A 57,671-nucleotide genomic window follows, 5' to 3' on the forward strand; every position below is an offset into this window, starting at 1 on the left:
AGCTCGGCCTCTATGCCCTGACGAAGATGCGCTGTTGTTTCCTGTAGACGGCGCGATCAGCCAATTTGGCAAAATAGAACAAGGGCAAATCTTTCAAGCCAAAGGTCATAGCTATTCTGCAGAAACCCTGTTGGGTGGAGACAAGCAACTGGCAGAGCATTTTAACGACGGTCAGTTCATGACTATCTACTTGTCACCGAAAGACTATCACCGAATTCATATGCCCGTTGCAGGCAAGCTTACCGACATGGTATTCGTTCCCGGCGAACTGTTCTCGGTCAACCCTCTCACAACAGCGAATGTGCCGGGATTATTTGCCCGCAATGAGCGCGTTGTCGCTATTTTCGATACCGAATATGGCAAGATGGCAATGGTATTGGTCGGCGCAACGATCGTAGCCAGCATCGAAACCGTTTGGGCAGGCACGATCGCACCAAATGTGAGCAATCAAGTCGTACACACCCGCTATACTGAAAAAGACGGTATTGAATTACAAAAGGGTGATGAAATGGGTCGTTTCAAATTAGGTTCGACGGTTGTCATGTTGTATCAACCAGACATGATCAAATTCGCCGATGTGAACCCAGGGGATTCAACCCGTATGGGCGAACGCAACGGCACGCTTTTAAGCAAAAGCGAAGACTGAAAACACTCGTAGCACCAAATAGTGGATAACATCAAAAAGAGCTTGGTCTCACTACACGTCGCGGTATTCCTGCTGGGTATTACGGCGCTTTTTTCCAAGCTCATTCCCATGTCGGCGACGGACATAGTCTTTGCAAGATCCGTCGTTGCCTGCGTCGCTCTGTTTGCCATGCTCAAATTTGCCGGGCAATCGATCCGGCTTCGCAGTGCCAAAGACTACTGGATGGGCTTGCTGCTTGGGCTGATGATGTCCGCTCACTGGGTCACCTATTTTGCAGCCATGCAATATTCGACCGTTGCCATTGGCATGATAGCCCTGTTTACCTTCCCTATGATCACTGTGTTGTTGGAACCCTTTTTTGAACCTATCAAACTGGTTTGGCAAGATATTGCCAGTGCCTTGATTGTTTTCGTAGGAATAGGGTTAATTGTACCTGAAGTCTCACTGGACAATGACATTACGGTCGGCATTTTACTGGGTATTATTTCTGCGGTTTTCTATGCTCTGCGCAATCTGGTACACCGCAAACATTTCACCCATTATTCAGGCTCCCATGCCATGATGATTCAAGCTCTCGTTGTGGTTTTCAGCTTAACGTTCTTTATTTCGGAAGACATTGCCAACGCCGACAGCTACACCTGGTTTTTAGTTATTTTGCTTGGCACTATGTGTACAGCTGCCCCCCATGCGTTAATCGCTTCAAGTTTACAGCACTTACGCGCAAAAACATTTTCACTGATTGCCTGTATTCAACCTCTCTATGGCGTTATTTTCGCAATGTTGATATTGTCAGAAAATCCATCCTGGCAAACTCTGGTTGGTGGCTTACTGGTGTTAAGTGCTGCGATTTATGAAACCGTAAACACACACCGATTACATCAACAATCAAAAGCTGATTAAGGTTCTTTTATGCTCGTATTTGCTCACCGAGGCGCTAGCGGCGACTACCCTGAAAACACCCTGTTAGCAATGGAAAAGGCCATCGAACAGCAGTCTCACGGTATAGAGTTCGATGTGCAACAAGCAAAAGACGGTCTGGTTGTGACTCATGATCGCTTGATCAAAAACGAATTAAATGAAAAAGTTTGGGTCGCACAACATACCGTAGCTGAGCTGAAACAGATTGTATTACCTTACAATCAACAAGTACCGACCTTAGACGAAGTCATGGAATGTATCGGTGGACGTTGTCAGGCCAATATCGAACTTAAAACGCTGGAGCATCTGCACGAGTTGAAAGAAGTTTTACATCGGTCAACCTCCGAATATGGTTTCTTCCCTGAGCAACTCCTTATTTCCTCATTCAATCACCATATACTACAAACCGTATCTACCTGGGGCATGAATATCAGAATTGGCGCACTCACTGCATCTTTGCCAGCAGATTACGCCAGCTTCGCAACACAACTCAGAGTAAATTCTGTTCACGCAGACGTTAATGCTTTAAGCAAGGAATTCGTTAAAGACACTCAAGCCAGAGGCATGCACATGCTGGTTTATACTGTTGATCAGGAACAAGACATTGTGCGCATGATGGAGTGGGGAGTCGATGGAATTTTCAGTAACTACCCGCAACAAGCCAGAGACATCATCGCGGCTTATTCCGGGCAATTGAGATAGTACAAGGAAGTAAGGACAGCCCTAGGGTCTGTTGACCTTTGTTGATTTTTTATGTTGAACGATAAAATTGTTTGAACCAAGGCGTTAATGACGCTGTTTGGCAATCCAAATAAGTCATTAACAACGCCGGGGCAGGCAATTTTAGCTTCAAACCGTTCTTTGAGTAGATAGGGGACAGCGCCCCTTTTTGAGCCATACTGCTCACAAATTTCACTCATTTAGGCCCACTAGACTCGTTCATTTGCGATTGTCTGACTCAAAAATTGTCAGCTGCATAAATTATGAACAAAGGTCAACAGACCCTAAGAGATTGATTCACGTCAAGGCATCAATTAGATTGCTATAGAGACTAAAACAATTCTATATCATGATTAATATCGGGGTCGTCGTCTTTGTCATGGTGATCGCTTTCATCCACATCTTCAAGAAACTTCATACATTCGGCAATACTGGACTGAATATCATCCAGATACTCAGTTGTCTCACAACGCCGAATTTCATTCTCTATTAACTCAACAAAATACTGCTCTTGCTCTTCGTCCATATGAAGTTGGTGAAAACTCATGGCCACCTTACTTTCAATGGCCTGCATCATTTCACGCTTTTCTTTTTCCATCTTTGCCACGTTTTCAGCAACAAGTGCGATCGCTTTACCCAATGCCGCTTTGGTTTCAAGCAATGCATGATGCTCACATAACGAAATAAACCTGGCATTAACCGCAGGCACTAATTTGGCAGCCAAATCCAGTAAGGCGTCATAGGAGCGAGTTCCTGCTAAAGGCATATTTTTTACCAAAATAGAAACATGCTCGTCATTGAAAATTGAACGTTTCCCAAAATGGTAGATTCGTCCGTGTGTTTTAAGTAAATCAAAAATTTGAAGCTCAATATCACTGCAATCACTCACATCCACATCAAAGCTATATACCTTTGAATGGGAGCGTAATTGAACAGCCGTATGAAACCCCTTGTGATAGAGATGGGACATTATTTCTTTGGCCAGAGATTTCGGTGTACGACAATTGTTTAATCGAGAAATGAGTTCTAAACCACTACCATAGGAAGCGGCCTGTAACATGGCAGTTTCAGCCATACCTTTAATGTCTCCATCCTTGTTTTCCAGCTCCTTAATTTTGTCGATATCTCTGGAAAAACGCAGCATCCGTTCTTTAAAAGCGGTGACATTGAAGGGCTTGCAAATATAATCACCAACCCCTAATTCGTAGGCTTCCCGTACTAATTTCTCATTACTATCAGCACTTAAAATAACGATTTGAGGTTGGCAAGCGATCTCAAGCTTGGAAATTTCGCGGCAAATCTGTATACCTGATTTACCAGGCAGGTGAATATCTAGAATAACAAAATGGAAATGATGTTTTTGAATAGCATCAATGGTTTCTTGACCCGTTTCAGCAAAGTGGATATTGAAACTATCCTGAAACATCAAATCAAGAACTTCTCGCAAATGCTCGTCATCATCAGCGATTAAAATGTCATGCTTCACCAAGCTCTCCTATCCTTAAAAATCAACCATGGAAATATTCATCGTAAATAAAGGTTAGCTTAATTCCATCTTTAACCCTTTCAATATCCTGTATTTAACATAGCCTATTGAGTCCAATAGGCGCAAAAAAATAATAGAATTCATAAAAAAAAAATCTTTGTGCTACAGTATTTAGTGTGTGAAATTATCAGTTTATAGCGAATATATTTTACCGAGGGATAATAAATGAAGAAAATTCTCACAGTTGACGACTCTGCATCGATGCGTGCCATGGTAGTTTTCACGCTTCGAGGTGAAGGGTTTGATGTGACGGAAGCGGTCAACGGTAAAGAAGGACTGGACAAGGCTAAGACTGGTGAGTTTGATCTCATAATCTCCGACGTCAATATGCCTATCATGGATGGAATAGAATTTGTTTCCAATGTAAGAAAAGAAGAAAAGTACAGATTTACTCCTATACTGATGTTAACGACTGAATCAGGTACAGATAAAAAACAAGAAGGTAAAGCAGCAGGTGCCACTGGTTGGATTGTTAAACCCTTTGATCCACAAAAACTTATCGCTGTTGTAAGAAAGGTTTTACGCTAGTTTCATCCGCTATGCCATAGGAGATGAGTGGCCGTATGACAGACCCCTTAGAGCGTTTCCGAGCGGTTTTCTTTGAAGAAAGTGCAGAAGCAATTGACGCCATTGAGCGCAACTTGCTCAGCATGAATGAGTCAAATACAGCCATAGATCCGGAAATGATTAACGACATATTTCGTTCCGCCCACTCGCTGAAAGGGGGGAGCGCTACATTTGGCATGGGCTCGCTGACCGAGTTTACCCATGTCATGGAAACACTTCTTGATAAAGTGAGATCATCCGAAATCCATATGACTCAGGAGCTCATTGACTGCCTGTTTTCATCTCTGGATATTTTGCGCAATCTGGTTGCACATTACCAATATCAAGACCCGATTAACGAGCAGGGCATGCTCCAGATCCGCAATGAACTAGAACGCCTTTTAGGCATGCCCAAAGCAACACCTCAATCAGCAGCAGCTCACAAGACTCAAGATGAGCATGAATCCGCAGATGATGAACCTCATACTGATTGGCAGATCAACTTCATACCTCATCCAGAAATCTTATCTACGGGAAACGATCCCCTTCGGTATCTGGAAGAACTGGCTGAACTTGGTAAATTAAAAACCAAATGCGACGTCAGTAAAGTGCCTAATTTACGGGAGCTGGATCCCACCCAAACTTATATTCAATGGCAAATCTTGCTGTCTCCCACCGAGCATGTTGATAGAGATGTGTTAGATGATGTCTTCCTTTGGATAGAAGACGAAGCAGATCTGACTTTCAAGCCAATTGGGGCAACTCTGGAGCAAAGTACAGCGAACTCGAATCAACAAAACGAGGTTAGAGAAGAGCCTGAAACTCCACCAATAAAAACGGTAACTACCGCTCCCATTAAGGCCGCGCCTTCTGAGGCAGCAGTACCTCAACCAGCTAACGACCCAGCCACAAGTTCAGACAAAAAACGAACGTCGCAATCGATTCGCGTTGATTTGGAAAAAATTGACAGCTTAATCAATTTGTTAGGTGAATTGGTTATCACTCAATCCATGTTGAGCATTTATGGCGACTCCGAGAAATACCCTCAATTTGAAAGACTGACCGAAGGTTTGACTCAGTTAGAGCGGCACACTCGAGACCTGCAAGAAGGTGTGATGCGGATCCGAATGCTGCCCATTGATTTCTGTTTCAGCCGCTTCCCGCGCATGGTGCGAGACATAGCGAAAAAGCTAAATAAATCCATCGCGGTTGAGATTATTGGTGAAACGACAGAAGTCGACAAAACCGTTATTGAAGAACTCACTGACCCTCTGGTGCATTTGGTGCGCAACAGCGTCGATCACGGCATTGAAATGCCAGAAGTAAGAAAAGCCAAAGGCAAACCAGAAACAGGAACGGTAACACTGAAAGCGTTCCATCAGGTTGGCAATATCATTATCGAAATATCTGATGATGGAGCAGGACTGAACACCAATCGCATACGAGAGAAAGCCATAGAAAAAGGTGTTATCGCCCCTGATAATCAATTGAACGAACAAGCAATTAATGAACTAATCTTTGCTCCCGGCTTTTCCACCGCTCAGGAAGTCACTGATTTATCAGGTCGCGGCGTGGGCATGGACGTTGTAAAACGTAATATCAAAGCCTTGGGCGGTACTATCGACGTAAGATCGGTTCCCGAAGAAGGTACTACCTTCATCATACGCTTACCTCTCACTTTGGCTATCCTGGATGGACAACTGGTTAAAGTCAGCGGAGAGACCTACATTATTCCAATGTTGTCTATCATTGAATCCATTCAGATGAAGCCCAAAGACATTAACCGGGTCGGAAATAAAAGTGTGTCGTTCAAATGGCGAGGCAACTTTATTCCGATTATTAATCTGGTAGATACCTTTGGTTGTCCACGAAGAGAAAGTGACAAGCAAGATCTGGTGGTGGTGGTTGAAAGTGATGGTAAACAAGCCGGCATTTTAGTGGATGAGCTCACTAACCACCAGCAAGTGGTTGTGAAGTCGCTGGAAGCCAACTACGCCAAAGTCAGCGAGCTGTCAGGAGCTACGATATTAGGCGATGGTTCTGTTGCTCTTATCATTGATGTAGGTGCACTAATTTCCAGGGTGAGGATGCATTGAGATGAATACCGAAGCTTCACTCCATAGCAAACAAAATGATGATGATATTCAGGAAAGAATATTCGGCTCCCATTTAGAGACCAAGTCCGAATGGCTGAGCTTTCAATTATCGGATTTGGAATACGCCGTCGATATCCTGAAGGTACGTGAAATCAGAATTTGGGAACCCTGCACACGGGTTCCTTATGCGCCGCACTATGTCACAGGATTAATTAACCTGCGCGGCGCTATTGTCCCTATCGTCGATCTTCGTAAACGACTTGGGCTTGAAGTAAAAGAATATGACGCCGAGACCGTTATCCTCATCATGGATGTGGAACTGGCAGAAGGGCATAAAACCATTGGAATTGTGGTAGATGCAATTTCAGAAGTCATAGAAACAGACAGTACAAATTGCCAACTATCACCAGAATTTGATCTGGCAATAGAAAAGCGCTTTGTGGCGGGTATTGCAGATGAAGACAACAGCATGATCATCTTGCTGAACACCGATACTTTACTGGAATTAGAGTTTTAACAATAACGATAACGTTTTGTGGGAAACGTAAGGGCATAAATGATGGGTAACAAAACAATGACGGCTACAGCTTTAATCGCCTTAGCCTTTTTAATCAATATCGCATTTGCTTGGCAAAACGCTCCCGACAGCCAATTTACCGTAATGATTTTAGCGGTTTCCATTGTCGGTATTATCATCGCTGTATGGAGTGGGCAAAATGCAGGAAAGGGAAATGCCGACGAGGTTCAAAACCTCGCCAACAAACTTCGTCACACCACAGCTAAACTTGAGAAAGGAGATGTTGATAATCTCCCGGAAGATACTATTGGTGGTAGCCCTGAGTTTGCTCCTGCAAATCAATCCCTGACGGAATTACTGGGTGCGATTAGAGAAACCCACACCCACCAGACGAGGGAATATGCGTCTCTGAAGAAAAAACATCTAACATCAGAGAAAGCGGTTCAAACAGCAACTACCCATCTAATGTTTGCCGATGAAAACTACAATATTGTTTATCTGAATGACAGTTTGAAAAGCATGTTAGCTACCCACGAAGCAAAATTGGCAGCTCATTTTTCAGGGTTTAAATTGTCAACATTGATCGGTTCCAATATTGATATTTTCCACAAAGCCCCATCACATCAACGTAACATTCTTGATAACTTGAAAGGCAAGTTCAGTTCAGAAATCTCGGTTGGCGACCTTCTTTTCGGTTTAACCATTAACCCAGTGGTTTCAGAAGAAGGAGTGCGTACAGGTACTGTTGTTGAATGGCAAGATTTGTCGGACAGAGCTGCGGCTGAGGAATTACGTAAAGAAAACCAACGCATCAGCACAGCATTGGGTTCCGTTAGTACCAACGTAATGTTGGCTGATCCAGACTACAACATCATTTACCTCAACGACAGCTTGCGCACTATGATGAACAAGTATGTTGAGAAGTTCCGTACTATCCGTAGCGATTTTGACCCCGACCATTTGTTAGGTAAATGCATTGATATCTTTCATAAGAACCCGGCTCATCAAAGAAAAGTGCTAGATTCATTAACCAGCACCTATGAAGCCGAAATCACTCTCGTTGATATACACCTAAAACTAACCGCAAACCCGGTTATTGACGAACAAGGCAACCGACTAGGCACGACTCTGGAGTGGGCAGATATCACCTTCCTGAAACAACAGGAAGTCGTTGCCAAAGAGAACGCCAGGATCAAGGTAGCTTTGGACAACGTAACCAATAACATCATGGTTGCCGACGACAATCTGGTCATTGTTTATTTGAACCAGGCCGTGGTTAGAATGCTGCGTAACGCTGCCAGTGATATTCGTAAGGATTTACCACATTTTGACCCAGACAACCTGCTTGGCAAAAACATCGATGTGTTCCACAAAAACCCTGAACATCAACGTATGATGCTGGCCAAACTGGAAAGTCCATATAAAACCAAGATCATTGTCGGAGGCAGACACTTCAACCTGATTGCAACACCGGTTAAATCTGAAGCGGGTGTGAGAATCGGTACAGTGGTTGAGTGGAACGACATTACGGCGCAAGTCATCGTAGAGCAAGAAGTTGAAAAACTGGTTTCGGATGTTAGCGAAGGCAGACTCGGCGCACTGATTAGCACAGAAGGTAAGGATGGCTTCTTCCTGAACGTGTCTAATGGCTTGAATGACCTGTCGCAAACCATCAATGCTTTCGTCAAAGATGTCAGCGCAGCCATGCTGAAACTGTCTACTGGTGACTTGAATATCAGCATTGATAACCAGTACCAAGGTAATTTCGGCGAAGTGGCAACAGCTCTTAATGACACCGTAGCCAAACTTAATGAGGTTCTTGGCAACATTAAACTAGCAACAGATTCTATTCGCTCTTCAAACCATGAGATCTCTATTGGTAATGATCAACTTTCAGATCGCACAGAGAAGCAGGCTTCTAATCTGGAAGAAACCGCAGCCAGCCTGGAGCAGCTAACCAGTAATGTGCGCAACACTGCCGATAATGCGACAACAGCAAATCAGGCGGCTAATAGTGCTAGAGAGCAAGCGCGTAACGGTGAATCCATTGTTACCGAAGCTGTACAATCAATGTCAGCGATTAAAGAAAGCTCTAACAAGATTGTAGAAATCATTAGTGTGATTGATGACATTGCTTTCCAAACTAACCTGTTAGCATTAAACGCATCGGTTGAGGCCGCCAGAGCGGGTGAACAAGGCCGAGGCTTCGCAGTAGTAGCAAACGAAGTACGGAATTTGGCGCAACGTTCAGCGGTATCAGCAAAAGAGATCAAGGAACTGATAGACGTTAGCTCTGCTCGCGTTAACACTGGTAGCGATCAGGTTAATAAATGCGGTGAGGCTCTGAAAGATATTCTGACTCATGTAGACGAGCTTTCAACACTCATTGCTGATATTGCTAATTCAACCAATGAGCAAGCCGCGGGTATTGGTCAGGTGAATCAGGCGGTTGCCGAGTTGGATGATATAACGCAACAAAACGCAGCATTAGCAGAAGAAGCTTCTTCTGCCAGCCAATCATCGGTACAACAAGTCGACGACATGGTGGAAATTGTCAGCTTCTTCCAACTTGATGGTGAAGCAAGTGCTGCGCCTCGGGTTCCAAGAGCGGCACCACCGGTAGCGAGATCAAAGCCAATCTCAAAACCAAAACCGAAAGTAAGCAAACCAAGCACATCGGCCAGCGCTCCAATATCTTCGTCTTATGACGATTCTGACGATGACTGGCAGGAATTCTAAGGACGTAGCATCAGAATATGAACAGCAATGAATTACAGCTCTTAAGTGTCACTCTCACAGAAGACATTTACGGCATTGATATCACCAAGGTTCAAGAAATAAGAGCCTTGGGCAAGTATCGCAAATTGCCGAACATGCCCAAATATTGTGTTGGTGTCATTGATTTTCGTAATTCCATGGTGCCAGTCATGGATTTGCGAGAAATGTTCGGATATCAACATGACAAGGTGTCTGCGCAAACCGTCATTGTTGTCATGTTGGTCGAGCACCATACCGAGCAGATGCTGTTAGGCATTGTGGTTGATTCAGTCTCTGATGTTATTGCGGTTCAACAAAAGGATTTAAGGAAATCACCTAACATCGGAGCCAAAGTAAATACCAGTTTTATTCGAGGTATGTTTAAACACGATGACAATATTGTCGTCGTATTAGCCCTCGACGCGATACTGGAAGCAGATGCCCTGACGGATATTCGGGCATTGGTAAAAAACGAACAAATTTCAGTGTAACCCATGCGCATTATCGCATGTGTTAACCAAAAAGGTGGGGTGGGGAAAACCACCGTATGTGCAAACCTTGCTTACGCACTTTCCGAACAAGGTAGTCGTGTATTGGTTTTGGATATGGATCCGCAAGGACATCTGGGTCAAAGCTATGGTTTTTTTCAGAATAAAAGACCCGGCATCGACTCATTGCTTAGCGGCAGCCATAACTTCAACGAGATTATTGTCGATCTTTCAGACACCTTAAGTTTCGTTCCATCAGGGCCAGGATTGCAAAGGATGGAATCTATTCCGATGGGGAAAGGGAAAGGGCTACTGCTAAAAAAAGCGGTGCAAAAACAAATTCGAGACTATGATTTTATACTACTGGATTGCCCTCCATCATCGGGCTTTTTGGTAGTTAATGCTCTCGCCGTAGCGAATGAATTATTAATTCCGGTTACGCCAGATTACTTCGGCATGTCGGGGTTATCCATGCTACTGACGACAGTAAAGAATTTTGAAAAGGTATTGGGTAAATATCAACATCGCTGGATAGTGGTAAGCAGGATGCAGACTCGTCGTTTGACGAAGGATGTGATGAAAAAATTGGAGCATTATTTTAAGCAATCTCTCGTACCTGTGCAGATTACGGAACGAGCCGCTTTAGCCGAATGCCCCAGTTATGGAAAACCCATTATGGCGTATGCGCCAAACAGTAGTTCCAGCAAAGAGTTTGAACAACTGGCAAGGCATATATCTCAATATGAGGAATCGCTAGATGAGTCAGAAGAATCACGACGAAGAGAGCCGCTTGGGGCATGATCCCCTGGAATGGCTTGAAGACGATGAGTTAGAAAAACAAGACAACTCAAGTACGGTTGTGAATGAACAACCCACACCTGCGCATGAAAATTCTGAAGAAGATGAAATGCAGCAGAATATTTCTGCGCCTGAAGATTCATTACCATCAGATCAACAAGATACTGTTGCCATTAACAAATTTAAGCAAAACGGTCGCACGGGCAAGCTTTTCCTTCCCGAAAGATTAATGGTGCAATCTATCGAATCCTTACATAAAGAGTGGCTACTTCTCGCTGAAATCGACAATCTCAATCAATTGAATATCAATGCAGGTCAGGTGGAGGATATCGACGCTGCCGGCCTGCAATTACTCTTTGTATTAATAAGACAACTCACTTCAAATGGCTGCCAGGTCGTTTTGGATGATGTACCCGACAAACTGGACAACGCCTTTGTACAAGCCGGACTGGCAGACTACTTTAAGGCGTTCGTCCATGCAGCCTAACTATCAAGATGATAAAAAGAAAGAATTTGGCTTTACCCGTAAACACTTCGATCTATTACGCCAAAAAGCCAAAGCCTACTCAGGTATTCATGTCACTGATGACAAGTACGAGATGTACTATGCGCGTTTAGCCAAGCGTTTACGCTTATTAAAGCTAAACAGCTTTAATGAATACCTGAGTCTCATTGATAAAGATCCCGAAGAGTTTATTGATTTCATTAATGCGATCACTACCAATGTCACCTCCTTTGATCGGGAAGCGCATCATTTTGAATATCTAAAAGAGCGGATTAAAGCTAACGAAATACATTCATTGTCGATTTGGTCTGCAGGCTGCTCATCCGGAGAAGAACCCTATTCCATTATCGTCAACTTATACGAGCTGGCACGACAACACAAAATCCCTTTTAAATTGGTCGGCACCGATTTGGATACCAATGTGTTGGCCAGAGCAGCAAATGGCGTTTATGACGTTAAGGCAATAGAGAAATACAGCAAGGAAACCAAGAAACATTATTTTTTAAGGGGCGTTGGCAGTAATTCAGGTAAGTGCCGGGTAAAGAAGCCTTATAGAGAACTGGTGCAGTTTAAGCAGCTTAACCTGATCAATAACTGGCGTTTTGATAAGCCCTTTGATGTCATATTTTGCCGAAACGTTATGATTTATTTTGAAAATGACATGAAGCATCAAATCCTTAAAAAATACGCCGAACACCTTGTGCCAGGAGGTTTGCTGTTTCTTGGACATTCCGAATCGATCAGTAAAACCAACTCAGACTTCGATAATGTCGGCAAGACCATTTATCGTAAGCGTAGAAAATAGGGTTTAGCCATGCACCATCACAAACCCTCTCCCCCAACCTGCTTACCAGGCTTTGAACATGTCAATCGCTATTGGGATAGGCATCACAATACTTTCGCAGCCAAGATCCTTCCCGGAGAATATTACGTCACAACAGGACAGGAAGTGATCACAACCGTACTTGGTTCATGCATTTCTGTATGCGTTTATGACCCAGTACAAGGCATCGGCGGTATGAACCATTTTATGTTACCCAGTAGCCGCAAGGATGATATGGGATTATTAAGTGAATCATTCCGTTATGGTGATGTTGCCATGGAACGATTGGTTAATGATTTGCTCCGTAATGGTGCCGACAAAAGTCGTCTGATTTTTAAAGCTTTTGGCGGCGGGCAAATTATCAAGCATATGACCGCCATAGGGCAGCGTAATATTTCTTTTTTACATAAGTTCATGACGATGGAAGGCTACAAATTAAAAGCATCTGACCTGGGAGGGCCTCATCCCAGAAAAGTGGTCTTTTTTCCGTTAGAGGGTTCAGTTAAAGTTAAACGGCTACAACACATGCATAATGACACCATCGTTGCTCGTGAGAACAAATACTCTACTCAATTGAGCAAACAAGAGGAGATCACAGGTGATATAGACCTGTTTGATTAGGTAAAGAATGAAAAAAATAAAAGTACTTATCGTTGATGACTCACAGTTAATTCGCGAATTACTTACTTCCATTCTGGATTCAGATCCCAGGCTTGAAGTTGTTGGGTGTGCGGTTGATCCTCATCAAGCTCGTCAAATGATCAAAGATCTCTCCCCCGATGTGATTACATTAGATGTGGAAATGCCACGGATGAATGGCATTACCTTCCTGAAAAACCTGATGCGCTTACGGCCAATGCCCGTAGTCATGATTTCTACACTGACATCTGAAGGCTCACAGATCACCATGCAAGCCTTGGAGTTAGGCGCTATCGATTTTATCGAGAAACCCAATAATATCAGTGAAATGATGGCCGATTACCGCGACATTATTATCAACAAAGTCATTACCGCTGCCAGCGTGTCCAAAACCAAGCTTTTGGCCTATCAAAACCGTTTAAAAGCTGAAGAGCATGTAAAACACCAGCCCATTGATATTCAAAGAGCTCGGATTCTGCAAATTCCCTCCCAACCGACCAATAAAATTATCGCCATTGGCGGTTCAACTGGAGGACTGGAGGCACTTAGAGCTTTGCTGGAGGCCGTTAAATTTTCAGGCAGTGAATCCATTGTTGTTGTCCTACATTTGCCCGCAGGGTTTACTCAATCCTATGCCCGAAGGCTAAACCAGTGTTTGCCGGTTACAGTGAAGGAAGCCGAAGACAAAGAACGTATTTTACCCGGGCATATCTACATTGCTCCCGGTGGACTACACCTCAGTATTAAACGTCGAGCAGTAGGATACCAATGCATTATTGAAGATGGGGAAAAAGTAAACAGACATAAGCCCAGTGTTGATGTGTTATTCGATTCCGTCGCCAAAGAAGCGAAAAACGATGCAATGGGGATCATACTTACAGGTATGGGTAACGATGGTGCCCGTGGCTTAAAACACATATTTGATGCCGGCGGTGAAACCTACGCACAAAATGAAGAATCCAGTGTTGTATGGGGTATGCCCGGCACTGCGGTTGCTGCTGGCGCGGTTCCAAGTGCCAATATCAGAGACCTTTCTAAAATCGCCTCAGTCATCCCTCCGTTTGCAAAAAGATAGCAAGCATTTACTAAGCTGTAGCTATCATGGTAAATTTTAGTTACAGTTTGGTTTACGGATTAAATGTAAACTAAATGTCAATAAATTGTGTAATTTCCTACAATTTTTGAGCGTGTTTAAGTCTAATTCAGGGTTTTCCCTGATTTTTTTATAAATTCATTGCACCATTTTACAAACAATGTAAGGTGCGTTTTTTCGAAGCGGCGTAAGGTTATTTACCATGCACAGACCATTTTTAAGTAATCATGGGCAGGTAGAATGGTGGGATCGTCCAAATTTAATTCAGTACTACTGTGAATTTAATTTAGACGCATACCAGGATAACCTCTTTGATTCACATGGAGTGCATTTCCCCGACACAGTCAAGAAGTCGGTTGTTAAACGTCGAGCAGAGTTTCTTGCAGGCCGCTATTGCTCATTAAAAGCCTTGGCAATGGTTGGCGAATTTCCTGAATTTATCCCCGTCGGTAAACAGCGTGAACCTCTCTGGCCGGAAACCACCTTGGGAGCCATTAGCCATACCACAGCCTGTGCCACAACCATAGTGACGAAAGATCCTGATGTTAAAGGGCTGGGTATTGATATTGAAAACCTCGTCAACACCGACACGATGGAAAAGATCTGCAGCCACATTATGCCAAAAGAAGCTGGCACTATTCTGGAACAGGAAGGTCTTACCCAGGAAGAAGTATTTACCCTGGTCTTTTCCGTTAAAGAAAGCTTCTTTAAAGCCGCCTATCCTCAAGTAAAACGCTATTTTGATTTTGACGCCGTAGAAATTCTTTCATTTGATCAGGATAAGAAAGAAATTACATTCCGTGTCGAAGAAGATTTATGTCCTGCAATACAGCCCGGATTAATAGTGAAAGGTTACTATCATCAGTTTTCAGAAGAGAAATGGGCGACATTAGTCACTATCTAAACCTAACACTGCGATTTTCCTAAACAAGCTTTTGCCCAAATAGCTCTCGTTAACGAGTATTGTTCTTTTTAGGCGACAGTAAATCTTCCTTTTCCATTCTCTTATCAATAAAGCTGTCGATATCACCTCCTCCCGCACACCGAATATGACCGCCAGTTAAGGTACTCAATATACTCAAACCTTGTTTCACTGTACTGGAACAATCCACAGCGATAGGTTTAGGCGCTTTATATTGAACCGTCGCACCAGAAGAAGAATATCCAGAACCATCCAACCCCAAAGCTCCTCCAACCTGAGGGTGCGCCTGATTGTATTGATACTGTTGAGCTTCCTGCCTGGCGATATCACTAAGCTTATTATCTGCCATAGAATTAAAATACGATTGGGTAGAGCTAAAGGCTCGACTGGATGAGCGAGGCTCAGCCTCTTCAGAGTTTGCCTGTATCTCCTCTTCCTCAGTGGAAAGGGATGAAGAGGGTAAAGAAGAAGACTGAATTGCAGGTAATTCTGCTTCTTCCACCTCTTGTAAATTATCTTCGATCTTCTCGCTTTTTTCTTCCGGAATCGTTTCAACAACTTCAGGGACAGGTTCAGATTTAGGGGGAGCAAGCATGGCAGAAGTAACGAAGTAAGTTTCAATCGGTTTGGGTTCTTGAGGCTTATCCTGCGTAAGAACAGCGCCTATTTTCACCTGATTTTGAATAACCGCAACAAAACCCAAATGTAGAAATATAGAAATAACAACAAAGTACAACCACCCATGACTTTGGGATGCTTTAGGAGAAAAGTCCAGAGGAGTGGCGACCAACTGCATTAACAGGCTACTACATTGATTTTACTAGCCTTATAGACAGATTGTAGAAATAGAAGTTCAGAGAGTGATACAGATTAATCTGAGATCGATAAAACTAGGAAGCACGCTTCTTGCTTTGTTGAGTAAGTCTTAAGTTGGTTACGTGAGCCGCAACGATCAGCATAGCGCCTATGGCAATAGTGATAGGCTCGAAAGACTCACCGAAAATATCTTTATTCCAGTAAATCATCCCACCCAACGCAATACTAATCAGAGGAGAAATCTGACGGTGATGGCGGTAAAACCCCACCAGCATTGCCCAAAAACCCACAACCAGGGAAACAATAAGGATACTACGCTCAAACCAGTCTTGAGCAAAAAAGCTGGCGCCAAGTAAAGGAGCAATTGGCAACAATACTGGCAATGACAAGCAATGCACAGCACACAGGCTAGATGCCCAAATGCCTACTTTGTCTAATATGCGAGTATTACCTTGTGCCAAAATGATACCTTACGTTTAAACCATCTCAATTTGAGTGGATGATATAATATAACATTATTATTGTAGTGCAAGTTTTTACATCAAACCAAATCTTAATTGGGCTAAATTCGGGCGAATTCATTAAAAGAATATTTCGAGAAATAGTACAAGATAAGAGGGTATAAAAGAGAGATTAAAGCTTATTCGTCTTCTGCAACAACCGGACTTTCTTTTTCTTCCGCTTTATTCATTGCGAGCTGTTGCTGTTTATCAAACATCAATTCACTGAGAGGAACCAACCTGATACCCGCCTTTTCCAATTCGGGTAAATGTTTGGAGAGATAAGCCAATGTTTGTGGATATGGATGAGCAATACCAATAGCTAAACCATCGCGGTTGGCAATTCCTCTCAAACGCTTAAACTGAGTCTCGATGTGTCGAGGTTCTGGAATATGATCTAAAAAAACATGTCGGTGTAAACTCGGCACACCGTATTTTTGAGCGATGTTTTCAGCACGGCTAAAACGCGTCGTTCGACTATCAACGAAATACAAACCTTTAGTTTGCAGGTACTCCATCGTCGCCGTCATAGGTAAGGTTAACTGCGTTAATTTGCTACCCATATGATTATTAATAGCAATGGCATTCGGCACACTGGCATGAGCTTGTTCCAGTTGCTCTTTAATCATCTCCGGCGGCATTATTGAGGTTAACGCTCCTGGTCCTAACTCTTTGCCCGACAAAGATTCCATCGGTACATGCAACATTACTTCTCTTTGCTGTTGCTCAGCCAGTTGCGAAAAAGGCATTGAGTACGGTGTATGAGGCAATATCGCGAAGGTGATTTCGCTAGGAAGTGAAAAGGCTCGAATATCTTCAGGCTTGTTACCAATGTCATCAATGATCAAGGCAATAGTGGAGGCATTCACCAGACTAGCAAAGCCTAAACCCAAAGCAATCAAAACACTTTTAACAGCTCTGAAAGAAAAAGTGTTTAACAAAAAAAACGCCAACAAAAATGAACCAGTTCCGATTAAGGAGACCAGCTTTCCTGTTAGCGTTTTTTTACGTTCAATATGATCAAACGTTTTCGGTTCTGCTTTGTGCAGCGCACACTCAAAAGGTATGGCTGCACTGCAGATATTGTTGTTGCGCACGGCTTTTATAAGCTCTTTTCTTTCAGGAGCGTTCGTTCACGAACAACCAACACTCCGAAGCTTTTGGAAAATTGTTGATGGGATATTTACCACACCAAACAAGAACACATTATAGATAATACGATCGCATAATCCACTAATCTTTACGATTCTTTGCAATTATTTCTGCAACCAGTTGGCTGGATTAACAGGCTGGCCTTTGTGCCGGATCTCGAAGTAAAGTGAAGGTCTTGACTGACCTCCACTTTGGCCTAACAGGGCAATAGTTTCGCCGGCTTCAACACGGTCTCCGACCTGCTTTAACAAAGCTTGATTTTGACCATACAGGCTCATGTAACCATTACCGTGGTCAACGATAATCATCAAGCCAAACCCTCTGAGCCAATCGGCAAACAAGACTTTGCCATGATGAATAGCACTGATGGGACTACCCGCATCGCCATAGACTAACACTCCTTTCCAATGGACTTGTCCCTGGCGTCGTTTACCAAAGAGTTTTCTCAATCTGCCATCGGCAGGTTGAAGCAATTTTCCTTTGAACGGCTCCAACCCCAGAAGCTCCTGATCTGCCATTTCCTGAGATTTACGGGCGGCCTCCATGGCCTGAACCAAGTTCTGTTCGTTAATTTGCAGTTGCTCGATATGAGCCGCTTCGTTGTTAATGGTTTTTTGCAGCGCTTGTAGCGTCGATTCCCTTTCTTGTTGACGTAAACGCATCACAACTTGCTGCTGTTCCAAATTAGCCTTATCGCGTTTTAGTTGATCAGCATTTGCTTTCAACTTTGTCGCAACATCCAATAACTGAGTAACCAGACTCTGGAAGCTCTCAATTTCGCTTTGGCGAGCATTATTCAAATACTGGTAATACACCAACATACGCTCAAACTTCCCGGCATCTTCCTGATTTAATAGCATTTTGGTGTAATCATGATTACCACGCATGTAAGCACTTCGAATTTGCTTTGCCAGTAATGCCTGCTGTTCTTCCTTCTTTTTCAAAAGAGCATTTTTCTCTTTGATCAGCGTATTCTGTTCCTTCTGATTATCCTTAATCATACGCTCACTCACCACAATGTCCTGAGACAAACGGGAAATCTCTAATTCCGCTGCTTTTAAACGATTCTGCAGATCTTGTGCAGATAACATTTGCTCCTGCAACTGCTCTTGCCTGCGCTTAATCTGATTCTGAATTTGCTGCAATTCTTGCTCATTGGGCTCATTCGACTGTGCCCGAACAATAGTGCTATGAACGCATAATCCCCAGCCCAAAACTACAGCAAAACACCACAGGGAAAACCGCTGTGGTGTTTGCATAACTCTGCTCAGATTTAACGTAGGCTTCATAAATTAAGGAAGCGTCCTTACTCGTTAGTCCTGTAACGTCATAATGGGTTTGCCGGTCATCTCGTCTGGCTGAGGCATACCCATTAGATGCAACATGGTTGGTGCTACATCACTAAGCGTCGCTCCTTCGCGAGGCAGGGCACTACGACCAACATAAATGAAAGGTACAAGTTCGCTGGTATGTGCAGTGTGTGCTTGTCCAGTATTGTGATCAACCATCTGCTCCGCGTTACCATGATCGGCAGTAATCAAACACTCACCGCCAACCTTGCGCAATGCTTCAACGACTCGACCTATACACTTGTCCACGGCTTCACAAGCTTTGACAGCGGCTTCATAGACACCGGTATGACCCACCATGTCACCATTTGGATAATTACAAATTATCACGTCAAACTTCTGCGATTCGATGGCGCCCACCAGCTTATTGGTCAATTCTTCCGAATTCATTTCTGGCTGCAAATCGTAAGTAGCAACGTCTGGAGAAGGAACCAGAATACGTTCTTCTCCTTGATATAAGTCTTCTCGTCCACCGCTGAAAAAGAAGGTCACATGCGCATATTTCTCGGTTTCAGAGATACGCAATTGCGTGCGATTGTGCTTGGCTAACCATTCTCCCATGACATTTTTCAGTTCTTCTGGCGGGAAAGCCACCGCCGCTTTAATATCCGCAGCAAATTGAGTTAGGGTCACAAAGGCACACAACGCTGGCGTTTTCTTACGTTCAAAGCCAGAGAAGTCGACATCAGTAAAAGCGCGAGAAATTTGGCGAGCACGATCAGCGCGGAAATTCGCAAAGAAGAGCGCATCACCATCTTCAAGAGGTGCAGCGTCACCAATCAAGGTAGTTTTAACAAACTCGTCGTTTTCACCACGCGCATAAGCCGCTTCCAAACCCGCAATGGCTGACTCCGCCTGAAACTCGCTCTTGCCAAGAGTCAGCATGTCGTAGGCAGCCTGAACGCGATCCCAACGTTGATCACGATCCATGGCATAGTAACGGCCCACCAGGCTCGCAGTTTTACCCACGCCTAATTCAGCGAATAGTTCATCAGCTTGTTTCAACGATGATTCCGCACTTCTTGGTGGCGTGTCTCGACCATCCAAAAAGGCATGCAAATAGATCTTTTTAGCACCTAGTTCTGCCGCTGCGCGAACCAATGCAAAGATGTGATCTGTATGACTGTGAACGCCACCAGGTGACATCAACCCCATGATGTGAACCGCTTTGTCGTTCTCAACAGCGGCCTTAATATTGCCAGCAATAACCGGATTTGATGCAAACTCCCCGTCTTGAATGGACTTGGTAATGCGTGTGAAATCCTGATAAACAACGCGACCGGCACCTAAATTTACGTGCCCGACTTCAGAGTTTCCCATTTGCCCGTCAGGCAAACCAACATCCAGCCCGGATCCAGAGATAAGCGTGTGAGGGCATGATTGCCATAACTCATCCAACACAGGCGTTGCAGCATTGGCAATCGCGTTATTGTCGGTCTCTTCCCGGTAACCCCACCCATCCAAAATCAACAATACCAAGGGTTTCTTTCCCGGATTCATGAATTTCGTCTCCACAAAGTGCTAAATGAATTAATTTAGTAGACAGCCTGACAAATCGAAACGACTGTGCCAGCCCTTTAAAATTAAGGCCGTCCAGTGAAAATACATTGCGCTCATTCCACAAAAAGAAATGATTTCTGCGCCGCTACGTTGTCTCATTTTGTTATTGTCAGGGTACAGAGAAAACCAAGTTATGGCCTTATAAAACTAGCGTCTGCTGGCAATTTCTATATACTTTGCAGACTTTTTTCAGATGACGTTAACGTAAGGCTACTTTTAACTATGCAACAGCTTGTTGAGTTTATCGGTAATCATCCTTATTTGGCAACCGCTTGGGTGGTATTGTTTTGCTTACTGATATACAGCTATGTCGTAAGTTTTTTCTCGCCATTGCAAGAAATCTCCACACATGAAGCCACTCGCCAAATAAACAAGGAAGATGCTGTCGTATTGGATATACGTCCTACTGCAGAATTTAAAAAGGGTCACATCCTTGGCGCTACTCAGATTCCGGCAGAATCAGTCACTAAAGGCGACTTCAGCAAACTTGAAAAGTTTAAAGACAAACCCATTATTGTAGTCTGCCCTATGGGTATGTCTGCTAAACGTACCGCCATGCAAATGCTAAAAGCTGGTTTTGCTAAGGTTTCAGTGCTTAAAGGCGGTATGGGATCCTGGCAAGGTGAAGGTTTACCGGTTAAAAAGTGAATCAAATGAAAAAAGTAGAGATATACACCAAGGGTCATTGCCCATACTGCAAAAGAGCCAAAGCCCTTTTAGACAGTAAAAATGTGGCATACATAGAGTACAAAATTGACGAGCAGCCAGAATTACGTGACGGCATGATTGAAAGAGCAAATGGTGGCTACACCGTTCCTCAAATTTTCATTGGTGGCGATCTGCACATTGGCGGCTGCGACGATATGATGGCGCTTGAAGAACAACAAAAGTTAGATCCACTTCTAGCCGACTAGAATTGTGGGATCGTAAAACAGGATTTAAACCATGTCTGAAGAAAATTTGACAAACGGTGCAGGTGCGCCAGAAAGCCAACCTCAAACTCAATTTGCATTACAACGCATTTACTGCAAAGACATTTCGTTTGAAACACCGAATTCCCCGGCTATTTTCCACAAAGAGTGGAAACCTGAAATCAAGCTGGATATTGACACCCGAAGCACTAAATTGGACGAAGTAAACTTCGAAGTTGTACTCACCATCACAGTAACAGCAAAAATCGAAGAGACGACAGCATTCCTTTGTGAAGTTCAACAAGCGGGTATTTTCACTATTGAAAATATTCCAGAAGAGCAATTGCCTCATATGTTGGGAGCATTCTGTCCGAACATGCTTTTCCCATATGCACGCGAAACCATCTCTAATCTGGTCAACAGAGGGACTTTCCCTCCTCTGAATCTGGCACCAGTGAATTTTGATGCTATCTTTGCAGCATATGTTCAAAAACGTCAGCAAGAACATGCCGCTCAAGAAGGCCAACAGCTAGACGCATAATTAAAGGCATAAAAACTTATGTCTGAAAACGTAATGTATAACGAGACTATCTCGGTACTGGGAGCAGGGTCTTATGGCACTGCTCTCGCGTTTTGTTTGTCTCGCAATAAGGTTCCTACACAGCTATGGGGACGAGACAAACAAAAAATGCTGGCGATGCAGCAAGCTCGAAGCAATACCTATTATCTGCCCGGATTTGAATTTCCAGAAGCCATGCAAGTGGAAACCGATCTGGAAAAAGCCGTAAGTTATAGCAGAGATATTCTCATCGTCGTTCCCAGCCATTCCTTTGCCGATTTACTTCAGCAGATAAAACCCATCATTAAACCAGGACAACGCATCATCTGGGCAACCAAAGGTTTGGAGCCTGAAACCGGTAGGCTGCTACAAGATGTGGCACAAGAATGCCTGGGTGATATTCCAATGGCCGTACTTTCAGGTCCAACGTTCGCCAAAGAGATGGCGGCCGGAATGCCCACAGCCATTACGCTTGCCTCTACAGATGAACAGTTCCTGGAAGAATTTGCCAATAAACTGCATTGCCAGAAGTCCTTTAGAGTATATAAGAGCACCGATGTAGTTGGTGTTCAGTTAGGCGGGGCTGTTAAAAATGTGGTTGCAATTGGTGCTGGCTTATCCGACGGCATGGGTTTCGGTGCCAATGCACGCACGGCCTTGATAACTCGAGGATTAGCAGAAATGACCCGCCTTGGAATCAAACTGGGCGCCGATCCACATACCTTTATGGGCATGGCTGGACTTGGCGATTTGGTACTTACCTGTACCGATAACCAATCCCGTAACCGCCGCTTTGGTATGGCACTTGGACAAGGGAAAAAGGTCGATGAAGCGATTGCTGAAATAGGCCAGGTTGTAGAAGGCTATAGAAATACCAAAGAAGTGTATATTCTGGCGCAACGAAACCAGGTTGAAGTACCGATTACCGAGCAAATTTATCAAGTGCTTTACGAAAACAAACCTCTGAAAGAAGCCGCAATGTCGCTGCTTGGCAGAGAAATGAAGTACGAATCAAAAAGTTCGGATCAGGAAAGCTAATTAGAGCTCGCGATAATTATAAAAAAGGCGCTCAAATTAGCGCCTTTCTTACATTCCATTCAACCAGCTGGTTACCAGCTAAGGGCTCTTATCAAGCCGTCTTTAATACCATATATCCAACTATGAATAGTAATATTCTGACCTCGAGCTATCGCTCCTTTGTATATTGCTGAACGACGAACATTCTCTGCCTGTTCCAATACGTTTAATTCACATAAGCGATCAACTTTTTCCTGTCCAGAAAGCTTATCCAATTCGTCACTGTGAGTAACGATAACATCACGGATATGTTCCAACCAGTTGTCGATTAGCCCCAAAGGCTGATTCCCTAATGAAGCTGCAACACCACCGCATCCATAGTGACCACATACGATAATGTGCTCTACTTTTAGGACATCAACGGCATATTGCATAACAGACAGGCAGTTTAAGTCGGTATGTACTACAACGTTGGCAACATTTCGATGAACGAAAATGTCACCCGGCATCAAATCCACTATTTGTGTAGACGGCACTCGGCTATCTGCACATCCAATCCATAGAAATTTAGGTGTTTGTTGCCCTGAAAGCTTGTCAAAAAACTCCGGATCGCGTTCTTTAACACTTTCAGCCCACTCAACATTTTTCTTAAATAAGTCCTGGATTGTATGACTCATATGGGTTTCCTGTTTGGCAGGCAGCATAAAGCCCGAGCAAATTGCTTAGCCCTAGCGCCCGGCTTGTCATTAAAATTTTCTGTCGTTTTGCAAGTAAAAGATTATACACAGCCATTTAGAAGAATCATCCATGAATTTAGTAAGGAAAATCGTTAGACATCATGACTTCATTTACCTATAGCGCTATGATCCGGAATAAATATTTTCAGAAACTTCGATTCGATGAATGTAGAAACCTATTTATTCTTTAACGGAAAATGTGAGGAAGCACTTACTTTTTATCAGGATCTATTGGGAATAGAAGTATCCATGCTGATGAAGTACGATGAGAGCCCCGACCAGTCAATCTGTCCACCCAATTGTGGAGATAAGGTTATGCACGCCAATTTTAAAATAGGTGACACCTCATTGATGGCATCAGATGGGGATTGTGCGGGAGAACCTAATTTCGCCGGCTTTTCACTGTCATTCAATGTTGCATCCGAAGAAGAAGGCATACGAATCATGGAAGGCTTGGCAACGAATGGCAAAATCACCATGCCATTAGCCCCCAGTTTTTGGGGAGGATTATTCGGAATGGTTACAGATCAATATGGCATGTCCTGGATGGTTAGTGTGTTAGAAGCATAAATGATATTTAAGTGACTACTATCATAAAACTTTACTGTGCAACCATGTTTATTCAAATTATCAATCCGTTAGAAACAACTAATTAAATAACCCCAACTCGGGATAAGGAAGTGTTTTTGAACATTTCCAAATAATTATATCTATAACAACGGGTTAACTGTTTTTATCACCACGTCTTATCGCGAGTTGGGGTTAAATACAAACATGTAAATTCTTTATATAAAAGTGTTTCCAAACATTAGATTCTTAAAAATACTATTGCCAATCCATTTAAATTCTCTATCATCCCTGCGTTTTCCCTTGTAGAACTATAACTCTCAGGGCAAAACTTCATTAAGCACTTCTCAATAGGTTGGCTCACTTCCTACTCGAGCTCGAGCCAGACTTGGAATTTTTATTTAAGGAATAAACGGATGAAAAAAACACTTTTAGCAATCACTCTAGCCGCTCTTTCTTCCTCTGCACTTGCAGCTGATGAAAATTACTATGTTGAATTAGGCGTTTCTTCACTTTCTGAAGACTTTGATGGTACTCGAGACTTTGAACAAATGGCTATTTCAGGTACTGCTGGCTATAACTTCAATCCCGCAGATAGTTTCCAACATAAAGCGGAATTAATGTTTGGATTTGGTCACGGCTCTGACAAGATCAAAGATGGCGATGTTACTCTAGAGTTGAATGTCAAAAATTACTATGGCATTGCCTATCGCCCTACTTATATGATCAATGACGAACTAGCAGTATTTGGTCGTTTAGCTTATGCGCGAGCAAAGACAAATGCATCTCTTACTATTGGCGAAGTAACAGTTAGTGCTTCTGACAGTGAATCTGAAACAGGTTACGGTGCAGGTATCAGCTACGGAGATTTCTCTGTTTCTTACACCAAATTTGACGACTCTGATTTCATCACTGCAGCGGTTGCATTCAAATTCTAATTTGAACTGAACAATTGAACAGAATCATAGAGCTCTGAAATCACAGCAGAGCTCTTTATATCTACAAAATCTGCACTTCATAGCATCAATTAGCGCATTCATCGTATCAGCAAGTAGCGAATAATTGAGCACTATTCCCTTCCTCATATATACTCATTAGCCACGATTTCCCCAACATCAAGGTTGGCATATCAGGAACACACTATGAAGTATAAACATCTCTTTGCCCTTCTTTCAGCTTTACCGGCATTTGCCGCTTACTCAGCAACATCTGATGTTGCCGCTTCAGCGTCAAAAATTGAGTCAAAAGTGATTGAATGGCGCCACCATTTTCATGAGCATCCAGAGTTATCGAATCGGGAATTTGAAACCTCTAAATACATTGCCAACTACCTGCGCAGTCTGAATATGGACGTACAAACGGGTGTCGCAAAGACAGGTGTAGTCGCCATTTTGGATTCTGGTAATCCTGGTCCTACGGTAGGATTGCGTGCCGATATGGATGGTTTGCCGGTATTAGAAACCAGCGAACTGCCATGGAAATCCAAGGCTCGTGGCGAGTTCAACGGTAAGGAAGTCCCTGTATCTCACGCCTGTGGTCACGACACCCACATGGCTATGCTGATGGGCGCAGCAACCATCCTAAGTGAAATGCGTTCCCAGCTAAAAGGTAAAGTGAAGTTTATCTTTCAACCTGCCGAGGAAGGTGCACCAGAAGGTGAAACTGGCGGCGCTGAAGTGATGGTTAAAGAAGGCGTCATGAAAGATGTTGATGTGGTGTTTGGCCTGCACATTAATGCGCGTACTAACGTTGGCACTGTTAAGTACCGTCACGGCGGCATCATGGCAGCGGTTGATCCATTTAAAGTAGTCATACATGGTAAGCAAGCTCATGGCGCATACCCTTGGCTAAGTGTTGACCCGGTCGTTACTTCAGCTCAAGTCATTATGGGGCTGCAAACCTTGGTCAGCCGCGAATTGGAACTAACAGACAATGCCGCTGTTGTCACAATCGGCTCTATTCATGGTGGCGTTCGTTCCAATATCATTCCTGATAAAGTGGAACTGGTTGGCACTATTCGCACACTCAACGAAAAAGCCAGAGAGCACATTTACAAGTCTCTTCCACGTAAAGTGAACGCAATTGCTGAAAGTATGGGCGCTTCTGCCGAGGTTATTCTGCCTCTGGATTACAGTTATCCAATTACCTTCAATGAACCATCATTAATGGATAAGATGCTGCCTACATTAGAAGCAACCGCAGGCAAGGACAATGTCATTAATACCAATGCCATTACTGGTGCTGAGGACTTCTCATTCTTCCAAAAAGAAGTGCCAGGGCTATATCTGTTTGTTGGCGGTAAACCCTTGGATACCCCAATGGATCAAGCCCCAGCTCATCATACACCTGAATTTTATGTGGATGACAGCGGCATGAATCTGGGTGTTGAATTATTGTCGAATCTAACCATTGACTATATGAACATGCATAGTAAATAAGGAAACCCTCCCAAGGATGGGAGCAAACCCTACTTCACCGTTTACTTTTTACTCTATTCGGTTATATTAGTTCTCTTCTTTCAATATTATATGGATATCTCTTGCCCCACTCCCTTGCATACAAAGGACGAAAGAAAGCCAAAGAAAAAATTCAGGAAAGGCTAAAATCAACCTTCAGAGCGCCTACTTCCGGTGGGATGAAAAGGCATTCCGACCGCATGGGAATTGCTGTTGGCAAAGATATGCAGCCGCAAATGATGACCCGCAGATCTGCTGACCAATTATCTAAACGAGGTGAAAAAGTAAAGTTTATAGAACTTCCAAAACATAATCCACGGCATACTGGTGGTTCAATGTTATCTATGCGAGCAAGGGGCAGCACAGATGGTAACCCAACAACAATCGCCAACACAGGAAGAGTTTCTTCATTATCTAACAACAAAGATTACAAGCAAGGCACTGTCAGAATTCATTGGAAAGGTCACAGAGAAGACAATGGCACAGGAAGAACTTCGGGAATTGGGGTTCATACAACTCAACGAAGCACATCCGCTTGGCCATCGGATTCAGAAGCCGTTCGTACCCACCTGAGCAATCAACTAATGGCAAAATCCGGGTTCACTCCTTTAGACAATTCACAGTCCAGATGGGGTGCAGAACTATCTCATTTGGTCGCAGGATCATTACATGGCCCTAACGATGAGTTAAGTGCTCAAGCAGCAAGTGTTCATCAAAATACTGAGTTTCTCGCCATTGAGTCAGGATTAAAGAGTTTACGAGAAAAGCACGGAGATCAAGTTCGCTTTAAAGCGACTGGTTATGTTCATGATAGTGGAGAGCATGCCGGCACCCTAAAGGCAGCGCGTTTTAAAATTTACATTGGCGGACGAAAAGTTTTTGATCATCTAACAGAAGGTCACAGAGGAAATATTGATAAAGATGAAGCAACCGCATTAAGAAGCCATGTATCCAATTTAACTGCACAACATGCTGAAAGGCGTCCACAGCATTCTAAACACGCTGGTAGCCAAGTACCTGGACCAACAGCTAAAGGAGTACATGGCAATGCTCCATCAAGACAAGATGTAGCAGATCATATTCCTAGTGTAAGAAACCCTATGTTTACCGATGTTACGGCACGTAATCAGCATGGTCAGCAGCAACGCTTATCGAAACAACAGTCATCAAATTTAATGCAAGAGATATTAAGCAAAGCCAGACGCGACAACGGCTAATCCCTCTCAAATAGAAGTAACTTCCCTCATAGTTAACTCACCACAAGTGAAAATAGTTGGTCACTAACTGTACTAAAGTGTTAATGAAGTGTGAATGAAAATCCCCTAATTTGTGCATGTGGCAAAAAATGAGATAGGCGGATGCATTCAAGCATCATTGCATTAGCAAGAGTAACTCGCTACGGAATTCATTTTCTTGTCCAAAACAACAACTCAACAGTTGCAATACAACAGTTACGAGGGATAGAAGATGAGAACCAATCAATCAAGAATGGCTTTATTAAAGCCTCTTGCCTTAGCAACAACCCTTGCTTTGGCAGCACAGCCAGCCCTTGCGGGTAGCTGGAAGAATAATCAGTCATTAGGCGGATTCAACAAAGTACATATCTATACTCCTGATACCACTTCCTCTATCGGGAATGGTAAGGCTTTGATGTTAGTGCTTCACGGCTGTACTCAGTCCATCGATGCCTACCTTACCGCTAACCTTGAAACCGCAGCAGAAAATCACGGTATGGTCATTGCGGTTCCAGATGCAATGAATAAAGCAGGTTATAGCTGCTGGTCATACTGGCAAGGCACAAGATCACGTACCAGTGGTGACTACAAAAACCTGATTTCCTTAGCCAATACTATGGTGGCTGATGCGTCATACAACATCGATGCGGATCAGGTTTATATTGCCGGTTTATCTTCTGGCGCAGCCTTTGCGAACACTACCGCTTGTATCGCACCAGACGTATTCGCAGGTATGGGTATCAGCGCAGGCCCTAGCGTAGGAACCAGTTCCAGCGGTGCTATCAGTACCTGTGAATCAGCGGATGTTGCCACTCGTTGTCGCTCATACGCTGGCAGCTATGCAAGCCATTTCTCAACACAAGTTGCTTCTATTGCCCACGGCGATGCCGATACCACAGTTAACACCTGCTATCTGGATCAAAACTCATCTGGCATGGCGAGTGTTTATGGCGTAAGCCAATTGTCTGGCACAACCACCATTACTGAAGGCACCAAAACCGCACGTGAAACCTTGTGGCAAGATGGTCGCGTATCGAAGCTTTGGCTTGACGATGCTACACATGCCTGGTCTGGCGGCGCAGGCGCGAGCGGCTCTTACATTACTTCCGCTAGTATCAATTATGCAGATTATTTGGGTGAATACTTCGCCAAGTACAACAATCGTGTTGATCGCAACGCAGGCCCTGTACTTTCAAACATTCAGCTTTCCGGCAACAATGGTGTCATTACCCTGACAGGTAAAGCAGTGGATGCAGAAGGCAGTGTTTCTGCCATTAATGCCCTATTCGATGATCAGAACGGAAACAATAGCGGTAAATCGGGCAGTGTTGACAGCAATGGCAACTTCTCAATTAACAGCGCATCACTTCCTGATGGCTTGTACTACGTTACTGTTACCGCAACAGACAACGAAGGCAAAGACGGTGAAACCGTTGTTGAAACGGTTTACTTAGGTACACCTCCACCAGCAACAGCACCAACATTGAGCAACATTGCTGTATCAGTGAATAAACAATGCGCCACTGTCACAGGCACAGTTGCTGATGTGAATCAGAACCTGAGCTCTGTTGTTGTTGCATTCTCTAATGGCAATGTAACAGCAACCGTTGACCAAGCCAGTTATAGTGCAGAGAAGTGTAACCTGCCAGGTGGTAGCAACACAGCAACGGTAACAGCGACAGACTCTACCAGCTTGTCAAGCAATGACAGCATTACCTTTGCTATTGATGCAGGCCAAACTGCAACATTGGATCAGCATATTTCTGCAGGCAGATTATCTTATGTTGAATACTCAACCTGCTATCTGGAATACGGCACAGCAGCGTTTAAACTGACTGAAGAATCTAACGGCTCAGGTCAATGTATATGGCAAGACAACGATGCATCATGTAAAGGCCCTGCGGTAGATTGTAGCGGTAGTCAAGGCGGCGGTTCTGGTGGTGGCTCAGGCGGTGGTTCTGGCGGCGGCTCAGGTGGTACTTGTGAAGAATTCACAACTTACAACTACTACCACAAAGTAGCAGGCAGAGCTTACAGCACAGGTAACGCAATGGCTCCTGACTACTTCGCAGAAGGTACAAACGCAGCAATGTCTGGTTCAACCTGGGGTTGGAACAGCCTGTACTCAACCGATGGCAGCAACTGGAATCTGGGCACTTGTCCTTAAGAATATGACGTTTGTCACACTTGGGGTCAGGTAACTCCTGTTCCTGACTCCAACCTTAGTTTTGAAATGAATGCGCCAAATCATTACCCGATTTGGCGTTTTTCTGTTATAGATAAGTGTTTTCGAGCAAAAATATAGGCATAGATCATGCTGAGCTATAAAAAGGACGATTTTCTTGAGCAGTTACTATTGTCATTACAAGTCACTTTCGAGCAGGTTCAGAAAGAAGAGCAGGTAATAGAAAAACACAAAAGTACAATCGAAAAGATCACGGAACTTTTCAGTAACAAACCCTCGTTAAGCAACATTTATCACATTGAACAACTGTTGGTTCCCTTACTACATGACGAATTATTAGATACAACATTGCAACACAAACTGGTTCAGGTGCATGTACTGGAACCGAGTCTGCAAAGTCATTACAGCAGTAAGATTGAACAAGCCAAATCCAATCGTGAAAAACAGGCTTTATTGAGTAAACTCATCGAAGACCTGCAATGGGCGCAGCAACATACTCTGGTAAAACAGGAAACTATCTACAACGTCTGGACAAAAGCGGGATACGGCTTCATTTTCACCTTCATCATGTTCTTTTTACCCAGCTTGTTTCCCCCCTTCGGCGAAGGCTTATATATGATAGGTAAGGGGGCAGGGAGGGCATTAGACATCTATGCAGCACTGAGTTCCGGCGCTTTAGGCGCAGCCTTCACAATGATTATCAGCATCCGTAAGCGCATTTCTCATGCCACTCCCGAAGGGCTGTATATTATGCAGAGTAGCATCTATGTTGCGTCCAGAATCGTGACAGGAATAGGTGGTGGACTAATTTTGTATTACTTTCTGCAATCAGGAATTATGGAAGGAAACCTGTTTCCAACCTTTACACCTGTGACGGGAAATGGCGGCAATTCAGTGCTGATAGTGAATGATGATGCCAATTATTCACTACTGGTGATTTGGTGCTTTATTGCCGGGTTCTCAGAAACCATGATCCCGAGCATGATTATAAAAACCGAGCAACAGATAACGGGAAAATAGACGTAAGCTATATCAAAAATACATTGAGAGACTGCACTAAAGCAGTCTCTCAAGTAATCAGCTTTAGAAAGGATTTAAGGTATAGCCATCTTGCTGTAATAAAGCATGAGTTGTCATCGCCGAAAGCGCCATATCCACGCCATCAACCAGCATATCTTGCTTAATATCTAAAAATGCCGCACTTTGTCCGCAAAGATAAAACTTCACGTTATTTGCCACTAATTGCTTGAGCAATTCGCTATTAGGGTTATCGACACCAAACTTTGCTTTATAGGCTGCATTGTTGAGGAAGTCGTAACCCGCTTTGCCGTGAATAACCATGGCTAATTGAATATTCTCTACAGGAACGCCCGCTCTTGCTTGCATATTAATAAAACGCGCCAAGCTATTGATCTTACGATTTACAGCGCCTGAATCTCCTTGATCCGCAATATCGAAAGCAATCTTGAATTTCTGATTCGCCGATACAGGATGAGTTTGTTTCACTGGTGCATTTTCACCAAAACCTTCTATTACAGGCCCGGAAGTAAATGCCTCTTTTCCTGCTAACGTTGCACTGGAAAACAAAATAGAAGACGAAAGAATTAATGCCGAATACTTCATGTTGTTACTCATAGAAAATCAAATCCACAGCAGGGTAGCACACATGAATGCTGGATGTTCAGGCGCATGCGACCTTTAGCGGATTATTCAAGGTAGGTAGTCAATGGAAATTAATGGTTAATACCAAGCGATATTTTTTCCCACTAATGCAACAAAAGTCTGTTTCAATATCCCTTCTATGGTCTATATTTTTCTTTAACACAACAGATCGTACCAATTGCTATCCCTTAGCAAGGCATAACGTATTATAATAACTCGAAAATTGCTTACAGGAGATTCAATGACAAGATTTACAAAAAGAACAACCTTCAGCACCTTGTTACTCTGCACCTCAATCCTTGCAGGCTGCTCAACCACGGGAACATCATCAACTTCCCACAAAAATACCAACAATACTTTTCAGGCAACAGAACAATTTTACGATAGCATCGTAGCCAAAGATGATGTCGATATCGCCAAGTTAAACCTGTTTATGACCAAGATGCCCAAAGGTGGCGACATTCATCACCACTATTCCGGCACAATCTACGCAGAAACCTACCTCGATTGGGTCGAGAATAAAAACTGGCGCATTGATTCCTGCACCTTAACGATCGTTAAAGACGACAAACCTTCCGGTAAAGGCTGTGCTGCATTAACCGTTGCGGAATTACTGGCAGAAGATGCCTTATTTAGAAAGCTGCTAACCCTGTGGTCAGACAAAGATTACGACAATCACTATCATGATCAACCACCGCCAGACAGCAACTTCTTCAATACTTTCGGCTATTTTGGCCCTATTGCAGATGAATATGCTGATATCGGGGTTCAAATAATCAAGCAACGTGCATTAAAAGAAAATGTCACATACATCGAAACCATGTACAGCCGCGTTGCAGCCAAAGCAAAGAACTTTTACTCAGCATCGGAACGAGCAGAGCTTATTCAGGCGCTTCGCAACGTAAAAACCCAGGAACAAGCCAACGCTTTGTTCGATAAAATCAGCCAAACACTGAGCAGTAAAGCCGGGTTTAATCAAGCCGTGAGCGATTTTGTCAATGATGTCGCCAACATCCATCAAAACATTGATGATGACAACTTCACCATGCGCTATCAAACCTATACCGCGCGGGTACAAGATCCTCTGCAAGTATTTACAGAACTGTATTCAGGGTTTATCGCCAGCAACCAGTCACCACTGATTGTAGGTGTGAATATCGTTGCGCCAGAGAACAACTATGTTGCTCTCATGGATTACACCTTGCACATGCAGATGTACAACTACCTGCATCACAAATTCCCCAAGGTGAATAGAGCATTACACGCCGGTGAGCTGACCTTGGGCATGGTGCGTCCTAAAGACCTAATGTTTCATATAAAAGAAGCTAGAGACATTGCCAAAGCAGAACGCATTGGACACGGTATCGACCTGCCTTATGAAACTCATTCACTGGAATTGTTGGAAGACCTGAAACAAAACGCCGCTATCGAAATAAACCTGACCAGCAACGAGTTTATTTTAGGTGTAGAAGGCCAGGAACACCCTTACCTGATCTACTCCGCCTACGGTGTACCCATGGTTATCTCAACCGATGACTCTGGTGTGTCACGCAACAACCTGACCAATGAATTCGTCTTACTGGCATCACGCTACCAGCCCAGCTACAGCAAAATAAAGGAATACGTCTACAACAGTATTCGTTACTCTTTTATGAGCGAAGCAGACAAAGCCACGAACCTGAAAAGACTAGACGAGAAGTTTGAAGACTTTGAAGCGGAAATGGCAAAGTTAGCGAGTAAAATGACGAATTAGCATCTTCATTTTATCCCTCTAAAATCAGGCTGTTATTTATTTCAAACGATAGAAAACAGCCTGATATACCCTTTATCATCACTCTCAAGTCGAATAAAAACCGCTTGCAAATTAATCAACACAGGCTCAACATGTGTATAAAGTGTCACATTTATACACATAAAAACCTGAATTCAGGTTAACTATATCGGTACGGGCAGTTATGAGAACCAACATTATTATCGACGACCAACTTATGGCCGATGCCTTGAAATACAGCGGCTTAACAACAAAAAAAGAAGCGGTTGAACAAGCACTCACCCTTATGGTGAAATTGAAAAAACAGGAACAAATAAGGAAGTTTAGAGGTAAATTGCAATGGGATGGCAATCTGGACGATTCAAGAACATCAGGCAAAACACTATGATTCTAGTCGATTCATCAGTTTGGATTGACTATTTCAACGGCAACATCACACCACAAACAGATTATTTAGACGCCGCATTAGGTCACAACGAAATTATCATGGGTGATCTTATTTTGTTGGAAATTCTGAGCGGCTTTAGACTCGATAAAGACTACAACACCGCAAAAGAGCTCCTCACCGCGCTAGACCTTCACTCACTATGCAATCCTGAATTGGCGATAAAAGCCTCTGAATACTATAGAACTCTGCGAAAAAAGGGTATTACTATCCGGAAAACCATCGACATTATCATTGCAACATACTGCCTGGAAAATGATGTCCCGCTGTTACACTCAGACAAAGATTTTATTCCCTTCATCGACCTGTTCTCGCTGGAAAGCCTTGTTTAAGAATTCCAGAATACTTCATCAAGCTATGGATGCCGACACCGACTTCTATTAACATCGCAATTCCAAATCTATAAGAACAACAAGGCTCTACACCATGAACAATCAGGATTTTCGCAAACACGCCCATGAACTCGTCGATTGGATTGCTGACTACATGGAAAACGTGCGTGAATATCCGGTACGTTCACAGGTAAAACCCGGCGATATCGCGGCACAAATTGCCGACATACCACCTGTTGCAGGTGAATCCTTTGAAAGCATTTTCAGTGATTTTCAAAATGTCATTATGCCGGGTATCACTCATTGGCAGCATCCACGCTTTTTTGCTTACTTTCCAGCCAACAGCACACCGGAAAGCCAGTTGGCAGAAATGTTGATCTCAGCTCTCGGTGTAAACGGTATGCTGTGGGAAACCTCTCCAGCGGCCACCGAATTGGAAGAGAAAACCATGAAATGGTTGGGGCAAATGGTCGGTATTCCCAATAATTGGTCTGGCGTAATTCAAGACACCGCTTCCAGCGCGACGTTCTGTGCGATTTTAGCCGCCCGAGAAAAAGCTACTAATTTTCACACCAATAAATCCGGTTTATACCAACAAGCGCCTTTGAAATTTTACGTCACCCGTGAAGCTCATTCTTCCATTGAAAAGGCTATGAAAATGGCAGGACTCGGCAGCGAACATATTCACTTTGTTGCCACCACCGACGATCACAGCATGGACACAAAAGCACTTGAACAAGCGATTCAGAAAGACCGATCAAAAGGCTTTGTTCCAGCAGGTATTATTGCCTGTATCGGCGCAACGGGAATGGGCGCTATCGACCCACTTGAGCAAATCGGCAATGTGGCTCGCGAAGAAGGTTTGTATTTGCATGTCGATGCCGCTTGGGCGGGTAGTGCGCTGATATTGGAAGAATACCAGCATCTCATGAAGGGCATTGAACACGCCGACAGCTTTGTTTTTAATCCTCATAAATGGATGGGCATTCAATTTGATTGTTCAGCGCACTTTGTTCGCGACAAAGAAACATTAATCCGCACGCTCACCATCATGCCGGAATATCTGAAATCCAATCAGGGCGTTACCGACTATCGCGATTGGGGCATTCAACTCGGTCGCAGAATGCGCGCATTAAAAGTCTGGTTTGTCTTGCGCGGGCAGGGTACGGAACAGATCCAACAACGCATTCGCCAACATATTCAATGGGCTGAAAAACTGGCTGAAACCATCAATAACACCGAAGGCTTTGAGCTTATCACGCAACCTCGTTTTGCCCTTTTCACTTTTCGAGCCTTATCCAATTCAGGTGATGATGATAATACAGAGAGTAACGAACTCAACGACGCCCTGATAAAAGCTGTCAACGACGACGGTTTCACCTACCTCACCCGAACCGTTATCAACGGACAAAGCGTGATACGCTGGTCCATAGGCCATACCAACTGCACCTGGGAAGATGTAGAAAGCAGTTGGGAAAAGGTGAAAGAAAAAGCTAGTAAATTACAGTAACCATGCAAGCACTCTTGCAGAATAAGCAGGGTGACTTTAGCGCATCCATGAATTCAAATGACAGATTCCGGGATCACAGCCTTTAGCCGTTCTAAATCTCCGTCTCCAACGCCATGTTGTTTGAAGTATGTCGGCCATTCAGCGACCAGTTCTTTGATTTGATTAAGGATTTTCTGGGCTTTAAATGCTTTTAAACCAAAACGGGTTGATTGAGACAACAAATTTTCCTCGCTGCCTAAGCGCCCCTGTTCTCCTATGCCAAGGCTATGCTGCCTGCTGTTATTGATGGGTAATACATCGTAGGCGGGCGACAAGCGCCAGTGTTTATGAGCGAAAGAATACAGACAGGCATGATTTCGAGTATGGTCGTCGGTATTGCCTATCAACACATTGAACACCATGCGGCGATACAGCTCTATTGCATCTTCTGGCTCGGCGCTATGCCTTAATAAAAACTCCGCGAGGTAGCCGTAGCTGTATTGTTGGGTTAGTGCCCTGTCGTTAACCCTGCTCATATCTATGAGCGCATTGGCACTAATGAAATGATGGTTTGGTTTTATCGAATCCGTTATTTTTTCGCTCGCCCGATCGAATCGTTCCACTAATAATACATCACCATTGGTTGTTGCTAGCACACGAGTAGGTGCTACCCTACAACCTGATTCTTTTAACATGCACATACTGGCATGTTCTACTTTTACTTGATTGAACAAATCATCGGCTCGATTAAATTTTGCCAGATATGTTTTACCCTTGTCGGTAACCGTCGTTTTAGGTCTTGCACCGCCCATACTGGAACCACATTCAAAGGCTTTTTTAGCTTCTGCCGGAATAGCTTCATCGTTAAGGATGGCATCCTTTGCCTTAAGCAACATAGGCATGTCACCCACATTATTTTTGTTATGTTTAGGTTTTGAAGCCGTGCGAGACAAACTAAAGGTTAGCGCTCCCACGCCCATTCCTGCCCCAACCAATAAATATTCCAGCGCATTGCTGGGCTTGGTGTTGTGCAAAGACAAAATCACTTTTTTGCCCCAACTGTCTGGCCCGGCATCGCTCAATACACCAAATTGACCATGATGTTCCGTGGTTGTATACAGGGCGTCAGACAATGGCAAGTTGATGGGATCTAACGGAAAAGCATCATCGCGTTCTAAATAACTTTTTCCATAACGGAATTCGCCAATTCCCCGGTGAGTGTTGAGTGTAACCACTCCACAAATGACAGGTTCATCTTCCAGACCATCAACAAACACATAGGCTTTAGAAGTCATTCGACAATTCCTCATGAGTCTTGCGGACTTTACGGAAACGTTGTTCTCCTTCTAACGATTGTCGTTTTTCAATCACGGCTAACAGTTCGCCGGACAACCCTAAAAAAACGAGCACATCCAACAAGGCTTTGGAATTAACCCCTTTTCCTCGTTCAATAGCAGAGATAGTGGAACGACTTAATCCAACTCGTTTACCAAGCTCTTCCTGATCCATGGTAAGCGAACGTGTTTGTTGTACCAGTTCACCAAGAGATTTTAGCAATTCGTCAGTTTTATTATGCATTAAAAAACACTCAGTAATATATTAATGAAGCTTTATAAGCACATTAAATATTGCTTATTATTGAATCAAATATAACACATAAGATATTTAATGCATGTTATTTCACGCTTAAAATAGAGATGATGGGTGTAATCAAGTCAAAAACAGCATTTCGATAAAACTGCTCTATCATTTTTATTTATTGAAATAACTATGTTCACAAAATGGAAATCAGATACACGTATCCAATTTATTTAAAATTAATCGTTTCAGATCCCAATAATTATAGATATACAAGAAAAATATTATCCGTTTACATGAAGCAAAACTAGACTAGCACCCCTTTTGATTTTGCATTATGTAAAGGTAATTTATGACATTTAGAAAAATTCTGATAGCAGCAGTGAGTCTGCTTTCCTTTAATGCGGTATCAGCACCGACCATTATATTTAAAGATACCAAGCTACCTACCCAAAGTTCGATTCCCACAGAAACCTTGAACACTAACGGGCAACTTGCGACCACTGCTCAAAGTGTCTTGAATAACCTGGGTTTAGTGGCAGACCAGATTGAATCGTCATTGCTAAATGAACTGGCTCAGGTGGATGATGATATTATCAGTATTGGTGGTATTAACGTTAATTTCGATAAGATAAAAGCCAGCTTCAAGCACAATTCCAGCAATATCAAATTTGAAGTCAATAACATTGGATTTGGCATTAAAAAAATGAAGTATGACCTTCATGGACTGAAAGGCCTTGTTTGTCCGACCGTTACATTTGATGCCGACCTGGACAAGTTTTGGGTATCCGCCAAATACAATTCAACCAGCGGGGACATTTCCAATATCGTTATCGACTATGATGTTAAGTCATATAACAGTTCTTGCAGCGGTATTTTAGGCTTTATCGCTGATACTTTAGGTGTTGACGGCCTGATCATTAATCCTAAAGTGGAAAAAGTCATTGAGAGAGAAATTGATAAGAGAATCGATCTTTCACTGGGCGATTCTGTTTTCTCTATCAAGAAGTTATACAACAATCTACTCGATAAAATTCAGGGTGTTGTTTCCGAGAAGAACATTGAAATGCTGCAAGTATTTGCGCAAGGCTTGAGTAAATATGGTCTGGTGTTGGATATTGATATTGATCGATTAACACAAAAACTGTCTTTCACCAGCAGACATTTAGCACCTTCAATTGAACTTGAAGCAAATGGACCACACCTCAGTTTTTTTGCTGATTCCATGTTCGGTGCTGATGCCATTATGGTTTACAGAAAGGACTCCGCTACCTCATCAACATTAATAGGTACATTCGGTTCTTCTGGACGCATATCTGCTTGTTCGGATGGCATAACTTATCAATTCGTTGCCAAACAGAAAATTATCAGCAACCTGTATGCCTATAGCACACCGGTTGAAAGAACAATGAACAACTGTGCTTCCGGTTACTATTAAGAAGCAAACTCATCTTTGAAATAGAAAGAACACACAGGCTACTCATAACAACGAGTAGCCTATTTTCTCTGCAATCGTTTCACCTGCTTTAGAGAATGTTCCACTATATTGTCAGCAATCGCGATAGGGAAATTATCAGGCAACTCACTCAATACTTTTTTGGCCTGAACTTCAAAACAATCAGCCAACTCATCCATTATTTCCTGCATTCGCTCCTGACTGAACCCGACTTGCTTCGCCGTTGCCAGAAAATGCCGTGGAAAAATGTCATCTATTCTGTATTTTTTGCCCTTGGAAGCCTTCAATCCCATTGCCAGCTTTAAGTCTCTGATATTTAGCCCAACACCACCCACAACCGGAAAGGCTGACAGAATGTCGTAGAAAGGCGTTAAACGGTATGCTCCACCTGCTTCAATGAAGAGAGAAAAGTTCTTGGCGTGGCCGTCAGTTGCCCCCACTATCCATTGGAACACCTGAAAACGCATAAACGTTTCTCTGTCTTGTAAAGCGTTTTTAGAGCCCATCAGAATATCCATTACATCCGTTATTCCTGCTCCACCTTCGCTTTCGTATTTAATGGCCGAAGGCTTGCCTTGAACCTGACAAATATCTTCCTGGGGTAAACGCAATATCCAGTCTTTATTTTTATTCCAGCGTCGATCAAAACGCTCAACCGCCAAAGCCTTAATATTTCCTACTCTGACAATTTCAACATTCGGCACGCTAAACCCCAACGCACCTGCCAATTTAATACAGAAATATTCATTTTCTACGCTATCACTCATATCCAGAGTCGCGTCTGGTTGTTTAATCTCACCAATGGGGAGTTTGATAATATGGGTTGTCGCTGTATTCCCTTTAGGCAAACACCATTTTCCATTTACTTTAAGTAATGCGGTTTTCTCCTGAGCGCCAGCAATGGAAATGCGAAAATCCTGATCTTCCTTCAACATGCCTAATGGAGCCTGAGCCTTATAAGCTGAAAGAATTCTCGCTAAATGTGCATCATTTAACTCTTCATAATTCAGAGTGTTGTTTTGAAACGACGTTCCTTCCGGAAGAAGCGTTAATGCACCAACACTGTCTCGTCCTATTTTTTCCAACAAGTCAAATGGCTGTGCAGATTCAGCTTCATAACGTGCAACTACCCGTTGCCGAATTAAAGGACTATCAGGAAGTAAATTATCAAAATAATTGATGACCTTATCAGAGGTATAGGTATTTTTTCTTAGTGGTAAGGAAAGAGAAACTGGGCGGCTACGTGGAGACAACAACCATTGCTCACTATAGGTAAATTGATGTGCACCATTCGATAACTTAATCAATTCTCCCACATACTCGTTATTCATGTAGGCCAACAGCTTCTTCATTACCAATTATCCTCGTCGTCAATGACATCATTGGCTGCCTTTAATTCATCTCCCGGAGGAAAGGGGAGATGCACTTGCAATACCACTTCCATGGCCTGAATAATCTTGAACAAGGTTGCCAGCTGAGTTTTGTCGGGGTGATTTTCAAAATTTGAAATCGTGGATTGCTTCACACCAATGCGTTTAGCAATATCGGTTTGTGTCCACCCTTTCTGCTCCCGATACAGCTTCAGCTTATTCGCTAATTGAACCGGACTATATACACCATCAAGAAATATAAGCATATGCATAAACCTAATTTATCCTTTATAGAGGATAAATCAATAGATATCCCCTGTAAAGGATAAATGGTTCAATATCCCCCAAAGGGGATAATTGCAAAAATATCCTCTGAAGGGGATATAGGGTATTCGAAGAGCCACTAGAGAATTCGTTAAAAAAGCAACGCACTATATCCAGCGCATTAAAAAAACCCCGAACCAGCTAACCGGAACGGGGTTTTATTAAATAACCCCATATATGGTCTCCTCCCGTATTGCAAGAATGTATTTTTTGATAACAGGGACAGGTTTGCTGCCATATATGCGGCCTGTTTATAAAGCTTCTTTATTGTCAGCTTTTGGCCTTGATGTAAAACGCACATTGTGACCTTATCAGCTCGTCGCTCTATTAACCGCTGGGGTTATCAGGTTTTCACAATGCCGGTTTGACCTGTTATGTCATCTATTAATACAACCTTCGCAATTTGCTGAAGAGAGTTTTACTTTTTAAGCGGGCTGATACTGCTCGCCAGATACCGTGATTGCCCACGCCATTCTTGCCATTTTATTGGCATAAGCAACACATGCTTTATTGTGTCCTCGTTGAGCCACAAGCCGATTTATCCATAAACTTAGAGGATCCGTTTTATGTTTGGCTCTGGAAACCATATATGGGGTTAAATAAAGGCTATGGCTGACTAACCTTTGTTGATCCACTCAGCCATTCGAGTCACCTTACGTAATTCTTGTTTGCTGGCATCAGGGTTTAACAGTACGGCTTCTATTTCTGTTATGGCTTGTTTAAACGTCATATCAGTTTCATTCCTTTTATGGTCGACATTAACCATGTCACCCATGCGAATGGCACCATGTGCGAAATTGAGCCAGGCAACCAAAGCCTGTTCAATGGCATCTCTGCGCAAAGATTCATGCTCTTTGTTTGCTTTTTTAAGAATTCCAAGACCATCTTCTATGGTAGTTAACGGCATTAACTCATCAAAGAAGCTTGAAGCCGCACGAATTAGAGACATATAGGCAATAAGCTCTTCCTCGGAAATCGCATTAACACCCTCTTCTTTGGCCTTGCATTTTTTATGGTGTTCTTTGTCTTCATCCTCATCTTCGTCGTCTTCATCGTCGTCATCTTTATGACTCCAATGCCCTTTTCCTTTCTTACCTTTATGTTTCTTGCCTTTAAATTGTTTTTCCCAAAATTCTTCGCGGCAAACATCACCAATCATGCCATTCCCGGTGACATAGACGACTCGATCATCTGATCCCAATTCTCCAAACGAATCCGTAACAACCAAAGTAGCAATATAGATGCCTGGCTGAGAGTAACTATAATCTGGAGTTAACGTACCTGTGGCGCCGTTACCATCTCCCATTGTCCACTCAATGGTATGAGTATCATTGGAATCAGGGTCGGTAAAGCTGCCGTTAAACGCCGCATCTTCATTAGGCGCAACCCAGGCATCTTCGCCAGCATCAACTATAGGTGCGCTATTTACATGGAAACTTTCACATTCAATGCTAATAGTGTTTCCTGTGCTGTCTACGGCATCATATCGAACACTGTGCAATCCGCCCTGGCTCGAAGTGCTAAGGCACAATTCGCCAGTGAACAAGCCGGGAATTTGTGCAGAAAGACCTTCTATGTGAATTTCCTCGCCATTTGGTTGAGTAATAACAAAAGTCAGGCTTTCTACAGCGGTTGTGGCATCTGTGGCAAACACACTTAGTTGCACACATTCATTACGGTCAGCCACTGGCATGCTGTCGAATATTTTAGAGGTAACGATAGGTGTTTCTGTCATGGCAATAACAGGAGCATCATTGTCCAGCAATATAGAAGCAGGTTGTCCGGTTTGTGCATCAACGGGTGTAACTACCACAGTATTACCCGCTATATCAGTGACAACCAGTTCAATGTCAATGTAGCCAGATCCCACACTGGGTGGAGTAAATGACCATGATAAAGAATCAGATCCCGGGTAAACCGTTTCAATAACAGTTCCATCAGGAAGTGTATAGCGACAAAGAATTTGTCGAATTGCTGTGTTGTCGGTAATGCTGATGCTAAACGTAACTTCTTCACCACCTCGAATAAATGGTACTGAGATAAATATATCGCCAACTTGCGGCGGCTGTACATCTAACACTTTTAAGGAATATAGCTTTACTTCATAGGGTTGAAGCGTCACGGAAGTGGCGTATTTAACGCTGCCACTTGGCAAAACTGTGCGACTTGTGACTAAATCTGTGGTGAAGTTTTCCTGTATAACACACGCATTTGGTAAACCTGCGCAACGCAACAGATCTTGCTCATAAGAAAGCGTGAACGACACTTCGGTTTGTCCACCAGTAGAACCCGCAGTGATCACAGCAATCGCATCAGAATTTAACGTGGTTTGAACAATGTCTCCCGTAGCTGAAAACTGATTGCCTGTGTTTGGGTCTGTGGCCTGATTTATACCTGAACCACCATAACTGGCATCAAATCCAAGTTCTACATGAAGCACTTCACCTGTACCGGAATAGGGTGCTGTAAACTGAACTTGTCCATTGGACAGCGTAGAAACTGATGTTTCAACAGGTTGACCATTCACATAAACAACACAGGTATTGCCTTGCCCACACAAGGATAGCGCTTGCTGATGTGAAATCGTAAATACCAAATCAACAGGTTCATTGTTGGTTAACTGAAATACAGGACGACCATCAACTAACGACGAAGAAACATCAACAATCTCGCCATTGATAATCAGTGAAATACCGGAAGACGGCTCGATTACACTACTACTTGTATAGTCGGTCAGTAACAATATTGATTGTTCCTGAGCTGTATTACCTGCCAAATCTTTAGCGATTAGTGTCACCCGAATAATTTGAGGTACAGGTACGCCTAGAACATTTTCAAAGTTAACGGTAAATGGCTCAGATGTTGACGAATTAGTGCTACTCGTCGAAATAACATCACCTGTACTTTCGTTTTTGACAATGACCTCTATAGAACCTTGTTCATCCAGTGTGACCGTTCCGGAAACCGTGGTATAAATCGCATCATAATTTATGGTTCTATTGACAATGACTGGCGCGACAGTGTCATTGGAAGGTGTACATTTCCCAGCCGAGCCTGCGTTATAAACTGACTGTATTTCTTCCAGAGACAATACGCGGTTGTAGTAACTGACTTCGTCAATATAGCCTTTAGCGAATCTGCTATAGTCACCTGCATAACCTATATATACAGGTCTGGTAATAGGTGAATTTCTACCTATATTCGAAGACGACGCTTGCAAACCATCAACGTATATCTTTTTTTTGCCTTCCAGCTTATCTCTGGTCACCGCAATATGATGCCAACCACCAGTAAAAGTCTTACCTGTACCTGCCCAGGAACCATCATGGAAACCTAACCAGGTAAGATTCGGATTAGCTTCCCAGATAATATAAGGGCCATTGCCCCCAGAATACTGAGTAACGATACTCTGATTTTGTCTCCAGTCAGTTGTCGACTTTGGAGAAAGATTAACCCACGCCTCAAGCGTGAAATTTTGCTCCAAGAGTAAAGGGGGTGATCGAAAGTAATCATTGGTGCCATCAAGAGCAAATGCACCGCCCACAAAACCGGTATTAAAACCAGCACCACTAACCGAGGTCATGGTCGCACCAGATATTTTATCTTCTCCGGAATAGTCGCCAGTCCACCAATGGGTTAATCCCGATGGTGCTGGAGCGCATTGCTGTACAGCAAAACTAAAATGAGTATAAATAATTAGAGGTAGACAAATAATAATATGGAGTAATAGCTTCATTCCGCCATCCTAAAAACCGTATATATGCAACAGGCGGAACATCATATTTTAGCTGAAAAGACTAACCTAAAATCATCTTCAAAATAACAGTACCACCCAATCAGTATATCAATACCGACCCAACTTAAACGAATCAGCATGAAGGTTAATAATCACACCGTTTGACATTTTTTAAAACTGCAAAAAAATACCCAATTTACATTTTTATGGAATAAAAAAACAAAAACCCCGATGTTTTAGCAACATCGGGGTTTTCCATTTTAAGCGTTTATAAACTTGTATTACTTGCGAAGACTTTGAATCAGTCTTAACTGAGCAATCGCTTCAGCCAGTTCTTTTGCTGCTTCAGCATAGTTGAAGTCAGCGCCAGGGTTAGCTATGTGCTGTTCAGCACGCTCTTTGGCTGCAGTAGCTGCTTGTTCGTCCAAGTCTTCTGCCCTAATAGCTGTGTCTGCCAATACAGTGATAGCGCCTGGTTGAATTTCCAGAACACCACCATTGATGTAGATCAGCTCTTCATGGCCGTGTTGTTTTACCAAGCGCACCATACCGGGCTTAAGAGCAGTAATTAAAGGTGCGTGACCAGGATGAATACCCAGCTCACCTTCGCTGCCTGTAACCTGCAATGTTTCAACGCGACCAGAGAAAATCTGCTCTTCCGCACTTACCACATCCAGATGTACTGTCATTGCCGCCATAGTACCCTCCAAAAGGTTGTTTCAAAAATCAGTAGAAACCTAATACCAATATCTCTTTTCAGTGATCTTAAACTCCGAGGAAATTCTTTTGGTGTTTAGGAGAAGGCGCGCAGTTTACGAATAGTAAATGAGCACCTTCGACACGGACACCGGAAAAATTAACCGGAAATCACCTCAAATTACATTGATTTGGCTTTCTCTACTGCTTCCTCGATAGATCCAACCATGTAGAAGGCCTGTTCAGGCAGATCATCATACTCACCGTTCAGGATGCCTTTAAAGCCTGAAATAGTATCTTTTAGAGATACATATTTACCTGGAGAACCGGTGAATACTTCTGCTACGAAGAACGGCTGAGACAAGAAACGCTGGATCTTACGAGCGCGAGATACTGTTTGCTTGTCTTCTTCTGACAATTCGTCCATACCCAGGATGGCGATGATGTCTTTAAGCTCTTTATAACGCTGCAACGTTGTTTGAACGCCTTGTGCAGTGTCGTAGTGCTCTTGTCCAACAACGAGTGGGTCAAGTTGACGAGAAGTTGAATCTAGTGGATCAACCGCTGGGTAGATACCCAATGCTGCGATGTCACGAGAAAGTACAACTGTTGCGTCCAAGTGAGCAAAGGTTGTTGCTGGTGACGGGTCAGTCAAGTCATCCGCAGGTACGTATACAGCCTGGATAGATGTGATTGAACCAGTCTTGGTTGACGTAATACGTTCTTGTAGTACACCCATTTCTTCAGCAAGAGTAGGCTGATAACCTACCGCAGAAGGCATACGACCCAACAATGCTGATACTTCTGTACCGGCCAGGGTATAACGGTAGATGTTATCTACGAAGAATAGTACGTCACGGCCTTCATCACGGAATTTTTCCGCCATGGTCAAACCTGTCAAAGCAACGCGAAGACGGTTACCTGGAGGTTCGTTCATCTGACCGTATACCAGAGATACTTTGTCTAGTACGTTGGAGTCTTTCATCTCGTGATAGAAGTCGTTACCTTCACGAGTACGCTCACCAACACCTGCGAATACTGAGTAACCGCTGTGCTCGATTGCGATGTTACGGATAAGCTCCATCATGTTTACGGTTTTACCTACACCGGCACCACCGAACAGACCAACTTTACCACCTTTAGCGAACGGACATACAAGGTCGATTACCTTGATACCTGTTTCTAACAATTCTACGGCGTTAGATTGATCTTCGTAGCTTGGTGCTTCACGGTGAATTGACATTCTTTCTTCTTCACCGATGTCACCCGCTTCATCAATCGGGTTACCCAATACGTCCATGATACGGCCTAGCGTAGCTTTACCGACTGGAACCTTGATTGGCTCACCTGTGTTTTCTGCAACAGTACCACGACGAAGACCGTCTGTAGTACCTAGTGCGATACCCCGTACAACACCGCCACCTAGCTGTTGTTGTACTTCAAGGGTCAAACCCTTCAAATCACCGTCGGTGATTTTAAGAGCGTCGTATACTCTCGGTACACTTTCTTGTGGAAACTCTAAGTCCACAACAGCACCGATAACTTGGACGACCTTACCTTGACTCATAATTTGTCCTCATTAATTTTTAAACCTTTGCCTACACCACTGCTTTTATACAGCCGCAGCGCCGCCAACGATCTCACTGATTTCTTGCGTGATCGCCGCCTGACGGGCTTTGTTGTATATCAGTTGCAATTCGTTAATCAGGTTTCCGGCGTTATCTGTCGCCGCCTTCATTGCAACCATGCGCGCAGCTTGTTCAGAGGCGATATTATCTACCACGCCCTGATACACTTGAGATTCGATGTAACGAACCAACAATGCATCCAAAATGGGTTTTGGATCCGGTTCGTAAATGTAATCCCAATGGTGCTTTAATTTATCGTCTTCGGATTTTGGCAAAGGCAATAACTGTTCGATTCTGGGCTCTTGTGACATGGTGTTTACAAAATTGTTATACACCAGGTACAAGCGGTCTAACCTGCCTTCGTCGAAAGCGGTTAGCATAACTCGAACAACACCAATAATATCGTTCAATGCCGGCTTGTCGCCCAAGCCTGACTCAGCAGCAACCAGATTGCCACCAAAACGGTTGAAGAAACCAACTGCTTTGGAGCCTAATGCTGCAAAATCAACTTCGACGCCTTTGTCCTGCCACTTTTTGATAGATTGAGCTGCTGCCTTGAACTCATTTGTATTCAAGCCACCACACAGACCACGGTCTGTAGAAACAAGAATATAGCCAACACGTTTCACTTCTCTTTCTTGCAGGAAAGGATGCTTATATTCGTGTGTAGCATGAGCCAGGTGCCCAATTACTTTTCGCATGTTAGTGGCATACGGACGGCTAGCAGACATACGCTCTTGCGCGCGCTTCATTTTAGAAGCGGCCACCATTTCCATCGCACTGGTGATCTTTTGCGTATTTTTGATACTGCCTATTTTGCCTTTTATCTCTTTGCCAATAGCCATGTTCTTCTCCAGCGTTTACAGCTAAACAGCCTCTTGTGTTACGAGAACTCAAGAGGCCCGTGCATTACCAGGTTTGCGTTGCTTTAAAGTTTTCCAACGCGGCTTGCAATGCGCCTTCAATTTCGCCGTTGTAATCACCGCTTTCGTTGATCTTGGCCATCAGGTCTGCTTTTTCAGAATTCATGTAAGAATGTACCGCAGATTCAAAGTCTAAAACTTTGTTCAATTCGATATCTTTCAAGAAGCCTTTTTCAGCAGCGAACAATGACACAGCCATCTCTGCGATAGACAAAGGAGCATATTGCTTCTGTTTCATCAACTCGGTTACACGCTCACCGTGTTCCAATTGAGCACGAGTAGCGTCATCAAGGTCAGAAGCGAACTGCGAGAACGCAGCCAATTCACGATACTGAGCAAGTGCTAAACGGATACCACCACCCAGTTTCTTAATGATCTTGGTCTGAGCTGCACCACCAACACGAGATACCGAGATACCTGCGTTAACAGCAGGACGGATACCAGAGTTGAACAGGTTAGTCTCAAGGAAGATCTGACCATCTGTAATCGAAATTACGTTAGTTGGTACGAACGCAGATACGTCGCCAGCTTGTGTTTCGATAATTGGAAGTGCAGTCAAAGAACCAGTTTGGCCTTTCACTTCACCATTCGTGTACTTTTCAACATACTCAGCGTTAACACGAGCAGCACGCTCCAATAGGCGCGAGTGCAAATAGAAAACGTCACCAGGATAAGCTTCACGACCAGGAGGACGACGCAACAACAATGAGATTTGACGATAAGCAACAGCTTGCTTGGACAAATCATCATATACGATTAGTGCATCTTCACCGCGGTCACGGAAGTATTCACCCATAGTACAACCAGAGTAAGCAGACAAATATTGCAATGCCGCAGACTCAGAAGCAGAAGCAGCAACAACGATGGTGTGAGCCATAGCGCCGTGTTCTTCCAACTTACGTACTACGTTAGCAATAGTTGAAGCTTTCTGACCGATAGCAACGTAAATACATTTTACGCCAGTATTTTTCTGGTTGATGATGGCGTCGATTGCCAAAGCTGTTTTACCAGTTTGACGGTCACCGATAACCAACTCACGCTGACCACGACCGATTGGGATCATGGAGTCAACGGATTTATAACCAGTTTGTACAGGTTGGTCTACTGATTTACGCTCGATTACGCCAGGTGCGATTTTTTCTACTGGTTCGAAACCATCAGAATCAATTGCGCCTTTACCATCAATTGGCTCACCCAGTGTGTTTACAACACGACCTAACAAACCACGACCAACTGGTACTTCAAGGATACGACCAGTAGAGTTTACTTTAGTGCCTTCTCTCAAGTCGGCATATGGACCCATAACTACCGCACCAACGGAGTCACGTTCCAGGTTCAAGGCAATTGCATAGCGATTGCCTGGAAGCTCAATCATCTCGCCTTGCATTACGTCTGCAAGACCGTGAATACGGATGATACCGTCAGTTACGCTGACAATAGTACCTTCGTTGCGAGCTTCACTTACTACTTCGAACTGTTCAATACGTTTTTTGATCAGTTCTGCAATTTCAGTGGAATTCAGTTGCATGCTCTTTTCCCCGTTATGCTTGTAGCGCGTCTGCTAATCGACCCAGTTTGCTTTTCACAGAACCGTCGATAACAGTGTCACCAGCTCTGATAATCATGCCAGCGACCAATAAGGGATCTACGCTACAATGCAGCTTAACTTTTCGTGCAAGGCGCTTTTCAAGTGAAGCGCCAAGTTCTTCTTGCTGCTTGGCAGACAAATCAGTTGCAGATTTCACATCTACATCAATTTCTTTGTCGTACTCCGCTTTAAACTCGTTAAACAGTGACAGAATTTCTGGCAATGCTTGCAAGCGTCTGTTTTCAGCCAGTACCTTGATAAAGTTTTGGCCTTTATCATCTAACTGGTCGTCACAAACGCTATTAAACAAGCTGGCAAGTTTTTCAGATGCCAAAGAGCCGGAAACCAGCTCTTTAATCGTGTCGTTATTTGCTACTTCCGCAGCAAACATCAACATTTCTTGCCATTTGCCAACCGCACTGTTATCCAGAGCGTAATCAAACGCAGCCTTAGCATAGGGGCGAGCAACGGTTGTCAATTCAGACATAGCTCTATCCCTATAGTTCGGTTACGAGTTTATCAACGATGTCGCTGTGTGCAGCTGCGTCGATTTCACGCTCAAGAATTTTCGCAGCGCCAGTCATTGCTAATGCAGCAACTTGCTTACGCAGTTCTTCTTTTGCACGGTTACGTTCAGCTTCAATTTCAGCATGACCCTGGGCAATAATCTTTTGACGCTCTTCATGTCCACGTTGCGTTTCTTCGTCAACGATTTGTAAAGCACGTTTTTTAGCTTGCTCAATAATGTCAGCTGCCTGAGCCTTCGCATCTTTCAATTCGGCAGTTGCCTTTTCTCTTGCCAATACAAGGTCTTTTTCAGCTTTATCAGAAGCTGCCAGACCGTCTGCAATGGTTTTTTGGCGGTCTTCGATTGCTTTCAACAATGGTGGCCACACGTACTTCATGCAGAACCAAACGAAAACAGCAAAAGCGATGACTTGCCCGATTAGAGTGGCGTTAATGTTCACTACCGCTCCTCCTATTTAGTTATTCGCAATTAATAAACAGACTCTTAAGCTTGCAACGCGAACAACATGTATAGGGCGATACCAACACCGATCATTGCGATCGCGTCAATAAGACCTGCTACGATGAACATTTTTACTTGCAGTTGAGGTGCTAGTTCAGGCTGACGGGCAGCAGACTCCAGGAATTTACCACCCAGGATACCGAAACCGATAGCTGTACCAAGGGCACCCATACCAATCAATAAAGCAACAGCAATGTATAGCATGTATGTCTCCGATTATTTTCTAAAAGTTAAAGTTAAAAGTTAAAGTGTTAATTCTTGTCTTACGTTATTAGTGGTCTTCGTGCGCCATGCTCAAGTACACAATAGTCAACATCATGAAGATGAAGGCTTGAAGCACAATGACCAAAATATGGAAAACTGCCCAAGGGAAATGCAGCGGAAGCTGATACATACCCAACATGGCAATAAGAATGAAGATCAATTCACCCGCATAAAGGTTACCGAACAAACGCAGTGCCAATGACATTGGTTTGGCAATCAAGGTAACAGACTCAAGGATGAAGTTAACTGGAATAAACGCCCAGTGATTAAAAGGCTGGAACGTTAACTCTTTCATAAAGCCGCCTAAACCTTTCACTTTGATTGAGTAGTAAACAATCAACAGGAAGACGCTGATAGAAAGAGCAAATGTCAGGTTCAAGTCAGTAGTAGGTACGACTTTCATATAAACATGGTGAGGATCAACGCCAAAGCCATGATAACCGATTTGACCAGCAAGCCACGGCAGCCAATCAACAGGAACTAAATCCATCAGGTTCATAAGGAAAACCCAAACGAAAATAGTCAGACCTAGCGGCGCGATTAACGCATTTTTGCCGTGAAAGGTATCTTTAACGTTGCTATCAACGAATTCCACCACGATCTCAACAAATGCCTGCATTTTTCCTGGTACACCAGACGTTGCTTTTTTCGCAACAGAACGGAACATAACCAAAAACAGGATACCCAAGAAGACCGACCAGCCCAATGTGTCAATGTGCCAAGTCCAAAAACCTGCATTTTCACAAGCTTTGTTAAATGCAATACCAGAATCGGTGTTGCACATGGCAGCATTAGTCAAATGGTGTCGGATATATTCAGTGCTAGTGATTTCAGAAGCCATTTATATAACCCAAGTTGTATTTTAGAATTCGGTTGTGCTGTTTTTAGTGCTCGCCAGATAGTACACGCGCTTCACACGTCTCAATAATCACGACTTTTTATAGTCACTATCCATTGGCCAAGCATGGTTAATACGAAAGTTCCAAACAAAGGCATAGCCTGCACATTAGGCCAGCGAAATATCAATAAAAATAGAACTATCGTTAAAGCCAGTTTTAGTTTGGAACCCCTTTGAAAACTCTTATAAACAAGCTGAATTTGACGGGCACCTGCATAACGGAATGCGTAGGTTACGAACAGCAGATTAGGAAGAATGACAGTCACCCCCCCAAGTAACGCAGATATTGCGCCAACGCCGCTGATGAATAACCAGGCCATGAGGGTGCAGAAGATAGCGACCAGGAATTGCAACACCAACATTTTCTTCGCAATTTCTATACCTGGTTTTGCCAGTACTGATAGCACCAAATTCCTCGTTGTTTCCAAACTGACACTTAAGGCGCGAAAAGTATACTGGTTTACACTGGGTTTTCAACAAAAAAGCTCAAAAACTGAAATTAACCTTAACAAGCAACATCCACTGTGTAACAAATCATCAACGAGGCTAATTTTCGTGCTTTATCCTTGCCAGAATACCGTCTAGTTGATCAAGATCGGAGAAATTAATAACTAATTTCCCTTTTCCTTTAGCGTTGTGGCTAATGGAAACAGGGGCTCCGAGGTTTTCTGAAAGAGAGCTTTCCAACTTTTTAACATCAGGGTCAACTAACTTCTCATTGGTTTTTTGCTGAGGTTGCTGCATTTTACGCACTAAATGTTCAGCATCCCGAACTGTCATTCCCTTATTGGCAACAACACGTGCAGCTTCGCTTTGTTGTTCTCCTTCTAAGGATAACAAAGCTCGGGCATGGCCCATTTCAATATCACCATGCTCCAACATTAGCTTCACATCATCATTCAGATTATTCAGACGCAAAATATTGGTAACAGCGGTTCGTGATTTACCGACAGCTTCGGCAATTTGCTGATGCGTTAAATCAAATTCATTCATTAAACGTTGCAATGCCTGTGCTTCTTCCATGGCATTTAGATCTTCGCGCTGAATGTTTTCAATGAGAGCGATCGCAACTGCGGCTTCATCGGGAACGTCTTTAATCAGACAAGGAACAACATCCAAACCTGCAATTTGACTCGCTCTCCAACGACGCTCACCAGCAATGATTTCATAGCTTTCTTCTGCCAGCTTACGAACCACGATGGGTTGAATGATACCTTGAGAACGGATAGACGAGGCTAAATCTTCCAGTGCCTCAGAGGCCATGTCTTTACGAGGTTGGTATTTACCTGGACGTAAAAATTCAACAGGTAATTTCTGTAGCTCACCTTTTTGTGCCAGCGTTTCAACATCACCGTCTGTAGCAGCTCTTTGCTGACTGGTTGCTAACAAGGCGTCTAATCCACGCCCCAAACCTCTTTTCTTTGCTGACATGATTTCCTCTATCGTTTTATTCGAAACAGACCTGATACAACACCACTAATTGAACCCTCAGTTGAATTAGGCTGTTTGTACTTTTCTCTCACGGCGAAGGATTTCTCCTGCCAGTGCCAAATATGCCTTGGCTCCTGTAGAAGACTTTTCATAATACATAGCCGGTGCCCCAAAACTTGGCGCTTCAGCCAAACGTACATTTCTTGGAATAACAGTACGATATACCTGCTCACCAAAATGACGTTTTAGTTGTTCAGAAACATCGTTGGCCAAACGATTGCGGGGATCGTACATAGTCCTTAGCACACCTTCAACTCGCAAATCCGGATTTACTACAGATGCCAATTTTTGAATGGTGTCCAGCAAGGCTGTTAATCCTTCCAAGGCAAAATATTCACATTGCATTGGTACTAATACTGAATCGGCAGCCGCCATTGCATTAACGGTGAGTTGATTCAAAGATGGTGGGCAATCAATAAAAATAAAATCGTATTTATCTCTAACGGGTTGCAAAGAGTTACGTAAACGTAATTCCCGGGCAAACACTTCCATGAGCTTGATCTCTGCAGCGGTTACATCACCATTTGCAGCAATGAGATCATATTTTCCGGTGGGTGATTGGATAATGACTTCTTCAATAGGCTGTTCTTCAATCAGCAACTCATATACCGTTGAAGCAACGCCGTACTTATCAACACCACTGCCCATAGTGGCATTACCTTGTGGATCAAGATCAATCAACAATACTTTGCGTTTAGTTGCAGCCATAGACGCTGCAACATTGATGGCAGTAGTGGTTTTACCTACACCGCCTTTCTGATTTGCAATTGCGATTACCTTACCCAACGTGAACCTTCCCGTTATTGCTTTTTAATCATTATGACATGTCGTTGTGCTTCCAATCCGGGCACTTCTACGACATGACTTTCTTGCAATGCAAATCCTTCAGGAATAGCCTGGATTTCTTGTTCAGGATATTGGCCTTTTAAGGCAATGAATACGCCGTTTTGATCTACCAAGTGCTGACAAGAATTCAGCATATCGTCGATAGACGCATAAGCACGGGTAATAACACCGTCAAACCCCTGCTCACAAGTGTAGTCTTCTACTCTGGATTGCACGGGCTCTATATTGGCAAGTTTTAATTCAAAAGCAACTTGTTTTAGGAATCGAATTCGCTTGCCAAGACTATCCAGTAATACGAAATGACTGTCAGGTAACATGATTGATAAAGGCACACCGGGTAATCCAGGCCCTGTACCTACATCAATAAAACGTTTTCCCTGCACATAAGGACTTACTGCAATTGAATCCACTAAATGCACAGCGACCATATCCAGTGGATCACGTACTGATGTGAGGTTATAGGCTTTGTTCCATTTATGGATCATTTCCAGAAACTTTACCAACAACTGTTGTTTTTCATTGCTGACATCAAAAGGCAGCGATTGGCAATAATCAGCCAGTTTTGTTTGAATTTTTTCTATAGGAAACATCAGGCGGACTTTCTCAGTAAACCTTGTTTTTTCAAATACACTAGCAGCAATGAAATGGCAGCTGGCGTAACACCTGAAATTCGCGATGCTTTACCAATGGTTTCCGGCCTGGCTTCTTTTAGCTTGGCAACCACTTCATTGGATAAACCGGAAATAACACTGTAATCAAAATCCGTTGGCAACAATGTATTTTCATTACGCTGCGTTTTAGCAATTTCGTCTTTTTGACGCTCGATATAACCCGCGTATTTGATTTGAATTTCAACCTGCTCAGCAGCTTGAACATTTTGTTCAACCAAACCAGGGCCAAATGCTTCAATTTGCATTAAGCGTTCATAGGTCATTTCCGGACGACGGATCAATTCTTCCAGAGAATGTTCTCTAGACACCGGGTTTTTCAAATGAGGATTCAATTCAGCAACCGCTTCGTGAGCAGGATGTACCCATTGGCTACGTAAACGTTGAACTTCCAACTCAATAGCTTCAACTTTTTCGCTAAATTTCTGCCAGCGATAATCGTCGATTAAACCAATCTCTCTCGCTTTAGCAGTCAGTCGAATATCAGCATTGTCTTCACGCAACAATAGTCGATATTCAGCACGGCTGGTAAACATACGATAAGGCTCTTTTGTTCCCAGTGTTGATAAGTCATCAACCAATACGCCGATATAAGCTTCATCACGACGCAAGGTAAAAGGATCTTTTTGTAGTGCTTGCAACGCAGCATTTGCACCTGCTAATAAACCTTGCGCACCTGCTTCTTCATAACCGGTAGTACCGTTTATCTGACCAGCGAAAAACAATCCCTGAATATGCTTGGTTTCCAGTGTTTGTTTTAAATCGCGTGGATCGAAGAAATCATACTCTATTGCGTAACCAGGTCGCACAATGTGAGCATTCTCAAAACCGCGAATAGAATGGATCAATTCAACCTGAACATCAAAAGGCAAACTGGTTGATATACCATTTGGGTAAACTTCGTTAGTAGTTAACCCTTCAGGCTCTACGAAAATCTGATGCGTATCCTTATCCGCGAAACGCATTATCTTATCTTCAATGGATGGGCAATAACGCGGGCCAATTCCTTCAATTACGCCTGTGTACATAGGTGAACGGTCAAGACCACCACGAATAATGTCGTGTGTACGTTCATTAGTGTGAGTAATGTAACAAGGGATCTGGGTTGGATGTTGAGAACGATTACCCAGAAAAGAGAATACGGGCGTTGGATTGTCACCCGGTTGTTCCTGCATAACAGAGAAATCCAGCGTTCTGGCATCCAAACGCGCAGGCGTTCCTGTTTTTAGACGATCAACACGGAAGGGTAGCTCTCTTAAGCGTTGTGCCAATGCGATAGAAGGAGGATCGCCCGCTCTACCACCTTTGTAATTTTCCAGACCAATATGAATAGTTCCGCCCAGGAAAGTACCTACCGTCAGTACAACCGTACTGGCTTTAAACTTCACTCCCATCTGGGTGACAACACCTGTGACACGATCATTTTCAACAATCAGATCATCACAGGACTGTTGGAACAACGTCAGGTTTTCCTGTTGTTCCAGTATTTTACGAATTGCTGCTTTGTATAGAGCACGATCCGCCTGAGCGCGTGTAGCACGTACAGCTGGCCCTTTGCTGGAATTAAGCGTTCTAAACTGGATACCGCCAAAATCGATAGCAGTGGCCATAGCACCACCAAGCGCATCAATTTCTTTTACCAAGTGACCTTTACCAATACCACCAATGGCAGGGTTGCAAGACATTTGTCCCAACGTTTCAATGTTGTGGGATAGCAATAGGGTATTTGCACCCATTCGAGCAGATGCCAAAGCAGCTTCTGTCCCGGCATGGCCTCCACCAACAACGATCACATCAAATTGTTGTGCATAGAACATCTTACTTTTACCTTCACATACATATTGGTTGATTAATGGTCTTTTTAGACGGCTGGTCAAAAAAAGGGCGAATATTTTAAATGGAAAATACGTTTTGGGAAATGAATAAATTTCTGGTTTGAGAGAAGCACCAAATCAAGATCAAAAAGGATCTTTTAATGTCTTAGATTATTATTTCTATTATTAAAGCAGTGGATATCTGTGGTTAACTTAAAAAAAATTAAAGAGATCAAAAAGTTACCAAGATCAAAAAATGTGATCAAACTTTGATCAACTCGCGTATAACCTGGGATCAAATTGGGGAAATATCCACATGAGAAAAATGATCAAATTTTGATCACGGCTTAAAAATAGGTTTAACAGAGGTTTTCCAGTGTTTTATCCACATTCAGATCAAACCTGAGATCAAAATGTGGATAAGCAATGAATATGATCAAAACTTGATCATTGGATCGCTTGCTACATATGAGATCAGTGTGTGAATAATGATCATTGTGCATAGAAGTGGATAACTTTTGATCATAGCCAAAACCGCTAATTTATTGAACAACGAGGAAAATTGCCGATTGATTGATCATTGTTCGATCAGTGATTGATCAATAAGCGATCAGTTTTTTGTATTGTGGTTGAAGTGATTAAATTTATGGTGGTTGGTTTATTTTTAAGCACTTTGGTTGAGTGAAAATGAATGAAAAATATTCTGAAACGACAAATTAAGATCTGAATTTGTCCTCGAGTTTGCAACTTTGAGGAAATTGATAGGGGTTAAATTGTATGTGGTAGGGCGGGAGTCAGTGAATTAACTCCCTGATTGGAATATGAGGTAGTGTGTTGCTATCACGTTGAATAGTAAAAGTCGTCTTCTAAAGGCTTGCGTCGGCTAGGGCCGCTGAATTGTACTTTGTAGGTATCGTATTCCTTAATGGATTCGAAACAGTACGGGCCTAGTGCTTTCTCTAATTCAGGCAAGCTGTGGTTAGTAATCATAATGCAGTTTTTCTTTTCAACAAGACGCTGCCTCAACAGGTTACCTAGCCAGCTTTGCGAATTCTTTTTAAGCATGGATTCGTTAACACACACTTCATCCAGAATAAGCAGATCAACTTCTAACAGATCACGATTGATCTCACGGAATTTCTCTCCAGCATTGTCTTGTGCAGAGAAATCAAACGAAGACTGGCGCATTTCCAACAGGCTAGACAGTTGGCGATAAAGCACAGTGATTTCGTATGTATTAATCAGCTCATGAGCAATAGCGCCCGCAATGTGTGATTTGCCTCGTCCGTAATCACCGTAAAACAGCATTAAATGTGCACTGCTTTGTCGCCAAACCGGGTCGTCGTGAGCAGCAATGAAGCTTTGAGCAATGCTTACTGCTTCTATGACATCTTCACTGTCGAGTTCTAATGTATCAAACACCCATTTAGGATTGAGGTCGGAACGACCATGAAGTGATGCTATGCGTTCTTTTCTGGCTTCTTGCTGTAGACGTTTTACATCGTTGTTGGCAAGAAGATCATAAGTTTTACGCAATGATTGATAATCAGTTGGTTTGCCTGTTGAGGGTTTTTTACCCAACGTTTTGGCAAACCTGGCAATTT

58 protein-coding genes (3 of these 58 cut by a window edge) are annotated in these 57,671 nt (G+C 43.3%); 29 read left to right on the forward strand and 29 right to left on the reverse strand.

All coding sequences use genetic code 11. From position 1 onward, the window contains the following. The 3 genes in view from asd to KIH87_RS19045 are tightly spaced (at most 21 nt apart) and all read left to right on the forward strand, a layout consistent with a single transcriptional unit that may run on beyond the window. Window positions 1-646, forward strand: partial view of an archaetidylserine decarboxylase gene (asd, locus tag KIH87_RS19035; RefSeq protein ID WP_232359430.1) — the 3' portion only. 224 nt of this gene lie to the left of the window's left edge; 646 of the gene's 870 nt are visible here — the last part of the coding sequence; the start codon falls outside the window, past its left edge; the stop codon is at window positions 644-646. A 21-nt stretch (window positions 647-667) separates the two neighbouring features. Next, window positions 668-1,546: a DMT family transporter gene (locus tag KIH87_RS19040; protein ID WP_232359431.1), complete on the forward strand. Its 879-nt coding sequence runs from the start codon at window positions 668-670 to the stop codon at window positions 1,544-1,546. Between the two features lie 9 nt (window positions 1,547-1,555). Next, on the forward strand, window positions 1,556-2,266 hold the full coding sequence (locus KIH87_RS19045) for a glycerophosphodiester phosphodiesterase (RefSeq protein WP_232359432.1): 711 nt from the start codon (window positions 1,556-1,558) through the stop codon (window positions 2,264-2,266). Between the two features lie 349 nt (window positions 2,267-2,615). Here KIH87_RS19045 and KIH87_RS19050 read toward each other — a convergent pair whose 3' ends face one another. Continuing rightward, a complete protein-coding gene (locus KIH87_RS19050; protein WP_232359433.1) occupies window positions 2,616-3,770 on the reverse strand; it encodes a response regulator in 1,155 nt (384 codons plus the stop codon). A gap of 225 nt (window positions 3,771-3,995) precedes the next feature. On the opposite strand from KIH87_RS19050, the gene KIH87_RS19055 reads away from it, so the two are divergent. The 11 genes from KIH87_RS19055 (at window position 3,996) to KIH87_RS19105 (ending at window position 14,996) form a co-directional block, all read left to right on the forward strand. After that, the gene (locus KIH87_RS19055) at window positions 3,996-4,358 is read left to right on the forward strand and encodes a response regulator (protein ID WP_232359434.1); all 363 of its coding nucleotides are present in this window, start codon (window positions 3,996-3,998) and stop codon (window positions 4,356-4,358) included. Between the two features lie 35 nt (window positions 4,359-4,393). After that, window positions 4,394-6,472: a chemotaxis protein CheA gene (locus KIH87_RS19060; protein ID WP_232359435.1), complete on the forward strand. Its 2,079-nt coding sequence runs from the start codon at window positions 4,394-4,396 to the stop codon at window positions 6,470-6,472. Between the two features lies 1 nt (window position 6,473). Next, window positions 6,474-6,989: a chemotaxis protein CheW gene (locus KIH87_RS19065; RefSeq protein ID WP_232359436.1), complete on the forward strand. Its 516-nt coding sequence runs from the start codon at window positions 6,474-6,476 to the stop codon at window positions 6,987-6,989. Between the two features lie 57 nt (window positions 6,990-7,046). Beyond that, entirely contained in the window at window positions 7,047-9,728 is a 2,682-nt protein-coding gene (locus KIH87_RS19070; RefSeq protein WP_232359437.1) for a methyl-accepting chemotaxis protein, read from the forward strand. 17 nt (window positions 9,729-9,745) lie between these two features. Then, the gene (locus tag KIH87_RS19075) at window positions 9,746-10,237 is read left to right on the forward strand and encodes a chemotaxis protein CheW (protein WP_232359438.1); all 492 of its coding nucleotides are present in this window, start codon (window positions 9,746-9,748) and stop codon (window positions 10,235-10,237) included. Between the two features lie 3 nt (window positions 10,238-10,240). After that, on the forward strand, window positions 10,241-11,035 hold the full coding sequence (locus KIH87_RS19080; RefSeq protein WP_232359439.1) for a ParA family protein: 795 nt from the start codon (window positions 10,241-10,243) through the stop codon (window positions 11,033-11,035). Then, window positions 10,992-11,519, forward strand: coding sequence for an STAS domain-containing protein (locus tag KIH87_RS19085; protein WP_232359440.1), 528 nt, complete (start codon window positions 10,992-10,994; stop codon window positions 11,517-11,519). The genes KIH87_RS19080 and KIH87_RS19085 overlap by 44 nt, the downstream gene beginning before the upstream one ends. After that, on the forward strand, window positions 11,509-12,342 hold the full coding sequence (locus KIH87_RS19090; RefSeq protein ID WP_232359441.1) for a CheR family methyltransferase: 834 nt from the start codon (window positions 11,509-11,511) through the stop codon (window positions 12,340-12,342). The genes KIH87_RS19085 and KIH87_RS19090 overlap by 11 nt, the downstream gene beginning before the upstream one ends. 9 nt (window positions 12,343-12,351) lie before the next feature. Next, a complete protein-coding gene (cheD, locus tag KIH87_RS19095) occupies window positions 12,352-12,981 on the forward strand; it encodes a chemoreceptor glutamine deamidase CheD (protein WP_232359442.1) in 630 nt (209 codons plus the stop codon). 7 nt (window positions 12,982-12,988) lie between these two features. Beyond that, a complete protein-coding gene (locus KIH87_RS19100; RefSeq protein WP_232359443.1) occupies window positions 12,989-14,074 on the forward strand; it encodes a protein-glutamate methylesterase/protein-glutamine glutaminase in 1,086 nt (361 codons plus the stop codon). A 220-nt stretch (window positions 14,075-14,294) separates the two neighbouring features. After that, complete coding sequence (locus tag KIH87_RS19105; protein WP_232359444.1) at window positions 14,295-14,996, forward strand: 4'-phosphopantetheinyl transferase family protein; 702 nt, start codon at window positions 14,295-14,297, stop codon at window positions 14,994-14,996. 49 nt (window positions 14,997-15,045) lie between these two features. On the opposite strand, the gene KIH87_RS19110 is transcribed toward KIH87_RS19105, so the two are convergent. The 5 genes from KIH87_RS19110 to gpmM form a co-directional block, all read right to left on the reverse strand. Then, entirely contained in the window at window positions 15,046-15,810 is a 765-nt protein-coding gene (locus KIH87_RS19110) for a hypothetical protein (protein WP_232359445.1), read from the reverse strand. Window positions 15,811-15,904: 94 nt separating this feature from the next. Beyond that, window positions 15,905-16,291 (reverse strand): MerC domain-containing protein, encoded by a 387-nt coding sequence (locus tag KIH87_RS19115; RefSeq protein WP_408635774.1) that lies wholly within the window; start codon window positions 16,289-16,291, stop codon window positions 15,905-15,907. Window positions 16,292-16,470: 179 nt separating this feature from the next. Then, window positions 16,471-17,427 carry a divergent polysaccharide deacetylase family protein gene (locus KIH87_RS19120; protein WP_232359446.1) on the reverse strand — a complete coding sequence of 319 codons (957 nt, stop codon included), beginning with the start codon at window positions 17,425-17,427 and terminating at the stop codon, window positions 16,471-16,473. A 159-nt stretch (window positions 17,428-17,586) separates the two neighbouring features. Then, complete coding sequence (locus tag KIH87_RS19125) at window positions 17,587-18,741, reverse strand: murein hydrolase activator EnvC family protein (protein WP_232359447.1); 1,155 nt, start codon at window positions 18,739-18,741, stop codon at window positions 17,587-17,589. Between the two features lie 54 nt (window positions 18,742-18,795). Beyond that, window positions 18,796-20,331 carry a 2,3-bisphosphoglycerate-independent phosphoglycerate mutase gene (gpmM, locus tag KIH87_RS19130; RefSeq protein WP_232359448.1) on the reverse strand — a complete coding sequence of 512 codons (1,536 nt, stop codon included), beginning with the start codon at window positions 20,329-20,331 and terminating at the stop codon, window positions 18,796-18,798. Window positions 20,332-20,613: 282 nt separating this feature from the next. Here gpmM and KIH87_RS19135 point away from each other — a divergent pair, with 282 nt between their 5' ends. The 4 genes from KIH87_RS19135 to gpsA are packed head-to-tail and all read left to right on the forward strand — an operon-like array spanning window position 20,614 to window position 22,899. Beyond that, window positions 20,614-21,039 carry a rhodanese-like domain-containing protein gene (locus tag KIH87_RS19135; protein ID WP_232359449.1) on the forward strand — a complete coding sequence of 142 codons (426 nt, stop codon included), beginning with the start codon at window positions 20,614-20,616 and terminating at the stop codon, window positions 21,037-21,039. A gap of 5 nt (window positions 21,040-21,044) precedes the next feature. Next, window positions 21,045-21,305, forward strand: coding sequence for a glutaredoxin 3 (gene grxC / locus KIH87_RS19140; protein ID WP_232359450.1), 261 nt, complete (start codon window positions 21,045-21,047; stop codon window positions 21,303-21,305). Between the two features lie 31 nt (window positions 21,306-21,336). After that, the gene (gene secB, locus KIH87_RS19145; RefSeq protein WP_232359451.1) at window positions 21,337-21,843 is read left to right on the forward strand and encodes a protein-export chaperone SecB; all 507 of its coding nucleotides are present in this window, start codon (window positions 21,337-21,339) and stop codon (window positions 21,841-21,843) included. An 18-nt stretch (window positions 21,844-21,861) separates the two neighbouring features. Beyond that, window positions 21,862-22,899 carry an NAD(P)H-dependent glycerol-3-phosphate dehydrogenase gene (gene gpsA / locus KIH87_RS19150; protein ID WP_232359452.1) on the forward strand — a complete coding sequence of 346 codons (1,038 nt, stop codon included), beginning with the start codon at window positions 21,862-21,864 and terminating at the stop codon, window positions 22,897-22,899. A 71-nt stretch (window positions 22,900-22,970) separates the two neighbouring features. On the opposite strand, the gene can is transcribed toward gpsA, so the two are convergent. Then, entirely contained in the window at window positions 22,971-23,555 is a 585-nt protein-coding gene (can, locus tag KIH87_RS19155; protein ID WP_232359453.1) for a carbonate dehydratase, read from the reverse strand. Window positions 23,556-23,777: 222 nt separating this feature from the next. On the opposite strand from can, the gene KIH87_RS19160 reads away from it, so the two are divergent. The 6 genes from KIH87_RS19160 (at window position 23,778) to KIH87_RS19185 (ending at window position 31,078) form a co-directional block, all read left to right on the forward strand. Further along, window positions 23,778-24,185, forward strand: a complete 408-nt coding sequence (locus tag KIH87_RS19160) for a VOC family protein (protein WP_232359454.1) — start codon at window positions 23,778-23,780, stop codon at window positions 24,183-24,185. 413 nt (window positions 24,186-24,598) lie between these two features. Then, window positions 24,599-25,120, forward strand: coding sequence for an outer membrane protein (locus KIH87_RS19165; RefSeq protein WP_232359455.1), 522 nt, complete (start codon window positions 24,599-24,601; stop codon window positions 25,118-25,120). Window positions 25,121-25,324: 204 nt separating this feature from the next. Then, a complete protein-coding gene (locus tag KIH87_RS19170) occupies window positions 25,325-26,620 on the forward strand; it encodes an amidohydrolase (RefSeq protein ID WP_232359456.1) in 1,296 nt (431 codons plus the stop codon). Window positions 26,621-26,721: 101 nt separating this feature from the next. Continuing rightward, entirely contained in the window at window positions 26,722-27,855 is a 1,134-nt protein-coding gene (locus KIH87_RS19175) for a hypothetical protein (RefSeq protein WP_232359457.1), read from the forward strand. 250 nt (window positions 27,856-28,105) lie between these two features. Further along, window positions 28,106-30,040, forward strand: a complete 1,935-nt coding sequence (locus tag KIH87_RS19180; protein ID WP_232359458.1) for an extracellular catalytic domain type 1 short-chain-length polyhydroxyalkanoate depolymerase — start codon at window positions 28,106-28,108, stop codon at window positions 30,038-30,040. A 147-nt stretch (window positions 30,041-30,187) separates the two neighbouring features. Beyond that, on the forward strand, window positions 30,188-31,078 hold the full coding sequence (locus tag KIH87_RS19185) for a hypothetical protein (RefSeq protein WP_232359459.1): 891 nt from the start codon (window positions 30,188-30,190) through the stop codon (window positions 31,076-31,078). 63 nt (window positions 31,079-31,141) lie between these two features. Here the strand turns inward: KIH87_RS19185 and KIH87_RS19190 are convergent, their stop codons facing one another. After that, a complete protein-coding gene (locus KIH87_RS19190) occupies window positions 31,142-31,693 on the reverse strand; it encodes a DsrE family protein (RefSeq protein WP_232359460.1) in 552 nt (183 codons plus the stop codon). Window positions 31,694-31,961: 268 nt separating this feature from the next. Between KIH87_RS19190 and KIH87_RS19195 the strand changes: the two genes are divergently transcribed. The 4 genes from KIH87_RS19195 (at window position 31,962) to KIH87_RS19210 (ending at window position 35,778) form a co-directional block, all read left to right on the forward strand. Further along, window positions 31,962-33,473: an amidohydrolase family protein gene (locus KIH87_RS19195; RefSeq protein WP_232359461.1), complete on the forward strand. Its 1,512-nt coding sequence runs from the start codon at window positions 31,962-31,964 to the stop codon at window positions 33,471-33,473. 202 nt (window positions 33,474-33,675) lie between these two features. Next, window positions 33,676-33,879, forward strand: a complete 204-nt coding sequence (locus KIH87_RS19200; protein WP_232359462.1) for a type II toxin-antitoxin system VapB family antitoxin — start codon at window positions 33,676-33,678, stop codon at window positions 33,877-33,879. Beyond that, window positions 33,876-34,268: a type II toxin-antitoxin system VapC family toxin gene (gene vapC, locus KIH87_RS19205; RefSeq protein WP_232359463.1), complete on the forward strand. Its 393-nt coding sequence runs from the start codon at window positions 33,876-33,878 to the stop codon at window positions 34,266-34,268. Before KIH87_RS19200 ends, vapC begins: the two co-directional genes overlap by 4 nt. A gap of 94 nt (window positions 34,269-34,362) precedes the next feature. Further along, window positions 34,363-35,778, forward strand: coding sequence for a pyridoxal phosphate-dependent decarboxylase family protein (locus KIH87_RS19210; protein ID WP_232359464.1), 1,416 nt, complete (start codon window positions 34,363-34,365; stop codon window positions 35,776-35,778). 53 nt (window positions 35,779-35,831) lie between these two features. On the opposite strand, the gene KIH87_RS19215 is transcribed toward KIH87_RS19210, so the two are convergent. Beyond that, window positions 35,832-37,052 carry a type II toxin-antitoxin system HipA family toxin gene (locus KIH87_RS19215; protein ID WP_232359465.1) on the reverse strand — a complete coding sequence of 407 codons (1,221 nt, stop codon included), beginning with the start codon at window positions 37,050-37,052 and terminating at the stop codon, window positions 35,832-35,834. Then, window positions 37,042-37,335, reverse strand: a complete 294-nt coding sequence (locus KIH87_RS19220; protein ID WP_232359466.1) for a helix-turn-helix domain-containing protein — start codon at window positions 37,333-37,335, stop codon at window positions 37,042-37,044. The genes KIH87_RS19215 and KIH87_RS19220 overlap by 11 nt, the downstream gene beginning before the upstream one ends. A gap of 352 nt (window positions 37,336-37,687) precedes the next feature. Here KIH87_RS19220 and KIH87_RS19225 point away from each other — a divergent pair, with 352 nt between their 5' ends. Then, window positions 37,688-38,773, forward strand: coding sequence for a hypothetical protein (locus tag KIH87_RS19225; RefSeq protein ID WP_232359467.1), 1,086 nt, complete (start codon window positions 37,688-37,690; stop codon window positions 38,771-38,773). 59 nt (window positions 38,774-38,832) lie between these two features. Here KIH87_RS19225 and KIH87_RS19230 read toward each other — a convergent pair whose 3' ends face one another. Next, entirely contained in the window at window positions 38,833-40,143 is a 1,311-nt protein-coding gene (locus tag KIH87_RS19230; protein ID WP_232359468.1) for a type II toxin-antitoxin system HipA family toxin, read from the reverse strand. Next, entirely contained in the window at window positions 40,143-40,433 is a 291-nt protein-coding gene (gene hipB / locus KIH87_RS19235; RefSeq protein WP_232359469.1) for a type II toxin-antitoxin system antitoxin HipB, read from the reverse strand. The genes KIH87_RS19230 and hipB overlap by 1 nt, the downstream gene beginning before the upstream one ends. 477 nt (window positions 40,434-40,910) lie before the next feature. Then, window positions 40,911-41,120 carry a hypothetical protein gene (locus KIH87_RS19240; protein WP_232359470.1) on the reverse strand — a complete coding sequence of 70 codons (210 nt, stop codon included), beginning with the start codon at window positions 41,118-41,120 and terminating at the stop codon, window positions 40,911-40,913. Then, window positions 41,102-44,221, reverse strand: a complete 3,120-nt coding sequence (locus KIH87_RS19245) for a LamG-like jellyroll fold domain-containing protein (protein WP_232359471.1) — start codon at window positions 44,219-44,221, stop codon at window positions 41,102-41,104. Before KIH87_RS19245 ends, KIH87_RS19240 begins: the two co-directional genes overlap by 19 nt. Window positions 44,222-44,502: 281 nt before the next feature. Next, on the reverse strand, window positions 44,503-44,919 hold the full coding sequence (locus KIH87_RS19250) for a F0F1 ATP synthase subunit epsilon (protein WP_232359472.1): 417 nt from the start codon (window positions 44,917-44,919) through the stop codon (window positions 44,503-44,505). Window positions 44,920-45,098: 179 nt separating this feature from the next. Continuing rightward, on the reverse strand, window positions 45,099-46,484 hold the full coding sequence (atpD, locus tag KIH87_RS19255) for a F0F1 ATP synthase subunit beta (protein ID WP_232359473.1): 1,386 nt from the start codon (window positions 46,482-46,484) through the stop codon (window positions 45,099-45,101). A gap of 45 nt (window positions 46,485-46,529) precedes the next feature. Then, window positions 46,530-47,390, reverse strand: a complete 861-nt coding sequence (gene atpG / locus KIH87_RS19260; RefSeq protein ID WP_232359474.1) for a F0F1 ATP synthase subunit gamma — start codon at window positions 47,388-47,390, stop codon at window positions 46,530-46,532. Window positions 47,391-47,454: 64 nt separating this feature from the next. Beyond that, window positions 47,455-48,996 (reverse strand): F0F1 ATP synthase subunit alpha, encoded by a 1,542-nt coding sequence (gene atpA, locus KIH87_RS19265; RefSeq protein ID WP_232359475.1) that lies wholly within the window; start codon window positions 48,994-48,996, stop codon window positions 47,455-47,457. Window positions 48,997-49,009: 13 nt separating this feature from the next. Beyond that, complete coding sequence (gene atpH, locus KIH87_RS19270) at window positions 49,010-49,543, reverse strand: F0F1 ATP synthase subunit delta (RefSeq protein WP_232359476.1); 534 nt, start codon at window positions 49,541-49,543, stop codon at window positions 49,010-49,012. A 10-nt stretch (window positions 49,544-49,553) separates the two neighbouring features. After that, window positions 49,554-50,024: a F0F1 ATP synthase subunit B gene (atpF, locus tag KIH87_RS19275; RefSeq protein ID WP_232359477.1), complete on the reverse strand. Its 471-nt coding sequence runs from the start codon at window positions 50,022-50,024 to the stop codon at window positions 49,554-49,556. Window positions 50,025-50,068: 44 nt separating this feature from the next. Next, window positions 50,069-50,290 carry a F0F1 ATP synthase subunit C gene (gene atpE / locus KIH87_RS19280; RefSeq protein ID WP_232359478.1) on the reverse strand — a complete coding sequence of 74 codons (222 nt, stop codon included), beginning with the start codon at window positions 50,288-50,290 and terminating at the stop codon, window positions 50,069-50,071. 67 nt (window positions 50,291-50,357) lie between these two features. Further along, window positions 50,358-51,191: a F0F1 ATP synthase subunit A gene (gene atpB / locus KIH87_RS19285; protein WP_232359479.1), complete on the reverse strand. Its 834-nt coding sequence runs from the start codon at window positions 51,189-51,191 to the stop codon at window positions 50,358-50,360. An 80-nt stretch (window positions 51,192-51,271) separates the two neighbouring features. Further along, complete coding sequence (locus tag KIH87_RS19290; protein ID WP_232359480.1) at window positions 51,272-51,676, reverse strand: ATP synthase subunit I; 405 nt, start codon at window positions 51,674-51,676, stop codon at window positions 51,272-51,274. Window positions 51,677-51,794: 118 nt separating this feature from the next. Further along, complete coding sequence (locus KIH87_RS19295) at window positions 51,795-52,679, reverse strand: ParB/RepB/Spo0J family partition protein (protein ID WP_232359481.1); 885 nt, start codon at window positions 52,677-52,679, stop codon at window positions 51,795-51,797. 66 nt (window positions 52,680-52,745) lie between these two features. Beyond that, complete coding sequence (locus tag KIH87_RS19300; RefSeq protein ID WP_232359482.1) at window positions 52,746-53,525, reverse strand: ParA family protein; 780 nt, start codon at window positions 53,523-53,525, stop codon at window positions 52,746-52,748. A gap of 14 nt (window positions 53,526-53,539) precedes the next feature. Continuing rightward, window positions 53,540-54,175 (reverse strand): 16S rRNA (guanine(527)-N(7))-methyltransferase RsmG, encoded by a 636-nt coding sequence (gene rsmG, locus KIH87_RS19305; protein ID WP_232359483.1) that lies wholly within the window; start codon window positions 54,173-54,175, stop codon window positions 53,540-53,542. Next, window positions 54,175-56,070, reverse strand: coding sequence for a tRNA uridine-5-carboxymethylaminomethyl(34) synthesis enzyme MnmG (gene mnmG, locus KIH87_RS19310; protein ID WP_232359484.1), 1,896 nt, complete (start codon window positions 56,068-56,070; stop codon window positions 54,175-54,177). The genes rsmG and mnmG overlap by 1 nt, the downstream gene beginning before the upstream one ends. Window positions 56,071-56,907: 837 nt before the next feature. Beyond that, window positions 56,908-57,671: the 3' portion of an ATP-binding protein gene (locus tag KIH87_RS19315; RefSeq protein ID WP_232359485.1), read on the reverse strand. The gene runs 19 nt beyond the window's last position; 764 of the gene's 783 nt are visible here — the last part of the coding sequence; its start codon lies off the right edge, out of view; it ends in the stop codon at window positions 56,908-56,910. Beyond that, on the reverse strand, window position 57,671 holds a 1-nt sliver of the coding sequence (locus KIH87_RS19320) for a DnaT-like ssDNA-binding domain-containing protein (RefSeq protein ID WP_232359486.1). 650 nt of this gene lie beyond the right edge of the window; a 1-nt sliver of its 651-nt coding sequence is all that appears in the window; its start codon lies off the right edge, out of view; its stop codon straddles the right edge of the window (only 1 of its three bases is visible, at window position 57,671). The genes KIH87_RS19315 and KIH87_RS19320 overlap by 20 nt, the downstream gene beginning before the upstream one ends.

The sequence above is a fragment of the Paraneptunicella aestuarii genome, from assembly GCF_019900845.1.
In the GTDB taxonomy this organism is placed as follows: Bacteria; Pseudomonadota; Gammaproteobacteria; order Enterobacterales; family Alteromonadaceae; genus Paraneptunicella; species Paraneptunicella aestuarii.

Excerpts from the sequence above, each read along its gene's own strand:
- KIH87_RS19055 (WP_232359434.1), top strand. The coding sequence starts at position 3,996 with ATGAAGAAAATTCTCACAGTTGACGACTCTGCATCGATGCGTGCCATG.
- KIH87_RS19185 (WP_232359459.1), top strand. The coding sequence starts at position 30,188 with ATGCTGAGCTATAAAAAGGACGATTTTCTTGAGCAGTTACTATTGTCA.
- KIH87_RS19110 (WP_232359445.1), bottom strand. The coding sequence starts at position 15,810 with ATGCAGTTGGTCGCCACTCCTCTGGACTTTTCTCCTAAAGCATCCCAA.
- atpG (WP_232359474.1), bottom strand. The coding sequence starts at position 47,390 with ATGGCTATTGGCAAAGAGATAAAAGGCAAAATAGGCAGTATCAAAAAT.
- secB (WP_232359451.1), top strand. The coding sequence starts at position 21,337 with ATGTCTGAAGAAAATTTGACAAACGGTGCAGGTGCGCCAGAAAGCCAA.
- KIH87_RS19215 (WP_232359465.1), bottom strand. The coding sequence starts at position 37,052 with ATGACTTCTAAAGCCTATGTGTTTGTTGATGGTCTGGAAGATGAACCT.
- rsmG (WP_232359483.1), bottom strand. The coding sequence starts at position 54,175 with ATGTTTCCTATAGAAAAAATTCAAACAAAACTGGCTGATTATTGCCAA.
- KIH87_RS19085 (WP_232359440.1), top strand. The coding sequence starts at position 10,992 with ATGAGTCAGAAGAATCACGACGAAGAGAGCCGCTTGGGGCATGATCCC.
- KIH87_RS19210 (WP_232359464.1), top strand. The coding sequence starts at position 34,363 with ATGAACAATCAGGATTTTCGCAAACACGCCCATGAACTCGTCGATTGG.
- KIH87_RS19105 (WP_232359444.1), top strand. The coding sequence starts at position 14,295 with ATGCACAGACCATTTTTAAGTAATCATGGGCAGGTAGAATGGTGGGAT.
- cheD (WP_232359442.1), top strand. The coding sequence starts at position 12,352 with ATGCACCATCACAAACCCTCTCCCCCAACCTGCTTACCAGGCTTTGAA.
- KIH87_RS19090 (WP_232359441.1), top strand. The coding sequence starts at position 11,509 with ATGCAGCCTAACTATCAAGATGATAAAAAGAAAGAATTTGGCTTTACC.
- KIH87_RS19220 (WP_232359466.1), bottom strand. The coding sequence starts at position 37,335 with ATGCATAATAAAACTGACGAATTGCTAAAATCTCTTGGTGAACTGGTA.
- can (WP_232359453.1), bottom strand. The coding sequence starts at position 23,555 with ATGAGTCATACAATCCAGGACTTATTTAAGAAAAATGTTGAGTGGGCT.
- KIH87_RS19125 (WP_232359447.1), bottom strand. The coding sequence starts at position 18,741 with ATGCAAACACCACAGCGGTTTTCCCTGTGGTGTTTTGCTGTAGTTTTG.
- KIH87_RS19165 (WP_232359455.1), top strand. The coding sequence starts at position 24,599 with ATGAAAAAAACACTTTTAGCAATCACTCTAGCCGCTCTTTCTTCCTCT.
- grxC (WP_232359450.1), top strand. The coding sequence starts at position 21,045 with ATGAAAAAAGTAGAGATATACACCAAGGGTCATTGCCCATACTGCAAA.
- KIH87_RS19080 (WP_232359439.1), top strand. The coding sequence starts at position 10,241 with ATGCGCATTATCGCATGTGTTAACCAAAAAGGTGGGGTGGGGAAAACC.
- KIH87_RS19070 (WP_232359437.1), top strand. The coding sequence starts at position 7,047 with ATGACGGCTACAGCTTTAATCGCCTTAGCCTTTTTAATCAATATCGCA.
- mnmG (WP_232359484.1), bottom strand. The coding sequence starts at position 56,070 with ATGTTCTATGCACAACAATTTGATGTGATCGTTGTTGGTGGAGGCCAT.
- hipB (WP_232359469.1), bottom strand. The coding sequence starts at position 40,433 with ATGCATATGCTTATATTTCTTGATGGTGTATATAGTCCGGTTCAATTA.
- KIH87_RS19075 (WP_232359438.1), top strand. The coding sequence starts at position 9,746 with ATGAACAGCAATGAATTACAGCTCTTAAGTGTCACTCTCACAGAAGAC.
- KIH87_RS19065 (WP_232359436.1), top strand. The coding sequence starts at position 6,474 with ATGAATACCGAAGCTTCACTCCATAGCAAACAAAATGATGATGATATT.
- KIH87_RS19060 (WP_232359435.1), top strand. The coding sequence starts at position 4,394 with ATGACAGACCCCTTAGAGCGTTTCCGAGCGGTTTTCTTTGAAGAAAGT.
- atpA (WP_232359475.1), bottom strand. The coding sequence starts at position 48,996 with ATGCAACTGAATTCCACTGAAATTGCAGAACTGATCAAAAAACGTATT.
- KIH87_RS19230 (WP_232359468.1), bottom strand. The coding sequence starts at position 40,143 with ATGAAGAAGCTGTTGGCCTACATGAATAACGAGTATGTGGGAGAATTG.
- KIH87_RS19225 (WP_232359467.1), top strand. The coding sequence starts at position 37,688 with ATGACATTTAGAAAAATTCTGATAGCAGCAGTGAGTCTGCTTTCCTTT.
- atpE (WP_232359478.1), bottom strand. The coding sequence starts at position 50,290 with ATGCTATACATTGCTGTTGCTTTATTGATTGGTATGGGTGCCCTTGGT.
- KIH87_RS19045 (WP_232359432.1), top strand. The coding sequence starts at position 1,556 with ATGCTCGTATTTGCTCACCGAGGCGCTAGCGGCGACTACCCTGAAAAC.
- atpB (WP_232359479.1), bottom strand. The coding sequence starts at position 51,191 with ATGGCTTCTGAAATCACTAGCACTGAATATATCCGACACCATTTGACT.
- KIH87_RS19160 (WP_232359454.1), top strand. The coding sequence starts at position 23,778 with ATGAATGTAGAAACCTATTTATTCTTTAACGGAAAATGTGAGGAAGCA.
- KIH87_RS19250 (WP_232359472.1), bottom strand. The coding sequence starts at position 44,919 with ATGGCGGCAATGACAGTACATCTGGATGTGGTAAGTGCGGAAGAGCAG.
- atpD (WP_232359473.1), bottom strand. The coding sequence starts at position 46,484 with ATGAGTCAAGGTAAGGTCGTCCAAGTTATCGGTGCTGTTGTGGACTTA.
- KIH87_RS19135 (WP_232359449.1), top strand. The coding sequence starts at position 20,614 with ATGCAACAGCTTGTTGAGTTTATCGGTAATCATCCTTATTTGGCAACC.
- KIH87_RS19200 (WP_232359462.1), top strand. The coding sequence starts at position 33,676 with ATGAGAACCAACATTATTATCGACGACCAACTTATGGCCGATGCCTTG.
- gpsA (WP_232359452.1), top strand. The coding sequence starts at position 21,862 with ATGTCTGAAAACGTAATGTATAACGAGACTATCTCGGTACTGGGAGCA.
- KIH87_RS19180 (WP_232359458.1), top strand. The coding sequence starts at position 28,106 with ATGAGAACCAATCAATCAAGAATGGCTTTATTAAAGCCTCTTGCCTTA.
- atpH (WP_232359476.1), bottom strand. The coding sequence starts at position 49,543 with ATGTCTGAATTGACAACCGTTGCTCGCCCCTATGCTAAGGCTGCGTTT.
- gpmM (WP_232359448.1), bottom strand. The coding sequence starts at position 20,331 with ATGAATCCGGGAAAGAAACCCTTGGTATTGTTGATTTTGGATGGGTGG.
- KIH87_RS19245 (WP_232359471.1), bottom strand. The coding sequence starts at position 44,221 with ATGAAGCTATTACTCCATATTATTATTTGTCTACCTCTAATTATTTAT.
- KIH87_RS19295 (WP_232359481.1), bottom strand. The coding sequence starts at position 52,679 with ATGTCAGCAAAGAAAAGAGGTTTGGGGCGTGGATTAGACGCCTTGTTA.
- KIH87_RS19190 (WP_232359460.1), bottom strand. The coding sequence starts at position 31,693 with ATGAGTAACAACATGAAGTATTCGGCATTAATTCTTTCGTCTTCTATT.
- vapC (WP_232359463.1), top strand. The coding sequence starts at position 33,876 with ATGATTCTAGTCGATTCATCAGTTTGGATTGACTATTTCAACGGCAAC.
- KIH87_RS19170 (WP_232359456.1), top strand. The coding sequence starts at position 25,325 with ATGAAGTATAAACATCTCTTTGCCCTTCTTTCAGCTTTACCGGCATTT.
- KIH87_RS19195 (WP_232359461.1), top strand. The coding sequence starts at position 31,962 with ATGACAAGATTTACAAAAAGAACAACCTTCAGCACCTTGTTACTCTGC.
- KIH87_RS19100 (WP_232359443.1), top strand. The coding sequence starts at position 12,989 with ATGAAAAAAATAAAAGTACTTATCGTTGATGACTCACAGTTAATTCGC.